The organism is Microcoleus sp. A2-C3 (assembly GCF_036706065.1).
Lineage (GTDB): Bacteria > Cyanobacteriota > Cyanobacteriia > Cyanobacteriales > Microcoleaceae > Microcoleus.
The window spans coordinates 15,726-73,396 of record NZ_JAUBVX010000022.1 but is presented as its reverse complement, the minus strand read 5'-3'; the positions used below and the strand labels follow the sequence as shown (position 1 = coordinate 73,396).

General features: G+C 44.9%; 40 protein-coding genes and 1 CRISPR repeat array (1 of these 41 only partly in view). Of the genes, 13 read left to right on the top strand and 27 right to left on the bottom strand.

The features are described from left to right. Positions 1 to 960, top strand: the 3' portion of a protein-coding gene (locus QUB66_RS14215) for an IMS domain-containing protein (protein ID WP_332971245.1). Its footprint begins 1,356 nt before the window's first position; the window shows 960 of its 2,316 coding nt (coding positions 1,357-2,316); its start codon lies beyond the left edge, outside the window; it ends in the stop codon at positions 958 to 960. Between the two features lie 279 nt (positions 961 to 1,239). Further along, positions 1,240 to 5,056: direct repeats of the CRISPR family, unit length 37 nt; unit sequence GTTTCAATCCCTAATAGGGTTTTAGTTTGATTGCGGC. A 254-nt stretch (positions 5,057 to 5,310) separates the two neighbouring features. Here the strand turns inward: QUB66_RS14215 and cas2 are convergent. Genes cas2 through cas4 form a run of 3 tightly spaced genes read right to left on the bottom strand, consistent with a single transcriptional unit; the run spans position 5,311 to position 7,219 of the window. Further along, positions 5,311 to 5,583: a CRISPR-associated endonuclease Cas2 gene (gene cas2 / locus QUB66_RS14210; protein ID WP_332969117.1), complete on the bottom strand. Its 273-nt coding sequence runs from the start codon at positions 5,581 to 5,583 to the stop codon at positions 5,311 to 5,313. A 15-nt stretch (positions 5,584 to 5,598) separates the two neighbouring features. Next, the gene (gene cas1d / locus QUB66_RS14205; protein ID WP_332969115.1) at positions 5,599 to 6,603 is read right to left on the bottom strand and encodes a type I-D CRISPR-associated endonuclease Cas1d; all 1,005 of its coding nucleotides are present in this window, start codon (positions 6,601 to 6,603) and stop codon (positions 5,599 to 5,601) included. Between the two features lie 22 nt (positions 6,604 to 6,625). Continuing rightward, positions 6,626 to 7,219: a CRISPR-associated protein Cas4 gene (gene cas4, locus QUB66_RS14200; RefSeq protein WP_332969114.1), complete on the bottom strand. Its 594-nt coding sequence runs from the start codon at positions 7,217 to 7,219 to the stop codon at positions 6,626 to 6,628. A gap of 29 nt (positions 7,220 to 7,248) precedes the next feature. Between cas4 and QUB66_RS14195 the strand changes: the two genes are divergently transcribed. Next, positions 7,249 to 7,398 (top strand): hypothetical protein, encoded by a 150-nt coding sequence (locus QUB66_RS14195; protein ID WP_332969113.1) that lies wholly within the window; start codon positions 7,249 to 7,251, stop codon positions 7,396 to 7,398. Here QUB66_RS14195 and cas6 read toward each other — a convergent pair. The 6 genes from cas6 to cas3 form a co-directional block, all read right to left on the bottom strand. Beyond that, positions 7,385 to 8,218, bottom strand: coding sequence for a CRISPR-associated endoribonuclease Cas6 (cas6, locus tag QUB66_RS14190; RefSeq protein WP_265236690.1), 834 nt, complete (start codon positions 8,216 to 8,218; stop codon positions 7,385 to 7,387). The genes QUB66_RS14195 and cas6 overlap by 14 nt on opposite strands. Before the next feature lie 111 nt (positions 8,219 to 8,329). After that, positions 8,330 to 9,031 (bottom strand): type I-D CRISPR-associated protein Cas5/Csc1, encoded by a 702-nt coding sequence (cas5d, locus tag QUB66_RS14185; RefSeq protein WP_332969111.1) that lies wholly within the window; start codon positions 9,029 to 9,031, stop codon positions 8,330 to 8,332. 2 nt (positions 9,032 to 9,033) lie between these two features. Beyond that, on the bottom strand, positions 9,034 to 10,074 hold the full coding sequence (gene cas7d, locus QUB66_RS14180) for a type I-D CRISPR-associated protein Cas7/Csc2 (protein ID WP_332969110.1): 1,041 nt from the start codon (positions 10,072 to 10,074) through the stop codon (positions 9,034 to 9,036). A 69-nt stretch (positions 10,075 to 10,143) separates the two neighbouring features. Continuing rightward, on the bottom strand, positions 10,144 to 13,692 hold the full coding sequence (gene cas10d / locus QUB66_RS14175; protein ID WP_332969109.1) for a type I-D CRISPR-associated protein Cas10d/Csc3: 3,549 nt from the start codon (positions 13,690 to 13,692) through the stop codon (positions 10,144 to 10,146). A gap of 40 nt (positions 13,693 to 13,732) precedes the next feature. Continuing rightward, positions 13,733 to 14,005: a hypothetical protein gene (locus QUB66_RS14170; RefSeq protein ID WP_332969108.1), complete on the bottom strand. Its 273-nt coding sequence runs from the start codon at positions 14,003 to 14,005 to the stop codon at positions 13,733 to 13,735. A gap of 260 nt (positions 14,006 to 14,265) precedes the next feature. After that, a complete protein-coding gene (gene cas3 / locus QUB66_RS14165) occupies positions 14,266 to 16,446 on the bottom strand; it encodes a type I-D CRISPR-associated helicase Cas3' (RefSeq protein WP_332969106.1) in 2,181 nt (726 codons plus the stop codon). Between the two features lie 97 nt (positions 16,447 to 16,543). Between cas3 and QUB66_RS14160 the strand changes: the two genes are divergently transcribed. Continuing rightward, entirely contained in the window at positions 16,544 to 17,410 is an 867-nt protein-coding gene (locus tag QUB66_RS14160; protein ID WP_332969105.1) for a WYL domain-containing protein, read from the top strand. Between the two features lie 280 nt (positions 17,411 to 17,690). On the opposite strand, the gene QUB66_RS14155 is transcribed toward QUB66_RS14160, so the two are convergent. Beyond that, positions 17,691 to 17,906: a hypothetical protein gene (locus QUB66_RS14155; RefSeq protein ID WP_332969103.1), complete on the bottom strand. Its 216-nt coding sequence runs from the start codon at positions 17,904 to 17,906 to the stop codon at positions 17,691 to 17,693. 260 nt (positions 17,907 to 18,166) lie between these two features. Between QUB66_RS14155 and grxC the strand changes: the two genes are divergently transcribed. Beyond that, complete coding sequence (gene grxC, locus QUB66_RS14150) at positions 18,167 to 18,481, top strand: glutaredoxin 3 (RefSeq protein ID WP_332969101.1); 315 nt, start codon at positions 18,167 to 18,169, stop codon at positions 18,479 to 18,481. A 162-nt stretch (positions 18,482 to 18,643) separates the two neighbouring features. Here the strand turns inward: grxC and menD are convergent, their stop codons facing one another. Further along, positions 18,644 to 20,563, bottom strand: coding sequence for a 2-succinyl-5-enolpyruvyl-6-hydroxy-3-cyclohexene-1-carboxylic-acid synthase (menD, locus tag QUB66_RS14145; RefSeq protein ID WP_332969099.1), 1,920 nt, complete (start codon positions 20,561 to 20,563; stop codon positions 18,644 to 18,646). Between the two features lie 41 nt (positions 20,564 to 20,604). Further along, on the bottom strand, positions 20,605 to 22,038 hold the full coding sequence (locus tag QUB66_RS14140) for an isochorismate synthase (RefSeq protein ID WP_332969097.1): 1,434 nt from the start codon (positions 22,036 to 22,038) through the stop codon (positions 20,605 to 20,607). Positions 22,039 to 22,420: 382 nt separating this feature from the next. Between QUB66_RS14140 and menA the strand changes: the two genes are divergently transcribed. From menA to QUB66_RS14110, 6 genes are all read left to right on the top strand, one after another. Continuing rightward, on the top strand, positions 22,421 to 23,317 hold the full coding sequence (gene menA, locus QUB66_RS14135; RefSeq protein WP_332969096.1) for a 2-carboxy-1,4-naphthoquinone phytyltransferase: 897 nt from the start codon (positions 22,421 to 22,423) through the stop codon (positions 23,315 to 23,317). A gap of 147 nt (positions 23,318 to 23,464) precedes the next feature. Continuing rightward, positions 23,465 to 23,707: a hypothetical protein gene (locus tag QUB66_RS14130; protein WP_332969094.1), complete on the top strand. Its 243-nt coding sequence runs from the start codon at positions 23,465 to 23,467 to the stop codon at positions 23,705 to 23,707. Further along, the gene (locus QUB66_RS14125; RefSeq protein WP_332969092.1) at positions 23,704 to 23,940 is read left to right on the top strand and encodes a hypothetical protein; all 237 of its coding nucleotides are present in this window, start codon (positions 23,704 to 23,706) and stop codon (positions 23,938 to 23,940) included. The genes QUB66_RS14130 and QUB66_RS14125 overlap by 4 nt, the downstream gene beginning before the upstream one ends. A 184-nt stretch (positions 23,941 to 24,124) precedes the next feature. Further along, positions 24,125 to 24,925 (top strand): 2-succinyl-6-hydroxy-2,4-cyclohexadiene-1-carboxylate synthase, encoded by an 801-nt coding sequence (gene menH, locus QUB66_RS14120; RefSeq protein ID WP_332969091.1) that lies wholly within the window; start codon positions 24,125 to 24,127, stop codon positions 24,923 to 24,925. A 103-nt stretch (positions 24,926 to 25,028) separates the two neighbouring features. Continuing rightward, on the top strand, positions 25,029 to 26,162 hold the full coding sequence (locus QUB66_RS14115) for an o-succinylbenzoate synthase (RefSeq protein ID WP_332969089.1): 1,134 nt from the start codon (positions 25,029 to 25,031) through the stop codon (positions 26,160 to 26,162). Beyond that, on the top strand, positions 26,141 to 27,580 hold the full coding sequence (locus tag QUB66_RS14110; protein WP_332969088.1) for a 2-succinylbenzoate--CoA ligase: 1,440 nt from the start codon (positions 26,141 to 26,143) through the stop codon (positions 27,578 to 27,580). The genes QUB66_RS14115 and QUB66_RS14110 overlap by 22 nt, the downstream gene beginning before the upstream one ends. A 25-nt stretch (positions 27,581 to 27,605) precedes the next feature. Here QUB66_RS14110 and QUB66_RS14105 read toward each other — a convergent pair whose 3' ends face one another. After that, positions 27,606 to 28,577: a putative 2-dehydropantoate 2-reductase gene (locus QUB66_RS14105; protein WP_332969086.1), complete on the bottom strand. Its 972-nt coding sequence runs from the start codon at positions 28,575 to 28,577 to the stop codon at positions 27,606 to 27,608. Here QUB66_RS14105 and QUB66_RS14100 point away from each other — a divergent pair. After that, positions 28,564 to 28,806, top strand: coding sequence for a hypothetical protein (locus QUB66_RS14100; RefSeq protein WP_332969085.1), 243 nt, complete (start codon positions 28,564 to 28,566; stop codon positions 28,804 to 28,806). The genes QUB66_RS14105 and QUB66_RS14100 overlap by 14 nt on opposite strands. A 45-nt stretch (positions 28,807 to 28,851) precedes the next feature. Here the strand turns inward: QUB66_RS14100 and QUB66_RS14095 are convergent, their stop codons facing one another. The 3 genes from QUB66_RS14095 to QUB66_RS14085 form a co-directional block, all read right to left on the bottom strand. Further along, complete coding sequence (locus QUB66_RS14095; protein ID WP_332969083.1) at positions 28,852 to 29,265, bottom strand: acyl-CoA thioesterase; 414 nt, start codon at positions 29,263 to 29,265, stop codon at positions 28,852 to 28,854. Between the two features lie 159 nt (positions 29,266 to 29,424). Next, positions 29,425 to 29,871: a tellurite resistance TerB family protein gene (locus QUB66_RS14090; protein WP_265236748.1), complete on the bottom strand. Its 447-nt coding sequence runs from the start codon at positions 29,869 to 29,871 to the stop codon at positions 29,425 to 29,427. A 363-nt stretch (positions 29,872 to 30,234) separates the two neighbouring features. Continuing rightward, positions 30,235 to 31,539, bottom strand: a complete 1,305-nt coding sequence (locus QUB66_RS14085; RefSeq protein ID WP_332969082.1) for an ATP-binding protein — start codon at positions 31,537 to 31,539, stop codon at positions 30,235 to 30,237. 125 nt (positions 31,540 to 31,664) lie between these two features. Here QUB66_RS14085 and QUB66_RS14080 point away from each other — a divergent pair, with 125 nt between their 5' ends. Further along, complete coding sequence (locus QUB66_RS14080) at positions 31,665 to 31,997, top strand: TMEM14 family protein (RefSeq protein WP_332969081.1); 333 nt, start codon at positions 31,665 to 31,667, stop codon at positions 31,995 to 31,997. Between the two features lie 612 nt (positions 31,998 to 32,609). Here QUB66_RS14080 and QUB66_RS14075 read toward each other — a convergent pair. Together QUB66_RS14075 and QUB66_RS14070 are read right to left on the bottom strand one after the other, a co-directional pair. Next, positions 32,610 to 35,165 (bottom strand): protein kinase domain-containing protein, encoded by a 2,556-nt coding sequence (locus QUB66_RS14075; protein ID WP_265236714.1) that lies wholly within the window; start codon positions 35,163 to 35,165, stop codon positions 32,610 to 32,612. A 9-nt stretch (positions 35,166 to 35,174) separates the two neighbouring features. Further along, positions 35,175 to 35,333: a hypothetical protein gene (locus tag QUB66_RS14070; RefSeq protein WP_265236716.1), complete on the bottom strand. Its 159-nt coding sequence runs from the start codon at positions 35,331 to 35,333 to the stop codon at positions 35,175 to 35,177. A 331-nt stretch (positions 35,334 to 35,664) separates the two neighbouring features. Here QUB66_RS14070 and QUB66_RS14065 point away from each other — a divergent pair, with 331 nt between their 5' ends. Then, positions 35,665 to 36,903, top strand: a complete 1,239-nt coding sequence (locus QUB66_RS14065; protein WP_332969079.1) for a glycosyltransferase — start codon at positions 35,665 to 35,667, stop codon at positions 36,901 to 36,903. Positions 36,904 to 37,016: 113 nt separating this feature from the next. On the opposite strand, the gene QUB66_RS14060 is transcribed toward QUB66_RS14065, so the two are convergent. The 9 genes from QUB66_RS14060 to QUB66_RS14020 form a co-directional block, all read right to left on the bottom strand. Further along, positions 37,017 to 39,290 carry an FdhF/YdeP family oxidoreductase gene (locus tag QUB66_RS14060; protein ID WP_265236721.1) on the bottom strand — a complete coding sequence of 758 codons (2,274 nt, stop codon included), beginning with the start codon at positions 39,288 to 39,290 and terminating at the stop codon, positions 37,017 to 37,019. Positions 39,291 to 39,612: 322 nt separating this feature from the next. Continuing rightward, positions 39,613 to 44,814, bottom strand: a complete 5,202-nt coding sequence (locus QUB66_RS14055; RefSeq protein ID WP_332969078.1) for an nSTAND1 domain-containing NTPase — start codon at positions 44,812 to 44,814, stop codon at positions 39,613 to 39,615. A 547-nt stretch (positions 44,815 to 45,361) separates the two neighbouring features. Beyond that, positions 45,362 to 45,727 (bottom strand): hypothetical protein, encoded by a 366-nt coding sequence (locus QUB66_RS14050; protein WP_265236727.1) that lies wholly within the window; start codon positions 45,725 to 45,727, stop codon positions 45,362 to 45,364. Between the two features lie 604 nt (positions 45,728 to 46,331). Beyond that, on the bottom strand, positions 46,332 to 47,024 hold the full coding sequence (locus QUB66_RS14045) for a response regulator transcription factor (protein ID WP_265236729.1): 693 nt from the start codon (positions 47,022 to 47,024) through the stop codon (positions 46,332 to 46,334). Between the two features lie 373 nt (positions 47,025 to 47,397). Next, a complete protein-coding gene (map, locus tag QUB66_RS14040) occupies positions 47,398 to 48,225 on the bottom strand; it encodes a type I methionyl aminopeptidase (RefSeq protein ID WP_265236731.1) in 828 nt (275 codons plus the stop codon). A 349-nt stretch (positions 48,226 to 48,574) separates the two neighbouring features. Next, positions 48,575 to 50,665 (bottom strand): hybrid sensor histidine kinase/response regulator, encoded by a 2,091-nt coding sequence (locus QUB66_RS14035; RefSeq protein WP_332969077.1) that lies wholly within the window; start codon positions 50,663 to 50,665, stop codon positions 48,575 to 48,577. A gap of 7 nt (positions 50,666 to 50,672) precedes the next feature. Continuing rightward, positions 50,673 to 51,380, bottom strand: coding sequence for a chemotaxis protein CheB (locus QUB66_RS14030; RefSeq protein WP_332969076.1), 708 nt, complete (start codon positions 51,378 to 51,380; stop codon positions 50,673 to 50,675). Then, the gene (locus QUB66_RS14025) at positions 51,352 to 52,179 is read right to left on the bottom strand and encodes a CheR family methyltransferase (RefSeq protein ID WP_332969075.1); all 828 of its coding nucleotides are present in this window, start codon (positions 52,177 to 52,179) and stop codon (positions 51,352 to 51,354) included. Before QUB66_RS14025 ends, QUB66_RS14030 begins: the two co-directional genes overlap by 29 nt. Before the next feature lie 227 nt (positions 52,180 to 52,406). Next, the coding region (locus QUB66_RS14020; protein WP_332971244.1) for a HAMP domain-containing protein at positions 52,407 to 57,671 on the bottom strand (5,265 nt) is incomplete at its 5' end.

Here is a 57,671-nt window from a genome sequence, read left to right as displayed (position 1 = left end):
GTGCAGCCCCGATCGGGCAAACCCCAGGGACGACTGCAACCAACTGGCGATCGCCCGCCCGCGACGACACAGCCGCCCGCAGCCAAACAGGTAGCCAGTAGTGTCAGCTTGACCCCCGTACCGGCAGACACCTCCAGCGCAGATTCAGCGCCGAAATACCAGGCAACGGCGGCAGGAATCGGGGCAGTGGCGGCCGTCTCTCTCCCGACAACTACGGCGGGACGCCCCGCAGCCTCGACCTCCAAACCGCGCCGGAGCCACAGTTCAAGCCGACGCAGCGGAGGGATCGGTCAGGGGTTAACAGGCAGTTTTGCCGATCGGGCGCGCACCATAGCAGCCCAAATTTCCGCCCAAGTCAAGTCCATGCCACCAAACAAGCTGGCCCTGCTTGTAATCGCAATCGTCCTGAGTCTCTTAATGCTGTGGTTAATACTCAGTCTGTTGGCTAACGCGATGCAAGCTCTCTCAGGCCCATCCCTGCAAGGAGAACAACCCTCCGTCAGCCTGGAAGCACCGCCCATAGAAATCCCCGCCTTAACTGCGGCCCCAGAACCCAGCGCCCCCGCCCCAGTATCGGGAGAAATCACTGACGAAGCAGCAGGACAAATAGTTCAAAGCTGGCTGTCAGCGAAAGCAGCGGCTTTGGGCCCAAACCACGCTGTGGAAGAATTAAAGCAAGTTCTCACGGAACCGGCTTTGTCTCGCTGGCAATTGATGGCGGAAGCTCAACAGAAAAATAACGCCCACCAGCGTTATGTACACAAGCTAGAAGTTAAAGGAGTTAAGACAAATCCGACAAATCCCGATCGGGCGGAAGTACAAGCGCAGGTAAGCGAAAAGGCCGAAGTGTTCGATCGCGATCAGCTAGTTACTTCCCGCAACGAAAACCTACGTATCCGCTACGACTTAATCCGCCAAGATGGACAGTGGCGGATTATGGATTGGCAAGTGATGAAGTAAGGAATTGGTAATGGGTAATTGGTAATTAGTAATTTATGGTTACTGATTGCTAATTACCAATTGCTGATTATTAATAGTCACAGGATGCGTCGCTCGCTCAAAAAATCCCTAACTAATACCAAGGATGAAAAGTATTGCTACTACCGAAATTAGAGGATTTCATCTGTAGGGAAACAGCAAGGTGGAGTATCAGGTGGGGGGTTATGTTTAGGAAAGATAATTTGTGTAGTATAAATAATTGTAGCAAAATTTTGTGAAATTGGTATTAGCTATGGACAAGTTTCAATCCCTAATAGGGTTTTAGTTTGATTGCGGCTTTTCTGTTCTTTTTCTGCTTCTACTAATTGTTTATGTTTCAATCCCTAATAGGGTTTTAGTTTGATTGCGGCATTAACAGTTGAAGTTTACACTGGATAAACAAAATGAGTTTCAATCCCTAATAGGGTTTTAGTTTGATTGCGGCCCAGTGCGTTCTTTGAATCTGGCAAGGGAACATGAGTTTCAATCCCTAATAGGGTTTTAGTTTGATTGCGGCCCGGCTCCGGATGAGGATACTTTGGATGAACCAGGTTTCAATCCCTAATAGGGTTTTAGTTTGATTGCGGCGGCAAAGAATACGCTTTATCGTGCAATTGCAGTATGTTTCAATCCCTAATAGGGTTTTAGTTTGATTGCGGCGTGGTGACTGGCAGATATTCAAAGATTGGTTCCGGGTTTCAATCCCTAATAGGGTTTTAGTTTGATTGCGGCCATCCCACATACCTGCATTATTTTTTCGCTTTAAGTTTCAATCCCTAATAGGGTTTTAGTTTGATTGCGGCCCGGCAGAGTTTCCCCCACCGAATAATCGCATCTGTGTTTCAATCCCTAATAGGGTTTTAGTTTGATTGCGGCAAATTCATTCATACTCCCTCCAAAATTTCTAGGATGTTTCAATCCCTAATAGGGTTTTAGTTTGATTGCGGCACGGTACGCAAGGTCGGTGTCAGATGAGTTAAAGCCTGTTTCAATCCCTAATAGGGTTTTAGTTTGATTGCGGCTCGACAGCGGCTCGCGAGGCTGCGGTTTTTACCGCCGATGTTTCAATCCCTAATAGGGTTTTAGTTTGATTGCGGCGTTTAAGGCTCCCATAAGTCTGTAAAAGAGCTTTAAGTTTCAATCCCTAATAGGGTTTTAGTTTGATTGCGGCTCTAGCTTGGCTAAGCTGCGTTTAACTTGCTTAGGTTTCAATCCCTAATAGGGTTTTAGTTTGATTGCGGCTCCATTTGAGCAAGATAGGCCGGATGCCGAAGAAGTTTCAATCCCTAATAGGGTTTTAGTTTGATTGCGGCATGATTGAAGCGCATATGAGTGCGGTGATGGCAGTGGTGTTTCAATCCCTAATAGGGTTTTAGTTTGATTGCGGCTGAGTTCCATGTATCCTTCCGCTGCACGCCGTTCGTTTCAATCCCTAATAGGGTTTTAGTTTGATTGCGGCAATATTAATTTAGAGGGCTTCTTTGCCATAGTGGGTTTCAATCCCTAATAGGGTTTTAGTTTGATTGCGGCTCAGAAAGAGTGTGTTCACCTACTTCTTAATAATGTTTCAATCCCTAATAGGGTTTTAGTTTGATTGCGGCTATAGATGTTTGAATTCCAGCGGAAATCTTCATTCCTGGTTTCAATCCCTAATAGGGTTTTAGTTTGATTGCGGCAGCACTGCGTCTCCCTTGTCCTTTGAGTAGAAAATTGTTTCAATCCCTAATAGGGTTTTAGTTTGATTGCGGCTCAGAGGTACGCCGTCGGGATTGTGGTTAGCCCCCTTGTTTCAATCCCTAATAGGGTTTTAGTTTGATTGCGGCGCTCGCGCAAGCCCTTTCGAGCCTTAATGAGGTTGAGGTTTCAATCCCTAATAGGGTTTTAGTTTGATTGCGGCCAATACATCCCTTTCTAGGGATACCATATTAGCGGTCGTTTCAATCCCTAATAGGGTTTTAGTTTGATTGCGGCGCTGACCGCGCACAATACCCTTGGCTCTTTCATGCTGTTTCAATCCCTAATAGGGTTTTAGTTTGATTGCGGCGATGTGGAGGACGGCTGCGCCATCTAGCGCTAACTGGGCAAAAGTTTCAATCCCTAATAGGGTTTTAGTTTGATTGCGGCGCTTATGCTCCCACTCGATAGCTTCTACTAGCCCGTTTCAATCCCTAATAGGGTTTTAGTTTGATTGCGGCGATCAGTGTGTGGATGCCCGGCCATGTAACTGTGTTTCAATCCCTAATAGGGTTTTAGTTTGATTGCGGCCTAAGATTGCAATCCACTTGCCTCGGCAAAGCTCGTTTCAATCCCTAATAGGGTTTTAGTTTGATTGCGGCTGATTGAAGAGCATATGAGTGCGGTGATGGCCGTCGTGTTTCAATCCCTAATAGGGTTTTAGTTTGATTGCGGCCAAGGCCTCCCAATACTGATGAAAATAACAAGCTGTTTCAATCCCTAATAGGGTTTTAGTTTGATTGCGGCTGAAAAAATCGGGCCACCAAAATGGCAGACTTGCGTGCCTTACTTCGATTTCGTTTCAATCCCTAATAGGGTTTTAGTTTGATTGCGGCTCGCAACCCCCCCCCAGATGAACCAACCCTTGGTTTCAATCCCTAATAGGGTTTTAGTTTGATTGCGGCTCTAATTGCGGGTAGATTGCTTGCCAGCGATTCATGTTTCAATCCCTAATAGGGTTTTAGTTTGATTGCGGCTTTAAAGACGGCCCTTCGCCCGGCGTGGCTCTGGTTTCAATCCCTAATAGGGTTTTAGTTTGATTGCGGCTTGAGGCCTCAATCAATCTTTCTATTCGGAGAATTCGTTTCAATCCCTAATAGGGTTTTAGTTTGATTGCGGCTTGGTATTCGATAGGTATGGTGGAAAAAAGTAAGTTTCAATCCCTAATAGGGTTTTAGTTTGATTGCGGCCTGGGGGGATAAAGCTCTAGCGGTGAGGCTTACCGCCGTTTCAATCCCTAATAGGGTTTTAGTTTGATTGCGGCGTGTGCCTTCATAAGTGGTCGCACCCATCTTCATTGTTGTTTCAATCCCTAATAGGGTTTTAGTTTGATTGCGGCGTGGAGCACTGGCAACTCAAGAAAGAGTCTCTCCGTTTCAATCCCTAATAGGGTTTTAGTTTGATTGCGGCTGAATCCTTTACTTCACTTACCCTACTACTATGAAGTTTCAATCCCTAATAGGGTTTTAGTTTGATTGCGGCCGAGCCGTTGATTTCGGTCTACTAAGCACCATGGTTTCAATCCCTAATAGGGTTTTAGTTTGATTGCGGCATTCTGATGATTGGCTGCATCCAGATGCTCTTTGGTTTCAATCCCTAATAGGGTTTTAGTTTGATTGCGGCTAGTGAGTGTGCATGAAAAGACTTGGCATATTCGCGTTTCAATCCCTAATAGGGTTTTAGTTTGATTGCGGCGGGATATTGTGCGCGGTCAAGCTCGAATCTCGGCAAGTTTCAATCCCTAATAGGGTTTTAGTTTGATTGCGGCCCGCTTGGTTGCTAGCAGCTTTCAAAAAGCTCGAGTTTCAATCCCTAATAGGGTTTTAGTTTGATTGCGGCGTCTAGCCCTGTTGGTGGATGGCAACACTAGGCGGGTTTCAATCCCTAATAGGGTTTTAGTTTGATTGCGGCGAGAATTGTTCCCTGGTGGGTTCCAGCAGAGATTAGTTTCAATCCCTAATAGGGTTTTAGTTTGATTGCGGCACTGCGCGGCCGGGGGGAAAGGCCAAAAATAGCTGTTTCAATCCCTAATAGGGTTTTAGTTTGATTGCGGCATATTGGTTAAGCTTTTGATTATTATTTTTCAGTTTCAATCCCTAATAGGGTTTTAGTTTGATTGCGGCGTGAGTGCATACGATCCACCAATAATCAAGCTAGTTTCAATCCCTAATAGGGTTTTAGTTTGATTGCGGCCTGTATGTATGGATTCCTTGCGCGCGCTTGTTGCCGAGGGTTTCAATCCCTAATAGGGTTTTAGTTTGATTGCGGCAGATGAGCAAGCCGAAGTACAAGCCGACGAATCTCTACGTTTCAATCCCTAATAGGGTTTTAGTTTGATTGCGGCCGCCGGTGTCTGGGAGGCTTGCACTATAAGGTTTTCAAGGTTCAGTTGCGTCTGAATGAAATTAATATACTATTTCACCGATCGCCCTGTCAAGGGGGCAAAATTCAAATAGACCTCAAACTCTCTCCCAGTAAAGCTTTCAGCATTTGCGTCTGACCACGGACAGGTACAAACCACCGCAAACCCAGTCCTAGTAAAGCTCTCAGCCATTAAAATTCACCCCCTCCGTTCAACACCTATAGCCAGACGCAAAATCACACCATAAAGATCGTAGTATCCAGCGGGGCCCGGCCGCCAATCCGCTCAATCTTGCCCTGACAGCAAGCACACAAAAAATGAAACAGAATACTATCCTCATCAGACTTAATCACCCGGCCCAGACGTTGGCGCATCTGGGCATACTGAGTATCCGTCACATCGCAATGAAACACCGAATACTGCTTCCATTCCCCATAAGACTTGAGAATCTTGTGAATCTTAGTGCGGCGGTTGTCCTCAGATATATCGTAGCAAACCAGAACAAACATAACTTGATTGTCTCCCTATTTCAAAAACAAAGGCGGATACTTGTCAATTTCACCCATCAAATACTTAGCCATCAGCCGCCCTTGAATTTCAAAAGCTTCTTGATAGGTGCACAGCTTTCCCATAACTGGATGCTTGAACTTTGACTGTTTCTTTTGCTCGTAAAGCCGCAAAAAATTGTGCAACCCTTCTTTCGTCAAAGAAACCGCGCCACTCAAAGGTTCAGCCGTAAAATCACTAGGAGAAACTTTCTGCAAATTGATCGCTGCTAACACCACAGCATCAACTACCAAAGGTCTAAATTCTTCCATCAAGTCCAGCGCTAAAGAAGGACGCCCGTAGCGCTCAAAATGCAAATATCCCAAATACGGATCGAACCCGATAATATTCACCGCACTTTGAACATCGTGTCGCAACAGAGAATATCCCAAACTCAACAGAGAATTTACCGGATCGGTAGGCGGACGGCGGCGGCGAACTTCAAAGCTAAATTCCGGCACCCGAATCAGCCGATTGAAACAGCCAAAATAAGTCGCACTACCCGCTCCTTCTAATCCTCGCAGCGAATTAATATTTGAAGTTTTATCAACGGATGCAATTACTTCTTTCAATTGTGCGATCGGTTTTTCAAAATCTGGTTGAGAATATTTGCGCTGACACTCTAACAACGTAGTCCGGTAATTCTTGAGCTTTCCCCGTACAAACCCCCTGACTAAATGCACCGCTTGTTCCGATTCACCGGCAGCTTTCCACTGAGCTTTTCGCACAAAGATATTCTTAGTCATTTCCGGTTCCAGCCTCCCTAAATAGCGTCCGTTTGCCGTCAAAAAGCTTAAAGGAATGTGACGTTCCAACAATTCCACAACCACAGCCGGAGAAACCGTAGCCCGTCCCAATACAACAACACCGTCAATTCTAATTAATGGCACGTCGATCAGAGTTTTTTTGTCAGCTTTAACGGTAAGGCGTTCGTCTAATTTGCCGATAAAAGCATCTTCTGGCGTAATGTAAACAGTTCCCATTGTGAATCCTCCTAATTGCAGGTTAACTTGCTTCTTGATAGCGGTTGACTTTGCTAGCAGCTTGGGGCATACATTGGGAAGAAAGACTACATCCCGAACACCGAGCAGTGTAAACTGGTAACGGGATATTTCCCGATCGCCAAAGAGTAGCGACTTTTTCAATAGTTGCGATCGCCTCCTGTCTCAAACCCTCACAAATCTCCACCTTTTGCCGCTGGTGCGACTGCGCGTAATACACATATCCAGTCGCAATACTTTTCCCCGTCATCTCTTCCAAACACAAAGCTTGCGCGCACACTTGCAACTCATCATTATCCCATTCCCCTTTCTTGCCGCGCTTGTATTCAACCGGATACAATTCACCATTCTCCGATTCAATCAAATCCGACTTACCAATCAGTTTGTAGCGCTCCGACTTCAGCCAAATCGCGCGAACCTGCCAAGTTTCATCGCGGTTGATCTCGCCCATAGTGTGAACGCGATCGTGCAAAGTCGTCCCTTCTATGGTATACTGGTTGTCCGCAAATTCTCCCGCGCAAGACATTCGCCAGCAGCGGTGGGGACAGTAGGAGTATTGGTTCAGAAGTGCGATCGAAATGTAATCAAAATCGTTCATAATTTTGATGGTTTGTAGGAGATTAGTAATTGGAATTAGCAACAGGCAAGATGCCTGTGCCACAAGAGTTTAGTGTTATTGTGGGGTGGGCATCTTGCCCGCCCTGGAATTCTGGCATCTTGCCCGCCCTGGAATTCTGGCATCTTGCCCGCCCTCAAAATCCGTTTAACTCTTATTAACAACTATTCGTCGAGTCATTCCCATCCCCATCGGAGTTTTCCTCCCCACCCCGCAGTAAACAGCAAAATCAGCCAAAGCGTTAATTTGCTTAATCACTAAAGGCTCCACATCTCCCAAAATCCGATAACTAACCTCCCCAACCATGCCGACAAAATCGCTTTGATAGTTAGTCAATTTTTCACTTCGGATATTGACAAATGTCGAATAAAGTGCATCGAATGACAGGTCGGGAATTGCGATCGGGCTGTACTTGTTCCACCGACTGAGGAGACTGTTAAAAACGCAGTCTCTAGTAGGAATCACTGAATCAAATTTTCCCTGTCGAAAGGTAGTAGGAGTCGCAAAACTGAAGGCAATTAAGCGATTAGTTTCAGAAGCGCGATCGTACAATTGAGAGTAATCGCAAGCATTAGCCCAAGGCTGATCTACTTGGGGCGTTCCCAAAATCTTAGTAATCATCAAATCCGCCGGGCCCAAATGCCACGGCTTCGAGGGATTGAGATTCAGCCAAAGATTAGTTAATTTGCCGAATAGAGTGTCATCCAGCAGACTAATTCGCCACCAACACAGCGTGTGTTCTGGAATCGGTTCTGTGTGTTCCCATTGCAGGAAGTGGTGTTTTTTGAAAGGGCATTTTTTAGTTTGCAAAGGGCTGAGGGTGAAGGATTTTTGGGCTGTGGCATCGTGGAGGCGATCGCCGAGTTCTTTGTCAACGGAGCTCGCGAGGGTGAGAAAGAGGGCGTGGAGGTGTCTTCCCGTTAGGTATCCGGGGGATATTGGGGAGAGTGGGAGAAGGTTGAGGATGAGGCTGTGCGGCATAGTTTGCTAGCTCGTTTGTCGGTAGTAAAAAAATAAAATGCACCAAGTTTGTAGTGAGGACTTTAGTCCTGCTGAGGACTGAAGTCCTCACTACGAACCTTTTTGTGAAAGTTAATTAGCCCGAAAGCGATATTCCATACAGGCTGGAATTCGGAGATTTTCAAACTGGTAATGTTGACCGCGAATTTTGATATTTTGAATCAAACTTACTGGGGGCATATTCACCACGTCGTAGCTGAGGACTTGATGGGAAAACATCACATCTAAGGGATTGAGCAAATAAGGGAAAATAAAATCGCCATTTTTGGATACAAAGTTGGTAATTTCTTTAGTTGTCAACTCAGCTTTGCTCATCCACTTTCCCAGACGAATCCATTTTGCCAGTTTCAGAGGCTTTTCTGAAATCATGAAAAACTCGAATTTGCTTTCAGCAGCAATTTCTTTAGTTCTACCAAAACTGGGGATGTTTTTCTGGGTTTTTTCCATCTCAACGTGATAGTTGTTGTTGGCGTATTTCCAGGTGTTGAGAGTGGATGAGTGAGAGATAGAGCGCGCCGGAGTGACATAAATCCCCTGTTGGTTGAGCGCCGTTAAATGCTGCTCGTATTTAGGAATTTGTTCGGGACAAAAATACCGATAGGAATCTTCTTCAGCAACGGTGGTGGAATAGATTTCGCTATCCACCAAACCGAGGGCGTAACAAAGCGCGTAATTGTGAATTACTGGCTCTGTTTCGTAGAGTCTCCCTATCTCGCGAGTTGCAAAATACAAACTATCGTGCAACTCGATTTGACAGCGGTAAATTAATACCATTATTACTTACCTGCCTTTGCTGATTTTTTAGCTTCTGTTTGTTCCTCATCTGCTTTCTTTTTCTTGATGTGCTTGTCGGCATAAAATTTCGCCTCATCATCAGCTTTTTTCAACATCTTTTTGAGGGCATCTTCATTGCCAATGACAGCTTTAACCTCTGTCAGTAATGGCGTAAACTTATCTCCAATCAAGTCTTCATGCACGATAAATTCCTCAGCCATTAATGTTTGGATAGCAGCGCTAGCAGCCACAATCACATCATCTTCATTGAGAGGGTTGTTGGAATTAAGTTTATCGTCACCCTGCAATTTGTCGTAAATTGCTTGCGTCCAGCGGAGGTTGCTGGTAATTTCACCGTCGGCAAATACCACGCCAATTAACTCATTTCTGACTCTACCTGTGCGGGTGGTTTGAGCGCCATAGTGCCGCGTTCTGAGGATGTTGTTGAAAACATACAAAAAACTAGCTTCCGTAGGGTCTTTTAGGGTGACAATGCTAGGAAAGAAAATCTGGGGTTTAATGTGGTCTTGCTGATTGATGCGACTGGTAACTTCCCCCGGCTTGGAACCTGCTTCGCCCTTAGATGCCATTGTGCCATTTTCAAAGGGAGCATTGAGGGTAAAAGTCTCGTGAGATTCGTCAAAAGCGGTAATTGAAAATGCTGTGTCAACTACTACTTTTGATTTTTCTGAACCAGAGTCACCGATCGCAAATCCGTAGATAATGCAATCAGGATTGTTCATGGCAAACTTGACATTATATTCGCAATCTTCAGCGGTCATAAAACCGTAGTTACGCAGCAACTCGCGACCGACTAAACGTTCTGGTGTAGATTGCTTGCGCTTAAACATGGTAAGGCGGCTGATAGGTTTTTGGTCTTGAATTCCTGACCTCACCCGCGCTTTATTCAGTTCTCCATCGGTTTGAAACAGAGGATAAGATTCTGTCACCCGTACAGTCAGAAAGTGAGCGTATTTCCCCATTGGTTTGTAGGGAATTTCTGTGTGAAAAAATTTAGAGTTGACGGTTTTCAAGAAAGCCATGATTTGTCTCCTATGTAAAAATGTTAGTTGTTTAGTTGGCGCGTAGCTTGTCAAACAAGAGCTTCCGCTTTAATTGTCAGCTTCATCCTGAGATTCATCAGGAAATTTGTCACCTTTAGCGCGATTTTCTTTGTCATTTTCTAAACGATAAAGGAATTCGCAGGTGTCGCGAATTAAGTTAATTTGGCGACCCGCTAAACGGGCCCGATCGCCCGCAAAAGACTTCTCAAATACCTCCTCAACAAAGTATCGAGCAAATTCTAAAATTGCCTCTCGTTCTTCCTCCCGCTTGCTGAAAATCCAGCGCCCTTCAGCATTAGAAGCGTGAACGCGATCCATCAGCTTTGAAACTTCCGCAGCAACAACAACAACTAAAGAAAAACTGCGATCGGCTTCCAGAATAGTTTTAGCAGCAATATCAATCGGTTTCAGCACAGCATTAGCTTTGGGATTATATCGCTTACTTGCACGGTAAAATTCGCGATATAATTCCGTCAGTTTTTGGGGGTGGTTTAAACTTGATGCGGTTGTCACAGTCAATCTTTCCTCTTCATGATTATAGTGGGCATAGGAGTCAAAGCAAGGGTAAAAATGATAAGCATAAAGCTTGATTTTTTGAATTGATGCCGTTTCATTTTTCTGTTTGCGAACCCATTGATTTAGGTAGCTAAACACATAAAGCGGGCTGGTTTCAAAATCCTTGGCGAGCTCGGTAAGTTTACCCCAGTTGGAGTCATAACCGGACTTCCCCTGTTTGGCATTAACATCAAGGTGAATTGCATAAGCAGCGGTTAACACATTCAAGGGTGCAGAATAAGATTTGCCGTTTTCCTCCCAACCTTCTAGGATGTAGTCGAGGCGAAAGCGATCGCGCTTCGTCAACACCCTAAAAGCTTGCGGTGCACTGTCAAGAAATACACTTTCTTCAAACTCTGCACCGTCGTTAAAAGGTGGAATTGGAGACTCTGAAACTACGGTTTTTACATCCAGAATCATCGGGAAAGCAAAAGCTAGCCAAGCTGGCATAACCCAAGATTCTGTATCACTAGCATCTTTACCTGGTGGCAGCGCCATGAAGTAAAATGTTAGGGGTTGGTCTTCGGGATAGGAAAGTTTGAAGGTGCGGTCTTTTCCTGGTTCGATGTTTTCATCGATTAGAAAAGCATCGATGCTTTGGTAGCGGTCGCGCCCAAAATCGGCTTGCAAATCTTTGCTGATAAAATGATTGCGAATGCTGGTATCAAAGCGGGTTTGGGCAATGCTCATGTAGGCTTTTTGCAGAAATTTATTTGTCTCTGGGGTGAAGTAATATGTGGGATAAAAATAGAGGTAGCGATATTTGCCATCTTCAAATTTTTTGCCCACAGCTTGAGTTTGATTCATTAAAATCTGCCTCAGCATCATTTCTAAACCTGCAATACTGGAAATATTGCGTTTTGCATTAGAACCTCCCAACATTTGTTTGTTAGTGTAAACTTGAGGGGTGAACAAAACGGCTGATTCCATTTGTTCTGTCACCGTGTAAGCTGAATGGGAAATTGAACAGATTAACTGTCTTCCTCTACCCTGTTTTTTAGCGAGTTGGTAGCGTTCCAACTCATCTAAAAATACGTCAGCGGATGCTGTGTCTAATGGTGTATTTCCGGGTAACATGACAACCCGCGTTACCCACAGCCGCAAATCGTCCCAACCGTCGGGCAATTTGTACTGTGAAAGAATGGGTTTAATCATTTGGGAAATGTGGGCGATTGCCTGTTCGCAAACTTGCCGCAGATCCTCAATTCCTGGGTGATGTTCTAGGTACTTTGCTGCTAAATAGTACCATGTTACCCACAGCCGCAAATCATCCCAACCGTCTGACAATTTGTACCGTGAAAGAATGGGTTTAATCATTTGGGAAATGTGGGCGATCGCCTGTTCGCAAACTTCCCGCACATTCTCAATTCCTGGGTGATGTTCTAGGTACTTCGCTGCTAAGTAGTACCATTCGTAAGGAACACCGCCTGTATTGCCTTTGAGCTTAAGTTCTTTCAGGCGTTCATTAATTCGTTGAATTTCTCTCAGGGCTGGCAGATACTCGGACAGGTTCCAAAACTTAGCAATTTCATCGACAATATCTAGATGAGGTAGTGCGGGTATTTTTTTGTCTTTTTTGCGTGCAGCTTCGATGGTATTAACCTGTTCACCCCAAATCTTGCGACTCACTAAGTCGCCAAGTTCGGCAATTTGGTCAATCCGCAGATCGTCGTCAAAGTTGAAGTTGCGATCGGCAGACAAAACATCCTGACGCTGAAATTTTATCAGATTATCGCTGCGACTTTTGGCAACAGAGTTTTTCCCGGTTTTGAGAATGCGTAAAGTAGCATTGATGGCAACTAACATCAAATCAGGCGCATCAAAAAATAGGTTATAATACTCGGCATATTTCATGCCTTTACCATCTCTGCCAAAGCCTGTTTGTCTCAGTTGCAACTGTCCCGCGCAGAGCTTTTTAATGTTGCTAACTACCCGTTCGGGCAAGTCTAAAGTTGAAATAGCAGGAGCATCCGATCGTGCTAGGTAAATTACACCTGTTGGCAGATACAGCAATGGTTCATAGTATGTGCAATCGTCGGTATTCAGCGCCGTATGTACTTCCATTAAAGCGTTATTGACGACATTGGTAAGTACGCCTCTGTTTTCGGCGATGGTGTGATACGTGAATTTTAATTTCCCGTCGCTGAGGCTGTGGATTAACTCGTTGATTCTGGTATTTTCTGCATCTTGGGGATGTTTGATAATTGATGCTAGGGAATCTGCTAAACAGGTTAAGTCTGAGAGACTGCGGAGCGTGCGATCGCGCAAAACTGGATTTAACCCGAATTCCGAAAAATTCCAGTTCGTATCCCAACGCCGCTGAGCGTTATAAGCAAGGCAGAGCAAATCGTCAATGTATTCTCGATAAGTATCTGGATTGTCGGGATTGATGAAGCTATCTATTCCTAGCTGTCGCACTTTTTCATCAATAATTTGACGGTGCTTTTCTAACGGTAACTTGCGACAATCTTGGGGGACATCTGGGAATTTTTCAAAGTCGTGGAGAATGAATCCAGCAATTACTAGCCGCCGTTCTTGTTCTCCCACGCATCGCTGCACGGTGGTATCAAGTTTTTCTAACCGCTGTTCAATTAAATTAGCGGGAAATAATCCATTTAGCAGGTGAGTATTTAGGGATTGATCGCCTGCATTGTCTCGTCTAACATTCTCTTTGCCTTTTTGCCGATCGAGTTCGTCGAAAAATTTGCCACCTTTGGCTGTGACACCAATGGCCACTCGCAGCAGATTTGGCAGTACGTACTCGGCAAAATCTGCCATGACGCGATCGCCCGGATTTTGGCTCTGAATGGCTTCTCTCAAGAGTTTGAGGGTTAGCAAGTCGCGAGTTTGAGGTTCGAGCGTGCGATCGGACGTTTCAAAGCTTGACCCTAATTCCTCATCTTGCAGCCAGTCATCATCTGCATCCTCTGCATTATCTGCATCATCTGCATTATGCAATCGCTCTGAGTTCAAATTCACTTGGATATCGAATAACGAGAGTTGTATGTGCTCTTCGTCTGGTTTTTGACGTTTTTTAGCCATTTTGCGCCTTTAGGGAGTCTATGTTGGTACCGAAAACACATTATTCATTGCAAATAGCATTTCCATCTTGAGAAAAAGGATTTACTAGACACTCCAATTCAGAAATTTTGTCTGCTCGATCGCGGTTAATACTTGTGAGATAAACATTTTCAGCCTCAAGAGACTGAATCTTAGCCTGTTGATTGTAGATAATTATTAAGAATTGTTGACATTTTCCTAAGATTGAGGTATACAGCCGGAATTGTTTCAGGTCTTCTGTTAGACCACAAATCAAATGGTGTAGTTGGTCAGCGTCAAGATTCTGCTGGGACATGGGCAGTTCTCCTCGTGGATTACAACACCTCTCATTATACATTCGCTAATTGAGTATGCCATAACAACAAAAGCTTTTTTTATGACGTACTCGCTCTCTTCTGCTAAACTCACAGTAGGAAAGCAAAGCTTCTTGGCACTGCTCAAGTAAGTATAAATACCTATCAGGGATTGAAACATGGCCTACTCTATTGAGGTTGTTGGATGCTTTCCCAGCATTGACTTCTGTACAATGCAAAACCCCTATTAGGGCTTGACCTTCTACGCAATCCATATTTCATCCCCCTTGCTCTTGAGCCAGTGGGCCAGCGTGTCCACCAACAGCGCCGACTGTCCAAACGCTATAGAGTAAGGTGCAGTCGTATCGTGGAAACTGTACCGATCGCAAATTGGATAAATCTGAAAGTGCATCGGGAGTCGCAGGCGCGATCGCACTTCAGCCACCGGATAGCGCAGCACATAACAAACCAATGCTTGCTTTTTCAAACGCTTGTTGATTTCCCCGATCCAATAATTCTCAGGTTGCAAAACCTCAATCCCCGTTAAAACCTGAACCTTCCAAACAGAAGCATTTTGCTCTAAATTTTCAGAATAAGTAAATTTCCAATTCAGTCTTTCCTCCCGATAACTACGCAACTTCAAAAAAGCAAGACAGTGTTTAAATCGACCTTTAGCAATTGGTTGCCCAATGCGTTCCGATGTCTCGTTCAACATTCGCATAAATGCAGCTTCCGTCATCGGTTCGATTTCCAAGTTGCTCAAAATTCCTGGTAAATCGTAAGTTTTAAATTTGTCTGCCTCATGGGAATCGGTTAAATCGTAGATGCCGCATTGCAGGGGACTAGAACCTCGAAAACTGCTAGCATCCTCAACTATCGGATTTCCTGTCTTATTTCCCGATCGCTCTTGCCACTCTCTGCCCCACCGTTTAATATCACCTGCCACTTTTTTGAAGCTAGTTTTAAATACTTTTTGACAAGATTCCTGAAAAGCCTTCTGACTGTCTGCGTACTGCTGTTTAATTGTCTTGTGGCCTAATTCCCAACAAATTTGAACTGACTGCACCGCACCCCATCGCGAGTAATATCCCTCAAAATTGTTGATTTGGCGGTACTGATCGCGAATTTGTTGATAGAAAAAAGGACGGTCATAAATCCCGTTTGATTCTAAAATGGGATTGTCACCCGCAAACAAGCGTTCAACTAAGAAATTAGGGATGAGTGCTAGGGCTGTGAAATTGTTAAACTGAATAAACTCTCCATTGCGATCCGAGCCATCGTGTCGCCCTAACCTTCCTAATCTTTGGATGAAGTTGCCCCCATCGGCAGATTCAAAAATTAGCAAATTGATTTTGAAATCTACCCCGACATCAATTGTGCTGGTACCGAGAACTAAGTCTGACGAGAGCGATCGCTCTTTTTCTGTCTGTCCTGATAACCCGGTATTTTCGCCAACAACTAAACCGTGAGGCTGGAACAATTCCCGAAAAAATGGTGTTAGCCGCTTGACGGCAGCAATTGAATTCAAGATAATAGCTCCTTTACTCCCCGGATTTTTTTTAAAGTGACTCAGGATGAGATTTGCACTGTCTTTCAGCCAAGTTTCAGAAGCTTTTGAAGTTGGTTCTAGGGAAACAAAAGTCAGCGTACTTTCTCTCAATATCTGCCGCCAGCCGTCGGATTTCAACTGTTCGATTTCAGTAGGGCGATCGGGAAACCGATATTTTCCTGCTTTTAAGGGAGCGATATTTTTACAGCGAAACCCTGCTGTTTCTAGTCTCTTAATTAATTCCTCGTCTGGAGTTGCTGACAAAAATACAAACTTTTTCCGGCGGTTGGTATGACGAATTAATAACATGGTATTGGTGACGCTGCCAATCTGAGGAGCCGCCAAAACATGAAATTCATCAAAAATGAATAGGTCAAAATCCTTGTCGATGCGACCCCACAGTTTATCGGGACTATCTTTAGAGCTTAAATAGGCTCCTCGGTGCAAATGGTGCAAGATATCGGGGTTTGTTAATACAATCTCTGATTGACCTGTGCGAGATGCGATCGCGGCTGCTTTTCTCAATCCTTCATTTTCTGCATATATCTCTAATTCCGAGCCGCTAATTCGCACAACGCGGGGTTGATGTTGGGGCTGGAATTGTTCGATATAGTGCTTAAATTGAGTTTCTTGATCTCGCGCCAGTTCATTGGTAGGATACAGCCAGATTGCACAACAAAATGTCTGCAATGTTTCTAAAGCTGCGGCTAAACTTTTACCATCACCCGTTATCGCCGTATTGATTATGACATCAATATTCGGATCGCGAATTGCTTTCAAAGTTTCGAGTTGATGCCAAGAAAGTGTCCAACCTTCGGGTAATTTGACTCCCTGGGGAATCTCCGCAGCGGGACAGGAGTAAACGGATTTGAGGGTAATTTGGTAATCGGACATATGCTGAATTTGTGTCCGTAGAAAGTGGATATTCCCTATATTGACACCCACAATAGAGATAATCAACCCTGTAGCAAGATAAAGTGTCCGTATACTTATGAGTCGCAAAGGTCAATCGATCACCCTGTCGGTTTCTGAACGAGATAAAGCTGAGTTGGAAGCTTTGGCCGAAGAATTCGGGAAGACGTGGGGCGATCGCCCGAACATATCCAAACTGATAGAAGCGATCGCCCGCCGCCAACTGACGATCGCCCCCAACGACGACTGGCCGCAAACCCGCATCCAAGCCCTAGACATCGCCCGACAGCAATTGCTTGACTTGGGCAAAATTGATGAAGCGCTGGAAATTGCCCAATTATTGAGCGATCGCAGCGAACTCACTCTCCCTTTCCGGGCTGAAATCGATCGATTTTTGAGCAACCCCTTACCTGTTTGGCGGCAAAAAATCGACCATTTTATTCACAGACAGCAACCTTTTCGCCTGTCTTACCGGGATGCCAGCGATCGCCTTTGGCATTACACCATCTTGCACGCCCGCATTGTCCCCATTGAAAAGCGACAATATTTAATGTGTCGCTGCGAAGAATCTGAGGGAAATCAAGACGTACCCGGACTCGAACACAATTGGACGCTACTCCTCCATCGCATTGAAGATGCTGCGGTGATTTCGGTCGATCGACCTTGGCTGCCAGATTTAGCCCGGATTCCCGTAGAATTTCATCTATCCGGCAGACTTGCCTTTAACTACAGGCGCAAGCCAGAAGATGAGGAAGTCGGCGAACCCGAAGGCGATCCACCTATCAGGCGAGTGATTCGGAATATCTCAAATACTTTCTGGTTTTTTCGCGAAATCTCTCCTTATTGGGAAGATTGCAGGATTGTCTCTCCAGACAGCGTGCGCGATCGCTTTCAACAAAAACTGATCGCCCTCTGCCGCCAGTACGACATCGACATCCCCGATTAGCCGTTTCCCGAAAAACGCACGGGGACTCAAGAAACCGGGTTTTTACCGAGATTAAGGGTTTAAATCCAGTATTTTGGTAAAAAACCCGGTTTCTGACAACCCCTGTGTCAGCCCAAAAAAAAGCAGCCCGTTACAGGCTGCACATCGAAAAAAACCGTTGTTTAGTTGTAGGAGAAAACTTTAAATCGAATTCAAATTGCCGTTATATCAAGTCTCAGGGACTCCGGCGGGCGATCGACTGCCAATCAATTTCGCCATCTTTAGCTACCGCTGACTCACCTTACATTGCTGCTGAAAGTTCGTTCACCATTCTTACCCGGCCTCTGAGCACTGCCCGCAGCAGGCGGTTGACACAGCCTCTATCTTCGTCATTTAGCGACTCGTCCAAGGTAGCGGCCATCAAACCGTAGCGATCGGCTAAAGTTAAAACGCCCGTGTCGCTGACAGAAGCGATGATTTCAGAGATAGCGCCGGGGAGGAGTTGTAAGCGGTTCATGGCAGTGCGGTTGAATTCGATATATTCATAATCCCCCGGTTTCCCGAAAAGATCAGTGATATTAATGAGGTTCCGAAGGTGATTATTTAGGGTGTACGTAAGTGATCCGAGTTGAGTGAATGTGTGACGCGAATCACAGCGCCAAAGATGCGGCGGGCAATTCCATAGCAGCCTAACCTTTGGTAGGACGCGCTCCCGATCGCCTTTCGCTAAAATGATTTAATCCCTCAATCAGTTTAATTTTTACCCCAGTACCAAAAATGCTTGATTTTCTCAATCCCATTTTGGGCCGATCGCCCGATCGCATCAAAGCCAATGTTGAAATTTACACTTGGCAAACCTGTCCGTACTGCATCCGGGCAAAAACCTTGCTGTGGTGGAAAGGCGTAAATTACACGGAATACAAAATTGACGGCGATGAAGCAGCCAGAAATGCAATGGCCCTACGCGCTAACGGAAAGCGCAGCGTGCCCCAAACCTTTATTAACAACGAACACGTCGGCGGCTGCGATGACATTTACAAACTTGATAGAGATGGACAATTAGATGCGCTGCTAGCTCAACCAGCAGTTTAAATACTCCTTGTACGCTTTTCTTTATTTTCTTTCAGTCCGCGGAGGCGGACTTCGTATGTGTAGCCCCGACTTCCAGTCGGCGGCTGATCTTGTACAATTTTCTTTCAGTCCGCGGAGGCGGACTTCGTATGTGTAGCCCCGACTTCCAGTCGGCGGCTGATCTTAGTCCGCAGCAAATTTACCGAGATTGTCTTGCCGCCATTTAGCATCTGTACGCCTATTTGTTAGCAATTCTAAGACCCGGATAGCGCTATTTGGCTGCGCCAAAAATTTTTGTTTTAACTGCTCCCAATCGTCGATTATCTCATGTTCCACGCCGTAAGTTGCACACAACTGAGCAAAGTTGATATCCTGCGGCGTGGCAAAAAACTCTTCAAAGGGCGGGTCAAATTTGGCAACGGGCAACATTTCAAAAATTCCGCCGCCGTTGTTATTAATTAAAACAATTGTCAGATGACCGACAAATTTATTTTTAATTAAAAAGCCGTTTGTATCGTGCAAAAGTGTTAAATCGCCTGTTAGCAAGATGCTGCTTTGATTGCGGTGGGCCACTCCTAAAGCTGTTGAAAGTGTGCCGTCGATGCCGTTAGCGCCACGATTGACAAAAGGTTTTATTTCTAAGTTGTTCGGCTTCCAGAAAAATTCGACATCTCGCACCGGCATACTGTTAGCAATAAATATTGGTGTTGCTGGGGGCAATATTTGGGAAAGCAGCCAAGAAACTTTTGGTTCTATTATGCTGTTAATTGATGACATTTTCTGGTCGATTGCTTGTCTGACTTTGGTTTCGGCGTTGTTCCAATGTTGCAGATATTCGTTTGTGGCTGAGGTAAGAACCCCCCCTAGCCCCCCCTTGCTAAGGGGGGAGACAAGAGTTAAACCCGCCTTGTTAAGGGGGGGGACAAGAGTTAAACCCGCCTTGTTAAGGGGGGGGGCAAGAGTTAATTTAGTTGCGAGATTTTCTATGGAGGTTCGTAGGTGAATTGTTTTGCCGTGGAGTGGATCTAAGTTGTGGTGGCCCGGATCGATTATGTAGCGTTTTGGTTGGGTTTTGTCTAGCCAGTTTCGGAGTTCTTTGCTTGTGGGTAAGTCTCCGATTTGAATGGCGATTTCTGGTCTTAATTTTTCTGCTAGTTCGCGGTTTCGCAGGATTAGATCGTAGGTGGAAATTAGATGGGGGTTGAGTTGGGCGCGGTTTCTTAGGGGCGATAATCCTTCTGCTAAAACTGGCCAGTTTAATAGTTGGGAAATTTGGGCGATCGCACTACAATACTTTTCTGCATCTTGAGGCTGGGCTACCCCTGCAATAATTATCCCTTTCTCGGATTCCTGCCATTGTCTCAATGCACTTCTTTCTCCCCCCCTTAGCAAGGGGGGGCTGGGGGGGGTAGAGGTTTCTCCTGCACTTCCTACTCCCCCCCTTAGCAAGGGGGGGCTGGGGGGGGTAGAAGTTTCTGCTACAACAATCGGTTCTAATCCGGCAAAGAATTCTTCGGGATTAAATTGTGTTTCTAAAGCTTCTACAGCAATATCTGGAACGGGCACCAGCGGATCGCGCAGGGGGATGTTGAGGTGGACTGGGCCTGGTGTCGGAAATTGCGATCGCTCGATCGCATACACGATCGTCTGTCGCAGATAGCCTAGCATCCCTAATTCTGCTGAAGGGATTGCTAATTCGGCTTGCCAGTTGGGATAATTTCCGTATATTTTAACTTGATCTATGGCTTGTCCGGCGTGACAGTCGCGGAGTTCTGGAGGTCTGTCTGCTGTGAAAATTAGCAGCGGAATTCGACTTTCTCTTGCTTCTATGATCGCCGGAAAAAAGTTGGCGGCGGCGGTTCCAGAGGTACAAATTAGTGCGGTTGGCACACCGGATTTTTTGGCGATTCCTAATGCAAAAAAACTTGCCGATCGCTCGTCTAGTATGGGAATAGTTTCTATTTGATTATTTTGGGCGAAGGCTATTGTTAGCGGTGCCGATCGCGAACCGGGACAAATTACGGCTGTTGTTAATCCCAGTCGCTGCAAAGTCTCGGCTATTATGGAAGCCCAGAGGGTGTTTGTGTTCCGAAAGTCAAGCATTTTGTGGTTTTGGCGATCGATGGTATTTTTATGATATATTCCTAAACTAAAGCATTTAAAAGTGCCTGCAATTTTAGCTGAATTTCTGCTAGTTCTTTCTCAGGTTCTGAACCAGCGACGATACCAGCGCCAGCATAGAGTATAGCGCTAGATCCGTCGATTAATGCCGATCGAATGCCGACGGCAAATTCACCGTTGCCGCTGCGATCGATCCAGCCCAGCGCTGCTGCATACAAAGAGCGATCGTAGCTTTCGCAGGCTCGAATTTGCTGTAGGGCAATATCCCTCGGTACGCCGGCCACCGCTGGCGTTGGATGCAGTTGGGATAAAATCTTTAATAAATGAATATCAGGCGGAATTCTCGCCCTGATCGGTGTCCACAAATGCTGAATATTTGACAGTTGCAACAGTCTCGGTAGCGGGGAAAAGTCGGGATTGATGCCGAGACTCGACAGGCGATCGACTATAAAATCAATCACAACTTGATGTTCTCGAATATCCTTTTCACTGTTCAGCAAACCTTTCCCTAAATTCCCATCTTCCGCCTGAGTTTTGCCCCTCGGCGCGGAACCAGCTAAGGCATCTGTTACTAACTGATTGTTTTGAATGCTAATTAAGCGTTCTGGACTAGCACCGATAAAATTTTTACCTTTGCCGTTACTGGTAGAAAATACGTAGCAACCTGGATAAGTGAGGCGCAAGTTATTTAAAGAATCTATTAAGCTAAAAGGGGTTTTTGAAATAACATTTATTGCTTGGGACAAAACAAGTTTACTGAAATATTTAGACTCAATTAATTCTAAAGCTGACTTTACCGATGTTTTGAATTGAGCCGCATCATTCACAGGTATTTGTTTTAAAAATATCGATCTGTTGCCAGGATTTCTTATTTTTATGTAATTCAGAGAGGCTATTTTGTCAACTTTTTGAAAAATATTTTCAGTAATAAATTTAACATTTATATCTCGGTTGATGATGGTATTTGCGACAATTGTACAGCTATCTTTTAGGCGAGTAATCTGCCATTTTGGTAGAAATATGATGCCGGGGGGAAAGTAAGAATTGCTGGCGATATTCTCATCAAAAAAAGCAAAGCTACAAAAAAAGTGCGGCCCGCTAAATGGCAAGCGTTCCGTACCGATGGTAATTGTTTGGGTAAGGCATGATTGAATGAAATTTTGAGCGAGGGCAAATCGATCGCTTCCCGCTACTGTGACATGGATGGCCGAATCTAGGGCGGCAATCGCAAAACTGTTGCCTGCAATGGGGTCTCTTTTTTCAAAATAAAAGTGTCTGTCATCGGGTGCGGCAATTTCTTGCAGTACCACTAGCGGATCGACGGGGGAAATTTCCTGAGAAATACTAACTATTTTTGTTTGATCTTTTTCGGTTAAAGACTGCTGGCAATCTAACAGAAACTGATGCAGTTGATTGCGGTCTTGCAAAAGATTAGCGCGGTGCGGTATTACTGTCATGAAATCGAGAATAGCAGATTTGTCAGAAAGAGTGCGGTTTTGTCCCGCTAGAAACCCTATTTCGATCTAACCACGCTCCGGGCGATCGCAAAACATGACCTTTCGAGTTTCCCGACAGTTTGGGCGCGCTGCGGGCAAAAAAAAGACGATCCCGCGATCGAGCGAAACATTTAGACATAAAACTTTAAGATTGAGAGGGCGAGTTTCGGCAAAAGGCGTCGGCCCCGCAGAGGTTAGTAGACGGGCATTACCGGGCGTGCCAGAGTCCGCAAAGGCTGTCAGCGGATGCCGGAGGCGCACTCAACCGAAGACAGAGCAGACATTCTTTACCAATTAAATTGTAAAATTACCAAGCTGCTATCAATTGAATCAAGTTTGTGTAATGACAACAAAGTTAATTGAGCGTTCAAATAGTAAATTGTGGCTGGCGGCAATCAAGCCACCCATGTACAGCGTTGCCGTGATTCCCATTTCAGTAGGAACTGCCATAGCTTTTGCCGAAACTAAAACGATTAATTCGTCAATCTTTTCGACATTTTTAATGTCAGCCATTTTGATTATAGCATGGCTGAATCTCAGCAATGATGTATTTGACTCGGAAACAGGCATCGATAAAAACAAAGCGCATTCCGTAGTTAACTTAACCGGAAATAAAGCTTTAGTTTTCTGGATAGCCAATTTATTTTTAGCCGTCGGAGTGTCGGGAATCTGCGCTATTTCCTGGTGGCAAAAAGACCCAACAGTAATTTTGCTAGTAGTTTTGTGCTGCGCCCTCGGCTACACCTATCAAGGGCCTCCGTTTCGTTTGGGCTATCAGGGTTTAGGCGAAATCATCTGCTTTTTTACTTTCGGGCCCCTAGCTTTAGCTGCTGCTTATTACAGTCAAACTCAAACTTGGTCTGCTACTAATTTTGCGGCTTCGGCAATCGTGGGAATTACTACGAGTATCATCTTATTTTGTTCTCACTTTCATCAAGTTGAGGATGATTTGGCTGCCGGCAAAAAATCGCCGATTGTCCGAATCGGGACGAAAAAAGGTGCGCTGTTGTTGCAGTGGTTGTGCGGCAGCATTTATGCTTTGACTGTACTGTTTGTGGCGTTGCGAATGTTCCCAATTTGGACGCTGTTGATTTTTGGGAGTTTGTTTTTTGCGATCGACCTTTGTCGCCATGTCACAGACTATCACGACCAACCCGCAAAGGTCAGCAACTCTAAGTTTATCGCACTCGCGCTGCATTTTTCCAGCGGTTTGCTGCTGGCGCTGGGGTTTGTGTTGTAGTTTGGGCGATTATCGAAAATTTCGGTAAAATAAAAGTACGGTTCGTAGTGAGGACTAAAGTCCTGTTTCTAATATTTTAGTCAATCAGGACTAAAATCCTTACTACAAACAGTTTGATCTTGAATCACCAACAGGGAGAAGCCAATCATGAGCACAGTAGAAATTAGCCCAATCCTAACCCTAGAAGAAATTTTTAGTCTGTATCCTGATGAGTGGGTACTCATCGTTAATCCTGAATTAGATGAAGAATTAAGTGTGATTCGAGGTGAAGTTTTAGCCCATGCAGCAGAACGCGATGAAATTTATAGTAAGCTTTCATTAAGGAATGGAAAATCTGTAGCCATAGAATATACTGGACTGATACCTGAAAACCTAGCAGTGATGTTATGACGAAAATGCCAAATTATCAGAAAGCCTACCGTTTATTGCGTTATGGGCAAAATTTGCTTGCCGTGCAAGCAACTATTGGCAGTAGAGAAAGGGGCAATTTTCTGCGGGTGCGTTTATTGGTAGATACGGGCTCTAGCTTCACAATATTGCCAGTTCAAGTGTTACAAAATTTGGGTTATGATACTGGCAATCCTTTACGCAGACAAGAATTAGTTACAGGTCAAGGAATATAATTTATGCTCCTGTGATTAATGTATCTTGGTTTAATTGTGTGGGTCAACTAATAGAAGATTTTGAGATAGTTGCCCATAATCTACCACCAAATATTCGTATAAATGGTCTTCTTGGTATGGATTTTCTCACTCGTTTTCAAGCAGTCATATCTGTTGGCGATGCGGAAATTAGATTTCAGTAAATATGGAAAAATCTAAAAATTATCAATTTCACTATACTTTAACTGGCAAAAATAATCAGCCAATAATTCTATTATTGCACGGATTTACGGGCAACAATCAAGACTTTAGCAGCGTCATTTCCTTACTATCTAAAAAATATTGCTGTCTCGCTGTTGACCTTCCCGGCCACGGACAAACCAGAGTTAGCGGCGACGAAAGTTGCTACAATATGTCTAACACAGCCCAAGCTTTGATAGACTTATTAGATGATTTAGAAATAGACAAATGTTTGTTGTTGGGCTATTCAATGGGCGGGCGATTGGCGCTGTACATGACATTACATTTTCCTGAAAGATTCGAGAAAGTCGTGTTAGAGTCAGCTTCTCCGGGATTAAAAAGTGAAAAAGAGCGATCGCACAGACGACAAGCCGATTCACAAACAGCACAAAAGCTCGAAAATAGCAACATTAAAGATTTTATCTTAAACTGGTACGATCGCCCTTTATTCAAATCCTTAAAAAAATCTCCCAAATTCGACCAACTAATCGAAAGCCGCTTAGCAAACAATCCCTTAGAATTAGCCAAATCACTCCGCAACCTGGGAACCGGCAACCAAGCATCTCTTTGGGAAAAACTAACACAAAATCAAATCCCCATTCTCTTGCTAGTGGGAGAAGATGATCGTAAATTTCAAAGTATTAATGCAGAAATTGCCAGCTTATGTCCGGCCGCTAGTCTCAACATTATACCAAACGCTGGTCACAATATCCATTTTGAAAACATTGATAAGTTTGTGGAAGTTGTGAGACAATTTTATGATTAACGGGCAGTCAGAAACCGAGTTTTTTTACGAAAATCCTTCGTCATAACCGACAAATTAAGTAAAACCCCGGTTGCTGCGGTTTTAGCGATTAACAAAAAAGTAAATGCTATATAAATTCGAGTTTCGCACCTATCAGCGAAAATTTAAGCGCCCGCTGCTAACAAGTCACGGAATTTGGGATATTCGATCAGGAATTATCCTGCGACTTGTTGACGAAAATGGTCGTATTGGTTGGGGAGAAATTGCCCCTTTAAGTTGGTTTGGTTCCGAAACTTTTGAGCAAGCTTTAGAATTTTGTCAGCAGTTACCTGCTAATATTTCATCAGAGATGATTTTTGCTATTTCCAGTGAATTGCCAGCTTGTCAATTTGGCTTTGAGTCAGCACTATCAAACTCTAGATCCCCCCTAACCCCCCTTAATAAGGGGGGGACAAGAAATATTCTCAAAGTCCCCCTTATTAAGGGGGATTTAGGGGGATCTAGACTTGGGCTGAAAACTACATTTATTGTGGGTTCTGTCTTAAGCTGTCACCAATCGACAAAGCCTGGGAACGAGGATAAAAATAGTCTGTACAGCGGTTTATTGCCTGCTGGTGAAACGGCTTTGCAGGTTTTACCAATGCTTTGGTTGGAGGGACATCGCACGTTTAAATGGAAGATTGGCGTTGCTGCAATTGAACAAGAATTAACGATTTTTCAGCAGCTAATTGCATCAATGCACGATTTGTGCGATCGCCAAACAGCACTTTTACGCCTAGATGCTAATGGGGGACTCACCTATTCCGAGGCCCAAAAATGGCTGGAAGCTTGCGATCGCGTGACAGCAACTCCCGACTTGGCGACAGATATTGAATTTTTGGAACAGCCACTGCCGATCGCCCAGTTTCAGGAAATGGTAGAATTGAATGCTATTTATGCAACGGATCTCGCCCTAGACGAATCCGCAGCCAACCTCGATCGCATCCAAGAATGCTACAGCCAAGGTTGGCGGGGAATTTTTGTCATCAAACCTGCGATCGGCGGTTCTCCATCCCAACTCCGAAAATTTTGTCAAACTCACAATATAGACGCAGTTTTCTCATCAGTATTTGAAACCAAAATCGGCAGACAAGCAGCCTTAAATTTAGCAACAGAATTGTCTCTAAATAATAGAGCCCTAGGCTTCGGTACCGATAGCTGGTTCGACGACAATCAAGACACCTGGTTAAAGCATCTATGGCAAAACAAATCACAGTAAATAGTCTGAATCTACCCTTTGAATTGCCCGATAATTGGCTTATCGGTTGTGACAGCCGCGAATTTGCCCGAATAGTCGATCGGCAATTTCAACAAATCACCAAAAATCCCGCCCAAAAAATACCCCCCAAAATTTGCATCGCAGAATCAGAACCCCTGCAATTTCTTGCCAGCTTCATCAGCGCCCGTGCCGCCAAATGTCAGATTTTCCTCTGCAATCCCAACTGGGTAAAACAAGAATGGGAACAAGTCTTTGATTTAGTCCAACCAGACTTAATTTTCGGACAAACTGCTGAGTTTAAAAAAATATTCCCCTCTCTTCCTTTGTATAACCGCGAATTCAATTCACCCGAAATTGATGAATTAGATCAAATCATGATTCCCACCGGCGGTTCATCGGGAAAAATCCGTTTTGCCATCCACACTTGGGAAACACTCACCGCATCAGTCCAAGGTTTTCAAGAATATTTTCAACTTGACAAAATCAACTCATTCTGCGTTTTGCCCTTATACCACGTCAGCGGTTTCATGCAATTTATGCGATCGTTTACGACGGTTGGCCAACTGGTAATCCAGCCGTTCAAAACATTAGAATCTAGCGAAAAATCCGATATCGAACCAGAAGAATTTTTCATTTCCTTAGTTCCAACTCAACTGCAACGGCTGCTGCAAAACCCAGATACAGCTAATTGGCTGTCCCGGTTTCGTGCCGTACTTTTGGGCGGTGCTCCCCCTTGGCCCGAACTTTTAGCAACAGCTAGAAACTATCAAATCAAACTAGCTCCCTGTTACGGCATGACAGAAACTGCTTCACAGATTGCCACACTCAAACCCGAAGATTTTCTCGCGGGAAACAACACTTCTGGTCAAGCTTTACCCCACGCAAAAATAACAATTCGCAGTCCCAAGGGTGAGATTTTGTGCTCGAATCAAATTGGAAATATTGCAGTTAATTCTAAATCTTTAGCTTTGGGTTATTATCCTGAAAAATTTGGAGATAAGTCATGTTTTCAATTAGACGATTTGGGATTTATCGATCACAATAACTGTTTAAATATTGTCGGACGCAGCAGCGACAAAATTATCACCGGCGGAGAAAACGTATTTCCGGCACAAGTCGAAGCCGCCATTAAGAATACTAATTTAGTTGCGGATGTTGCTGTAATTGGCTTAGCTGACAAAGATTGGGGTCAAGTCGTTACGGCGATTTATGTTCCCGCTAATTCCGAAGTTACTTTCAAAAATTTGCAAGCAGCAATCGAAGATAAGTTGAGCAAGTTTAAGCAGCCGAAAAATTGGGTTGTCGTCGAAGAATTGCCCCGGAATGCTCAAGGGAAAGTCAATCGAGAACAATTGCAAGAAATTGCAATCAAAATGGTTCGTAGTGAGGACTTTAGTCCGCATAAATCAAAGGACTAAAGTCCTCACTACAAACCTGTATCTATTATTCCACACCTAACAGCCTTCTCGTCCTTTCTGCTTCTTGCCTTTGAACGTCCACAAACTTCAACATTCGGTAAAGTACCTCTATTTGTGGCAACTTAACACCTGCTTTTTGGGCTACCCTTATCGGATTGCCAAAAATCGCCTCTACTTCCAGCGGCCGCGATTCATCGTAATCGATTTTCATGCTGGTGCGGTAAGGCTTCATTTTGTGAGTATATTCCAGCATATTTGGGATAAAATTATCGGGAATAATGCGATCGCAACTTTTAGCCGCCGCTATCACTTCCGCCATAATTTCCTCAACCAAAATCAAAGTATCAGGATTAGCCATCAGTTCGTCAGTTCTCGCATTCAAAATCACAGACAGCCCGTTATAAGGAATATTCCAAACTAGCTTTTTCCACCTTGACAACAGTAAATCTTCGCTCATCTCTATGGGAATCTCAGCCAGTTGAAAATCCTCAGCAATTTGGCGCAATCTGTCAGTAATACCGATGGCTTTGTAGTCTTGGGCATATTCACCCAAGGTAATAGTACCGTAATCTATGTGGCAGATATGACCGGGGCTAACTTTATAAGAACACAGAAAACACAGCCCGCCAATCACTCGTTCTGCACCGACAATTTGAGCAATTTGTGGTTCCGCATTCAGTCCGTTTTGCAAAACTAAAACAACGCCGTTATCCTTTAATAAAGTAGGTAAAAGTTTGGGCAATAAGTGATTTTGCGTGGTTTTCAGTGCGAGAATTACTACGTCGCACTGAGGCATTTTGTCCGCGTCACGGTAGGCGCGGACTTGTGGGAGGGTGAAGTCACCTTCGGGAGACTCGATCGTCAAACCGTGTTTTTTGACGCGATCGTAATCGGTGCGTAGCAAAAAATTAACTTCTAAACCTGCTTTTTGCAGTCGAGCACCGTAGAATCCGCCTAAAGCTCCCGTGCCGACGATAGCATAATTGCGATTTGTCATAAGTAGAAGGAAGAAGGAAGAAGGAAGAAGGAAGGAAGAAGGAAGAAGGAAGAAGGAAGAAGGAAGGAAGAAGGAAGAAGGAAGAAGGAAGAAGGAAGAAGGAAGAAGGAAGAAGGAAGAATGCTTCTTAGAGATCTGGTTTTTGAGTTATCTGTATTTTACGTTTAATTACCTGGATTTACTTAATATCAAAAAATTAGAATTAATTATCAACAAAACTGAAATTTGACTGTGATTCCCTGCTATTATTTAAATATTGAAGTTATCTAAAATCTCAACTCTCAAATTGCCTCATCCACTGCATTAAGTCTTCAGATAGCTGTTTTCTAGTTCGCGTCACTGCATCAATGCAGACGTGCTTAGTAAGAGCTTTAGCCGCGCTTCTTCCTGCAATTTCCCCAGAAAATACTTGATAGGCAATTTCAAATTCATCGCCAGCAACTTGTTTGGGCGTTAGTTGAATTATCAGCCGATCGCCCGCAAACATAGGGCGATAAAAATCTACAGTAGCATGAATTACGGGCAAAGCTGCCTGGGGATTGCTAAAAAATTCTTTGAGATTGATGCCCGATGCTGCTAGAGATGCCTCGTAAGCTTCGTGGCACATCGCCAAAACGTTAGCAAAGTAAACGACTCCAGCAGCATCGGTATCTTGAAAGCGCACAGTGCGGGTGTAAGTGAAAGGCATTTGAGGTAGTAGCGGGCGATCGCAAATTAAAGCTGAATTTTACCAACCATCATATCGGTAAACCAGCACTTTTGCAGCAGCGATCGGCTAACTAAGCAGCGGCTAATTTTTTATATTCTCAAACTCGCCCTCCTCACTCCTTCCGCTTCCCCTGCTTTCTTAACCTTTGTTTTTTATCAACATCACGTCTATAATCTTGAGGGCAACTTCTTCGGAAAGATCCAATGCACAGTAAAGATCATTCAAAAGTTGTTCTTCTTCTTCTGAGACTTCGCCATCTGCTAAAGCGATATCAGTTGTCACAGCAAAAACTGTTTCTTTAAGTTCGTCTGGAAGCGTTGCCAAAGCCGCATCAAACAGTACCTGAACTCCTTGTCGTTGCAGGATCATCAGCAGCCGATCGAGCATTTTTCGCATCACATCATCTGGATAGCTGCGGAACAATTGCATCCGAGATAGCGTCATACTAATCGCTTTACTTTCGCTGTCGTTGATGTAACCATCGGCTGCTACGGCAATTAGCGCGATCGCCGCAAATGCTTCGGCAGGCCCTAACGTGACATCAGTTTGTTGGCGAGTCTGCGATACTTTATCAAATAAACCCATGATACTTTCCTCATTATTTAGTAGTCGATTCATGGAGTCCCGATGGGCTCTGGCTTTAGATGTTTCCTTGGCTGGGAATTTCGACAATTATATCAAATCTGCTGAGTTATTTATTATCAATAAAATTATGAAAAAATTAAGAATTTTTATTTTGCCCTTCGGCGCTGCAAGGGTGGGTTGATTCAGAGCCTGAATTACCTTGCGATATCTCCGTTCAGTTGACAGTTGACAGTTGACAGTTGACAGTTGACCTGGAAGAAAGAGGATTGCAGTAATGAATCGTCTGATTTTAATTTCTCCATAAAAGGGAGAGGCTTTAAACCAATTCTTTCTGGTAAAACCAGCTCTCCCAGCGCAGACAATCTACTTGTCAAACAAAGCTAAATCTGCTTTTAGGAAATCAACAAACTGCCGCGCAGTCCTTCCAGATCGCCCATTGCGACGAGTTGCCCATTCCTTAGCGCGGTGCTCCAAATCCTCAACAGCGAGCTTGATCCCAGCCAGTTCTGCCAAATGTCGGACAATTGTTAAATAAGTGTTTTGATCCGCAGGTTCAAAAGTTAAAGTCAAGCCAAACCGATCGCTAAATGAGAGTTTTTCCTGCACAGTATCCCAAGCGTGAACTTCGTCTCCGTCGCTGGGGCGAGGCCTATCATCAAAAAACTCTCGAATTAAATGCCTGCGGTTAGATGTGGCGTAAACTACAACATTTTGAGGCCGGGCGGTGACATTGCCTTCCAAAACCACTTTCAAGGATTTAAAAGCATCATCATCTTCTTCAAAGGAAAGGTCATCGACAAAAATAATAAACTTTTGAGGAACTTCCCGCAACTTCTCCACAATTAGTGGCAAATCTTGCAAGTCAGATTTAGATACTTCAATCAAGCGCAGATTGCGATCGCCAAATTCATTTAACAGCGACTTCACCAAAGAAGACTTACCCGAACCGCGACTCCCGTACAGCAAAACGTGCAAAGCCGGATAACCAGCCAGCAAAAACTCCGTATTTTTCACCAGAGCATCGCGCTGCCAATCGCAGCAAACCAACTCTTTCAAATTTATGCGATCGGGATGCGAAATACTCGCCAACTGCCCGGAGCGCCAGCTAAAAGCGCGATATTCGGCAAACAAACCAGTACCAAACTTTCGGTAATATTCTGCCAAAGATTCCGCAGCACCAGACCATTTTTCCAGTTGTCCGTGCAGGGGTTTATCGCCCGGTTCTGCTACAGTTTCGGAATGCCAAATCGGAGGCACTACGTCAAGTTGACCCGCTACTCGCACCCACTTGCTCAACTGTTCGCTGCTGCATTCGTAAATATTTTGCAGCACTTGTAAATCATGTCTGGCGGCCTCCACCAAAGCTGGTGGCAAACTCGCAAAATCTGTTTGTTGAGCCTTGCGAGAAAATGGATTTTCGTCTTTGAGAATTTCCCAAATCAGAGAATCTTTCCAACTCAGATTTTGAGCGGCCTGAACTTTGAACCATTTGCCGTAAGCCACCTGACAGTCTAAAGCGCTGACTTCGCTGTGGTGGAGAGCTTGCAGCAAGTCGAGAAAGGCTTGAGCTGGGGGGCTTGTGAGGACTGATTGATACAGCAGCAGGGATGCTGCTTGGCGTTGGAGGTAACGGATTTGGGCGATCGCACCAGAAGTTAAGGCTGACATAAGGGCAATTGTATAACAGTTAGATACTCTGACTGGGTTTAATAAATTTTCTAACAATTTGTGACCGCAATCGCAGCTATCGCTGTATAAATTTAGATGCACTTGTGAAATTTGGGGCATTAAAAATGAATTTAGGTATAGCAGCGGCGATCGGCTACGGCGTTTTGACACTAATTGGTGGCATCATGGGTTACATCAAAGCCAAAAGCCAAGCCTCGCTCATTTCCGGCCTGATTAGCGGTTCGCTGCTAATTTTTGCCGGCAGCGCACAACTCATGGGACAAACTTGGGGTTTAACATTAGCAGCAGCCATCTCCGCTGTTTTAGTAGTAGTCTTTATTGTACGGTTGGTCAAAACTCGCAAGTTTATGCCGGCTGGGATGCTGATTTTAGCTAGTTTGGCGTCTTTGGGTGCCATCGTTTACGAACTCAGCGGTCAATCGATGTTAGCTTTTTGATTTTATATTTTAGATTTTAGAGTTGAGACTTTAGATTAACTCCACAGCCTTTACTGGGAGTTTAAGCTAAAGTCAATCGATTTTAGATTTTAGATTTTAGATTTTAGATTAACTCCACAGCCTTTACTAGGAGTTTGAGCTAAAATCTAATTTTTTTGTCCATGACTTAATTGTGTGGCTTGCATAGCCTTTCTCAGAAACAGTGCGGTACGCTGGTATTTTGCGTAATTGGTAATTTAGTTCTGTACCCATGAATACCCAGAAACCGGGTTTTTCAACTAAAATATTAGCAAAAATCCTTAATCTCGGTGAAAAAACCCAGTTTCTTGAGCCTGGTATTGCACCCATGCTTGGCACTTTCCCAAATTCTTAGAAAATGAGCTTAATTACTGCAATTAAATGAGAGGCGATCCGTAGCAGCGCTAGCGCAATTATCTGTTTAACTGGTTCCCAGGCTCCAGCCTGGGAACTGAGATCTAGAGGCTCTGCCTCCCTTGAAAAAATGCAGGCAGAGCCTCCGGATCTGCGTTACCAGGCCGGAGCCTGGTAACGAGTAGAAGGAGATGATCCCCTCTTCCTTCTTCCTTCTTCCTTCTTCCCTCTTCCTTCCGATTATCTGAGCCACAACTTAATAGTATTGTCTTTAGAACCGCTAGCAATAGTTTTGCCATCGGGACTAAAAGTCACTACATAAACCTCATCGGTATGTCCCGTCAAAGTATTCAGCAATTCTCCGGTTTCAAAGTCCCAAACTTTAATAGTTTTATCCTTGCTCCCGCTAGCAATAAATTTCCCATCCGGGCTGATAGCAACTGAGACAATATCATCAGAATGTCCCTTAATCGAACGAATTAAATCTCCACTTTCGAGATTCCAAATTTTAATGCTTTCATCGTAGGAACCGCTAACAATTGTCTTGCCGTCTGGACTCACAGCAACCGACCTCACCGCGTCGCCGTGTCCCTCCAGAGTTTTGATCAACCTCCCCGTTGCTACATCAACAATTGTAATTTTTTTATCCTTAGAACCGCTAACCAAACTTTTGCCATCGGGAGTGAAAGCAACAGAATAAACAAAATCTGTATGGTCTGGTAAATTGTAAATCAAATTGCCAGTTGCTGCATCCGAAATCTTGGTGGTTTTGTCTCCGCTGCCGCTAGCAACGAGCTGTCCGTCGGGGCTGAGAGCGACAGACCAAACAGATGCAGTGTGATCGAGACTGCGAGTAACTTGCCCTGTTTTCAAATCCCACAACATGACTCTCCAAAAACCTGTTCCTGTCGCCAGTTTCGTACCCTTTGCGTCGAAAGCAACCGACCAAATGGTGGAGGAATCTCCGGGGAAAGTGCGGATCGATTTGCCTGTGGCTAAATCCCAAATTTGGATGGTTTTGTCTTTGGAACCGCTGGCTAACATTAAGCCGTCTGGACTGAAAGCAACAGCCCCAACTGCATCTGAATGCTGAGCGAAGTTTTTGACTTTGGCGTTTTTCCAGTGGAGACCTGCTTGGCACTTTTCTTGTAAGTTTTGAGCGGACGTATAGGCGCTGGAAGTGTTGGCAATTGTTGGTATTTGGCTGATGCAGCCTTCATAATTGCTTTCTTGATAAAAAGCATCGATTCGATTGAATTGTTGGGCTTCTTGCTGCACTAGCTGCTGTCTTTCTTGCCATTTGAGGTATCCGTAAATTCCACCGATCGCAGTTAAGAGTGCTGCAATGGTTGCTCCGGCGATATAAGGATTGAATTTGCGAGGTTCTTTGGGGACAATTGCTGCGCTGCTGGTGCTGGGGCTGGCGATCCTCTCCGTTGGCGTAGCCCCCGTAGGGGCGGGCTGCGCTAACGACAAATCCCCTTTTCCGTTCAAATTTACCTCCGGGGATACCGCCGGAGTTGCCTGCACGCCGAGTGGAACAGCGCTGCTGGCTAGTGGCGGATTGGGGTTGCGGTGTCCCTCCAAAACTATGGCGATCGCCTTATACAATTTACCGAATAAAGATTTAGGAACGACTAATTCTTCGATTCTCGTGGCATCTTCGTCGGTAAGTCCTAAAACTTGCTGCAAGCGTTTTAATTCCTCGCGAGTTTCCACAGAAAAGGGATATTCTTGCTGCATGGCTTCTTGCAGAGATTGTTCGTAGCGTTCGCCTTTTTCCCTGTATTTACGATAGGGGTTCAATACTTCATCTTCCATCGCCTCTGCTTCTTCAGGTTGCAATTCCAAACTGACGCGCAATTCTTCTAATATTCTCCGACCGACGACTGTAATGTCACCGCGATTGCTGCTGCGCCGATCGACTTCTTCGCGATAGATTGTGAGTTTGGGTATCCGTGCGCGCGATCGATCGCCAATTTTCCGCAAATCTGCCAAAGCCTCCGCCGCCGACTGGTAGCGCTCCCGAAAATCGTAGCGCACCATATTGTCCAAAACATCGGACAGCGCTTGGGAGCAGGTGGTTAAATGGCGCCAAACAATTTCGCCTCGATTAGAATTTTTCAAATCCCGCAGTTTGGGCAAATCGTAAGCCGGCAAACCCGTCATGGCTTGAATGCCAATCATTCCCAAGGCGTAGATATCGCTGTTGAGTTGTGGATTATATTGAAATTGCTCGATCGGCATATATTCCAGCGTACCAATCCGCACAGTTACCGGCGCTTGTCTTTGAGCGATGTGAATCTCTTTCACCGAGCCAAAGTCGATCAAAACTAACTTGTTGTCCGCATAGCGGCGGATTAAATTTGCTGGTTTAATATCTCGATGAATTACGCCCTGTCCGTGTACAAACACTAAAATTTCTAATAGTTCCTTCAGCAAAGGAATAATTTTTTCTTCGGTAACAGGTTTGCCCGGTACAATCTCGGTGGATAGCGAGTGACCGGCAACAAAGGATTCAACTAAGAAAAATTCTTCATTTTCTTCAAAATAAGCAAATAGCTGAGGAATTTGGTCGTGTTGACCGAGCTTTTCTAGAACTTCTGCTTCTTTTTGGAAAAGACGGCGCGTAGTATTAATTAATTTCGGTTCGCTGCTACCGGGACGCAGGTGCTTGACAAAGCACTGCGGTTCACCGGGGCGACGAATATCTTTCGCCAGATAGGTTTGTCCAAATTCTCCTGTTTCTATGACTTCAAGGATTTGATAGCGTCCATCTAAAAGTTGGCTCACCATGATAATAACTTAGTTGCTCCTGGGCATTGGGCATTGGGCATTGGGCATGGGGAATTGGGAATTGGGAATTGGGAATTGTTTTTTCTTTCCTTCTTCCCTCTTCCTTCTTCCTTCTTCCCTCTTCCTTCTTCCTTCTTCCTTCTTCCTTCTTCCTTCAACTTCTGGCATACTTTATTTTTTCAACATCTGCAAAGCTTGATAGCCCAAAAAGAAAAAACCCAAAGCGCCGACTACCGCTATCGTATTCGCAAACACATCGACTGTCAGAAATTCGCCCATTGCAATATCCTCTCTTAACTGATATCTATCCTCGGCTTTTCGGTCGCTGACTGGGTGAGGGGTCTTGCCCCTTGCTGCGGTAGAGCCGAAAGATGCTCACAAATTATAGCAAAGGAGGCGGCCGAAATAACTTTTTGGGCGATCGACTAGCTTTTTGTTTTAATATTTTTTAAAATTTAAGGAGACAAATTGTGCACCGAAATTTTGAGGTCAGTTCGCTTTGATATTGTTAACCCTGGTAATTTTTTCTCTGATTGTAAGTAGAGCTTACACTAAGAATTTGCGCCTCAGCGTCAAAAATGCGCCTCGCACCGACAGCAGTAGGGATCAGCAGTTATTTCCGTCGGCGGGGGACTTCCCCAAAGTTTCGGTAATCGTACCAGCCTACAACGAAGCTGAGAATATTCGGGATTGCGCGATCGCCATTTTGGAGAGTACAGCCCTGTCTGTGGACAACCTAGAGGTTTTGATTGTAGACGATCGATCGACAGACGACACCAAGGCGATCGCCCAAACTCTACAACAACAGTTCAACGACCCCCGCCTCAAAATATTAGCAGGTCAGGCGCGACCGGCCAACCAATATTGGGCGGGCAAAAACTGGGCCTGCGCCCAAGCTGTTCAGGAAGTAACCGGAGAATTTCTATTATTTATCGATGCCGACGTGCGGCTGAAACCGGGGGCGATCGAAACGGCGATTGCAACAGCAGAAAATGGCAAAATAGACTTGTTTACCTGTATGCCAGCGCTGGTTTGCGAGTGTTTTGCCGAATGGTTAGTGCAGCCGTTAATGTTCAATCACCTAGCAGTTTGCTTCGATTTTACGGCGGTTAATGATTCCTCAAAAACAGATAGTGCTTTTGCGGGTGGCCCATTTATGCTGTTTAGGCGATCGGCTTACGAAAAAATCGGCGGACACGAAGCAGTTGCAGGCGAAATTGTGGAAGATGTGGAATTAGCTAGACGCATCAAACGTGCAGGTTTAAAGCTCGCACTTTATTCGGGTTCAACTTTGGCATCCGTGCGGATGTATCGGTCTTGGAGCGCATTGTGGGAAGGCTGGACAAAGAATCTGTATCTCGGCGCTAAGCGCAGGTGGGGAATGATGATTTACATGGCCGCAATTATGTTATTTCTTTATCCGATGCCGTGGTTGGCATTAGGTATTTTACTGGCTAACGGCGAAATCGCCAACATAATTACCAATCACCAATTAGCAATTACTAATTACCATTTGCCGATTACTTTGTTAACTATTGGTTTATCTGCGATCGTAATTTGGCAGCATTACACTTTACGCCGTTTGGGTGCCGAAATTTCCGACTGTCCGACGAAATACTGGTGGTTGGGAGGTTTGGGAGGAGTCTTAATTGCGGCAATTGCGATCGGTTCCGCCATCAAAACCGAAACTGGTTGGGGATGGACTTGGCGCGGGAGAGCTTTGCAAATTAAGAGTTAATTCAGACTTAAGCATGGGGCCGCAGAAACCGGGTTTTTTACGACAATACTTCGTTATAACCGGCAGATTCGGTAAAAACCCGGTTTCTTTAGTCAGAGTGCGCCCAAAACTGATTAAGCTTCTGCGTATACCAAAGCAGGTACTCGCTTGTAAGCAGGCGTGCCCGATCGCTTTTCAATCTCCGGGTGAAAAATTACATTAACTTCAGGATAAAACATCAAAGCAGCACCCTCACGAACCGCCCCATAAATCACTTCCACATTTTCCATTTTCCCCACATTTCCCTGTACCGTAACCCGCTGATGTTCTTGCATACCAGTGCTTTCTGCATCCGCGCGATTCATCAGAATGCAGTTGCGGTGTGGCATTCCCCGGTACTTGTCATCAATTTTATAAACCACAGTATTGTGCTGAGAATAACTGCGCCCCGTCATCAATGCCACCACTAAACCCCGCACCGATTCCGATACTCCAAACTCTTTAATTTCCGGTAGTTTCAGCAAGGGCAAAGGCGTTACAAACATCTTGGCTTTGCCGGAATCAGTCGGGAATTTAGGTTCCGTAAAAATCCGCCCGCTGATAGTAAACTCCTCTTTGGTTTCATCAATTGTTGCCATTTTTTCATAGCCAGGAATCGTTTTAGCAATCAATTGTCGAACATATTTAGTATCTTGAAGTTGTCGCCAATCTACCGGATAAGTGCCATGAATTCGGCTCGCCAATTCTGTCAAAAAATGCACTTCTGGAATTAAATCAGCATCTTTGAGATGAGTTTCTCCTTCATCATTGAAACGTACAAAATTATTACCAGATTCTACCGTTGTTTTGTGGGGATTTTCAAAGCGATTCAGCACCGGCAGCACAATTGTATTGTACTTTGCCAATCCGCTAAAATGTCCTAAGTTTGGTTTAGTTGCGAGGTAAATAATGGTTTCAATCTTGCCTAAAGCACGTTTTGCCTCAGTTGAATCTGGATTTGCCCCGTACAAGTTGCCACCCAAACAGATCAGCGTATCGACTTTGCCTTCATCTGCTGCTTCAATGAGCGATCGAGTATTGTAACCCTTAACAGCGCTCAGGGGACGCCCCAACAACTGTTCGAGAGTATGTTGGATTTCTTTTTTCAGCTCCACAGTCACGCCCATAGAGCCGAATCCTTGGACGTTTGAGTGTCCTCTCACCGGCATTAATCCCGCCCCTGTTTTGCCGACATTTCCCGTCATCAAAGCAGTGTTGGCCAGGCTGAAAACATTATCTACGCCGTTTTGTTGTTGAGTAATTCCCATCGCCCAACCGAATACAACCCGCTTAGAATTGCCGATGATTTTAGCTGCTGCCTCAATTTCCGCTTGAGAAACCCCGCAAGTTTTAGTAATAGTTTCCCAGTCGGTTTCGCGGGCGTGCTGCACTACCGCTTCCCAGCCTTCTGTGTGGGCTTGCAAGTATTTTTCGTCTAACAATCCTTGTTCGATTACCGATTTTTGAATTCCCACAAATAGGGCTGTGTCGCTGCCGGGAATTGGTTGCAAGTAGAGCGAGGAAATATCGGAACCGGGGACGAGAGATTTGACGGGAAATGCTGGAGAACCAAACTTGACTAACCCGATTTCCATCACTGGATTGATGACAATTACTTTACCGCCTTTGTCGCGAATTTTAATCAACTCGTTCATGAAGCGGGGATGATTGTAGGCAGAATTCGCGCCCGCGAGCACGACGCAATCTGCTTGCTTCAAGTTTTCTAGACTCACTACCGAGGTGCGGGTAGCAAACATTTCGCTTAACCCGGTTGTCGAGGGAGCGTGGCACAAATCCGAACAATCTGCTAAGTTATTGGAACCCATCGCGCGCATCATTAATTGCAGCAGAAAAGCCGCCTCGTTGGAAGAGCGGCCGGAACTGTAAGATGCCACTCGTTCCGGGCTTTTGCGAAATCCAGCCTCGGCAATTTCATAGACTTCTTGCCAAGAAATGCGATCGTAATGAGACGAACCAGCCCGCAAAATCATCGGAAAACTCAGCCTTCCTAGCCTATCTGCTTCCATTGAAGTTAATTGCTGGAGTTCTTCAATTCTGTGCTGTTCAAAATAGTGAGTCTTGACAGCAGGTTTAATTTCAGCCGAGATTGCTTCAACGCTTTTCATGCAGCGCTGAAGTTTTTCGCCCTCTTCATTCGTAAAGCCTCCTTTCTGCCCGCCAGTGCCCCAAGAACAGGACAAACAAGCACTATTGTGTAGCAAAGTTTTCCAAAGTTTCGGCCCTTCCGGGGACAAAGTATGCTCTGCCCAAAACTGAATTACGGGTAAACCGCCACCGATGTCTGGTGTTTCCTCATTTTTCTCGCTGAAGGGCGGAACGGGTTGGATATTTTGGGAGTTGATTTCCATGCGGTTTACCTTTTATTTGAATTGGGAGTTGATGTGCAATTAAGTTTATTAGTCTAATTTACCGCAAATTTACAGCACAAAAAATGAGTCAATAGATAGATGTTTTAAGAAGACCCGGCGGTTCCAACCGCCATCTTATTTTACCAGAAAGAATTGGTTTAAAGCCTCTCCCTTGTAGGGAGAAATTAAAATCAGACTATTCATTACTCCAATCCTCTTCCTTCTTTTGTCAAGTGCTGTCAACTCTTCTCCCTTGCGAGCGGGTAAGCTGTCAACTATCAACTATCAACTATCAACTGTCAACTGTCAACTGAATGAAGGTTTACTTCCTCTTATTTAACGCCTGCTTCCCAAACCCAAGACAAAGCATTCGATCGCCCTCAGTGACATTTGGGTCATTCTGCAAATAATCCCCCAACCACTCGCAACTCCGAGCAATAATATTATTCAGCTCCAAATTCTCCACAGGCAACAGAATTACAGTCCGATCCCTGCTAGCAAAACCGAGAGTTTTGCTGTCAGAACTAAAAGTAACGCTCAACACCCGATCGCTCGATTCCAAAGTCTTCGATAGCAGCGCCTTCTTGCCGTCAAAATTCCACAGCTTAACCGTATTTCCCGCACTCGCCGCCGCAATCAACTTGCCGTCAGGACTGAAGCTCACGCTTTCCACAGTATCGCTGTGGTCGAGTTTTTCAGTTAAATTTGCGGTCTTGCCATCAAACCCCCACAAGTAAACTTTTTTGTCAGCGCAAGCAGCAGCAACAGTCTTGCCATCTGGACTGAAACTAACATTTCTGACACTATCCGCGTGATCGAGAGTTGTCAGAATCTTCGCCGACGTACCGTTAAATTGCCAGAGGTAAACTCTATTTTCTCCGGCAATTTCAAAAGCATTTTTCTTGTCGCTTGCCTTGTCGTCAGTAGCAGTAGCAGTAGCAATAGTTTTGCCGTCGGGGCTGAAACTAACGCTAATTACTGGATTGCTGTGATCGAGTTTTGCCAACAAAGTTGCTTTAGCACCGTTCCAGCGCCAGAGGTACAATTTGCGATCGGCACTGGCGGCGGCAATTATCTTGCCATCTGGACTAAAACTCACGCTTCTCACAATGCCACTATGACGCAGAGTATCTAACAGTTTCCCATTTAAACTCCAGACTTTCACCGTTTTGTCATCGCTGGCAGAAGCAACAGTTTTATTGTCCGGCGAAAAGCTCGTCCAGGTAACAGAATCCTTGTGACCTGTTAAGGTTTTAATTAAACTGCCATCAGGGCGCCAAAGTTTCACCGTCTTGTCGCCGCTAGCCGAAGCAATTGTTTTGCCGTCCCCACTAAAACTTACTTTATAAACCCAGTCTCCGTGTCCAGATAAAATCTTATTCAACGGAGTGCTGTTTGGTTGCCAAATTTTTACCATTTTGTCCTTACTTGCGGAAGCAATCGTGCCGTCTTTGCTGAAACTTACGGCCCTCACGTCGTCTTGATGTCCTCGAAAAGTGTTGAGCAAAGTGCCGCTGCGACTCCAAACTTTCACCGTATCGTCGGCGCTGCCGGTGACAATTTTTTCGCCGTCGCGACTGAAACTCGCGCTAACAACTGCATCGTTGTGTCCTTTGAGAGTTTTGATTTCCTCACCCTTTCGGTTCCAAATTTTGGCTGTGGTGTCGCCACTGGCTGAGACGAGTTGTTGGCTGTCGGGACTGAACTTAACGCTGTAAACAATGTCAGAATGTTTGGTTAATGTTTTGGGATTAATTTGAAATTTTTGGGTTTTACCTTTGCGATTCCAAAGTTTGATAGTTTTGTCAACACTTGCTGAAGCAATTGTTTTGCCGTCGGGGCTGAAACTGACACCGAGCACCCAGTCTTTGTGTCCGGTTAAGGTTTGCACCAATGTTTTTGTTTCCAGGTTCCATATTTTGATGGTGTTGTCGTGACTCCCGGAGGCTAGGGTTTTGCCGTCGGGGCTGAAGCTGACGCTGGTGACGATATCGCGGTGGCCCGATAAAGTGGCGATCGCACTTTTGTCGTTATCCACTTGCCAAATTTTAATTTTGCGATCGGCGCCACCAGTTGCGATCGTTTTCCCATCCGGGCTAAAACTAACACTCGTCACGATATCATCATGCTTGAAAGTCTTTAATAACTTACCTGATTTGCTCACCAATTTAACAGTTTTATCAGCACTTGCTGAAGCAACTGAATTACCATCTGGACTCACACTCACATCCAAAACAAACTTGCTGTGTTGCTGGAAACGGTTGCTTTCTTGCACTCCAGAAATAGCTTGTCTGAGCCTCTCAGCAATTGTATTTTTAGTATCCATAGGTAGCGCGGTACTTTTCAGAGAATCGCGGCCGATTTTGATACTATTTTCCAACACTCCTAATTGATTTTTTTCATTAGAAAGCAGCAAAGCTTCCGACGCCGAATTTAGGGCATCAGTCCTACTTGTTTCTGCTTCTTGGCGCGCGCTTTCTGCTAATTTTGCTTGCTCGAATCCCATCCACGAAACACCTCCGAGTACCAGCAATCCTAGAATCGCCGCCCGCAATTGCCATCTCCGACTTTGATAAAGTTGAGCTTCCGCTTGGTGTTGTTTGTCTCTAGCTAAGCGCTGGTTGTCTCTAGCTTCCGACAGCAAAGCATCTCGCTCTCTATCTTTACGAATTTGTTCAATTTCATCTCGGTTAATTTGGTTTTGCTTGCGGAGTTCCTCGAATTCTGCCTTTTTATCTAATTCTTGTTGCTGGCGGATGAAGCTAACTAGATAGTCGTGAACGAGCTGATAAAGCTCTGCCGGTAGTTCTGTCCACCGAAAAACTAAACCGGATTTGACTAACAGTTCTAAGACTAAATCTAATTTGTCAGTAGCTGCAAATATAGCCAAATCAGAGGCTAATTCGGCGCGGGTTTTCAGGGGTCGAATCTCATCTTCATCTGTGAGAAAATACAAAATTCGACGTGCAGCCCCTTCATTTTCTGGTCCGCAATCTTTGATGACTTCTTCGAGAAATCTTTCGACTAATTTTTGTTGCGGATTGTTTCCCAGATCCTGATATTGAGTTAAAGTTCTAATGTCCTCTTGTTGGAGTTGAGCGCCCACAAGTTGCAGTTCGATCGGGCGTACTTCTCCCAATTCTCCAGCTAAATCTTTGACTAATTCTTCGATCAGCTCCGGTTCTAAGTAAAACTGCGATCGTTCAGTTAAAGTGCGAATTACCGCTCGCGCATCGCCCTGGGAAAAATTACCCAAATAAAACAGAATATCTTTGCTGAGAATGTCCGCCAAAATATCATTTTTGATGGCTTGTGTTGGTTTTTTTGGTCGGGAAAATTCCAGCAAATAGTGCAGGTAATCTTCCCGTAAAGACAGGATAACTTTTAAATACTTGATTTTCAAGCATTCCCGCAAAAACTCAAAAAATATCTTTCTTTCTGCTGGCTCTTTCCACACGAAAAAGAATTCTTCAAATTGGTCAAATATCAGAACAGTCACTAGATGTTCTGAATTTGTTTGCAGCTCTTTGATGATTTTCTCATATTCGATCGCCTGTTTTTCGACAATTAATTCTACAGGCTGTGACTGCTCAATCCGATCCTGATTGATTAAGGCCGAATCGCCGTTAAATTCCTGCCGCAGATTGCCGTTGACTGCGCCTGCTACGGTCAAATCTCCCGAAGCTGCTCCCGGTACTACATCGAAATTTTCGCGATCGAATATTTCAGCTTTCCCCGCAGATAACTGTCTGGTCAATTCCCGCGGCCAGTTGTTGTAAACTTGCAGCACTACAGGCAAAACAGTCCGCATTTCGATCTTTTTTTGCTTGAGTGCCGGCACTAATCCCCCGGTGACAATTGAACTTTTACCAACTCCAGACTGACCGTAAATTACTGTCAGTTTGTCTGGGGTATTGTTCATCCTATATATCAAGCGGTTGAGGTCTGCTTCTCTACCGGAAGCTGTAATTTCGTCAGCAATAGTAGCAGCAGCGGCAACTGTTTCGGCGGCGGGATTAATCGCTTCTCTGTGCGGCTGTAATTTTCCGGCTCCAATAAAAGCTCGGAAGCGATACGTATGTTCTACCGCTCGATAATCTTGCTTAAGCTGAAATGCTTTGAGATATTCTCCCCGCTGAAAATAGAATCCTCGCAGCATTTCTAAAACGCGCAAATACAGTTGTGGGTTGTAGCAAGGTTCGGTTTCTGAGCGAGCTAGCTCTAAATGTGCGATCGCCTCCTCAACCTCGCCCAACTCGCTCTGTGCCTCTGCTAAAATTAACAAATACAAGCCTTGATGCTGCGATTTTAGAGCCGTTCCGTGTCCCGTCGCTTCAAATTTTGAGTTGAGAGAGTGTAGGGCGACTAAAGCCCATTCTTTCGCCCCTTGCCAATTCTTTTGCTCTAAGGCTACTCTAGCCAAAAAGCCGTAATCTTGAGCCAAATTAACTGTTGAGTTTTCCATATTTTCATGTAACCTCCGAGCTTTGATAGCTAAATTCCAGAGTGCATCCCAATCTTCTAAATGCTGCAATACTTCGCCGAGTTGATTGATGAATATACCGACGAGATCTGGCTGTCCGGCGCGTTCGAGAACATCAATACATTGCTGAAAATAATTTTTAGCTTCCGTCCAGTAAGGACGGTTGCCACTGCGGTGCTTTTCTGCTTGAAAACGGTAGCAAAGACCGATGTGAAAGAGTAGAATTCCCTCTAATACTGGTGCAGGGTGAACAGTAAATAACAAATCGCTAAATTCTGTTTTTGATCCGATAAATGCTACTTGATACTTCCAAAAATTGAGACTTTTTTGATACAATTCAAGGGCCGCCTGGATGCGGTGGCTAGCATATTCGTCTCGACCGCGAATAAATTGCAAACAGGCTTCAATAGCTGGTTCTAGCCTGATGTTGCAAGTTTGCAAGTCTTGCCTAGCCGACTCTAATTCAGTTAAAGAATTGGCTCCGAGAATGGTAGAGTTGCTTAAACGCCAATTGCCGCTTTCTAAAATCTTGCCAAAAATGCGATCGCAACTTTTGCCCAAGAAATTTACCAACTCGTCGGGGCCGAGTACAAATTCCACGCTTGTCGTCCAAGTCTCGATATCCGTGACTAACCGAATCAGTTTTTTTAAGATTTTGTCTGTCACCCACAGCACCACCGGGAAGGGAAAATTATTGCGAAATTCTTCCCTGACGTAGTTGGTAGATGTCAGCACGCGATCGATCGCACTTACGGACTCCAATCCAAACACCATTAAAGCTTGGGGGTGGCTACCGTCAAGTTCGGTTTCTATCGTCGTGTACAGAGTTTTAACAGATGTCGGGAGGACAAGTTCTCGAATCTCGACACCAGACTGCTGCCGCAATTGCCGTACAGTTTCCTCTCGCATCGCACTGTAATTGCACCTGACCAAAATCAGCGAAAATTGCCCCTGAGACATGGAGAGAGTCCGGGAGAGAGTTTGCAGCGAACTTTTATTTTGCTCTGCTGCGGTGTCTTGGTGGCAGTGCGAATTAGTCATAATATTTTAAAATCCTGATGGAATAGATGCTATCAAAAAAAGTTCGGAAACGGATGCAAGAAACCGATGTAATAGATAATTATTTTAGGATGCGATTTGGGGTGAATGTACGATCGCACACTCAATCATTTTCTTCCGAAGCGCACCCTAAATTTAGCGACCTGAGAAACCCGGTTTCTTCCTATATAGCGGTTCTCAAAAAAGTGAGGAGAGCCTCATGCCATATCCCCTATGCCCTATGCCCTATGCCTGATAGTACCTCATCTTTTTGAGAAAGGCTATTTCTCGTTACTATACCCAAAACTCGTAGAAACCCGGTTTCTAGCTGCCCGTACCTCAGCTCTGAAACTGTCCGATTATTTGAACCGATCGCCCTTAAAGCATACCCGAAAAAATACATACTCTGTTATTATCATAATCTCAGGAAAATCCACCGGATTTTACTAATTTTTTTTACCCTCGGTGGCTCACATTGTACCGAGCAAAAAAGTCGTGAAGCTTAGCTATCCCGTAGGGAATCGCCAAAAATCCCACAAATCCGATGCAGTTATTCGCAGACGGCGGAAATCTTGCATTCCCTGCTTTGCTGGCCCCTCGCCGCACTGAGATAAACTACGGGCGGTGGCTCCTCAATGACAACTTGCACATTTTCGATCAGAATTTTATCAATCTCCATATCTAAATTAGTAGCTGAAAAATCAGGTAGATCCCAATCTTCGCTTTCTTCAATGAGGATTGTTGTGGTTGGTGCCACCATCTCTAAATCAAGCTCATCACCAAAATTAGAAACTTGCTTATTTGGTTCTATTTTCTGACTGGTATCAGTAGCTACAGCTTGAGTGGTATTGGTCATTAGTACGATCGGCAATGCTACCATTGCACTTATCGTTTGTCGCGCCGTGATTTTCCCCATAATCTCCTCCTAGTATCAACTAAATTTTGGTGCTGCTATAAATTCAAACATCCGCCGCTACTTTGCTGCGCTGCTATTAATTAATAGTCGCTTATTTTTCGACAAAATATACCCCTATCTGTGACACTTTAGGGCAAGTTTGCCTGACGGAGGGTATCCGGCTAACTCTTTCCGTTTCTATTGATTACGTGAAAACTCTTAAACAATCAGGTTTTCTTTTAAGTAATTTCGGAAATGAGAGCGAGTATCTATTTCAGGCTGAAAACGGCGAAAAGTGCGATCGCACCCCCTGTTACCAGCAAACTGATTTCCTGTTAACACATCCACCGAATTTTTGTCAATACTTATAACTTGATAGTTATCATTTTTTGCATATAGCAAGCGCCACATCGGGCAGGGACATAAATAACCTCATGAATAGAGCCGATACCTGTTGAGCATAAATGGTTTGATTTCCGTACTTTGAAACTGTCAACTATCAACTGTCAACTGTCAACTGTCAACTGTCAACTGCTAACTATCAACTGCTACAATTCTCGTTACCAGGAAGAGCCTGGTAACGCAGAGCGGCGAGACATAGCCACCAGCAAAAAAGTATCGGTTCCTACTTAGTCAAACCGTGTTCTAGAGCGTAGCGCACCAACTCAGTACGGCTGTTAGTACCAGTCTTGCTAAACAAACGGCTGACATACTTTTCCACATTACGCACGCTAGTTTCCAAGCGGCGGGCAATTTCCTTATTCATCAAACCTTGAGCAACCAAATCCAAAACACTTTGCTCTCGCGGAGTCAAATCAATTTTAATCGACGAAGCACTTTGGACGATCGAACTCCGGCCACTCAGCAAAGACTCAATTCTCGCCATTTGGCTAGCCAAAGCAGCAATATCAGGACTTTCACCATTGCCACTCGTCTCCTTAGCCGCCGCGCGACGGGCCAGCAAATTCGTGACAATTGCTACCAACTCGTCGGGATCGAAGGGCTTAGAAAGATAAGCATCGCAGCCTGCTTGATAGCCTTGAATGCGATCGCCCGTCATCCCCTTAGCCGTCAAAAACACCACCGGCAAAGACTTATAGCGAGGATCTTCCCGCACTTGCTTCAGAAACTGATAGCCGTCCACCTGCGGCATCATAATGTCTGAAATCACCAAATCAGGATTGATCTGCTGCAATAGTTCCCAGCCATCCCGAGCATTACTGGCAACCTCAACCGAAAAATCGCTATCTTCCAAATAAGCTTGTACCGCTTCCCGCAAGCCCGGTTCATCATCTACCAATAATAATCGTGCTAACATATCCGTTACCCTTACGTTTTATCAATATTATCTTTGAATTTAGCCTAATTCAATTATTTTTTTCCTCCATCTATAGAATCAACTTAAAAAATTGTAGTTAAACTCCTATACGGTTCAGTTAAACCTGATCCCCCCTAGCCCCCCTTAAAAAGGGTGGGACAAGAAATTTCTCAAAGTCCCCCTTTTTAAGGGGGATTTAGGGGCATCTCCGGGGAATAAACATCATTAACTAAACCGTATTGTGGTTAAACTCAAGAGGTTTAAGTTTTGTTTTGATCCAATGATTAAAAACTGATTAATTCAAAAATCAAAACCGCGCAGCGTTGTTCGCGCGAGCGCGGCAATCGCACAATTATTCTTGAACCATTGCGACTTAAACTTTTGAACGATCGGTCAAAATTTCATAACCGGTGTCCGTCACCAACACAGTATGCTCAAACTGAGCAGACATAGCATTATCAACCGTTACAGCAGTCCACTTGTCAGCAAGCGTCCGAGTGAACTTAGAACCCGCATTCAGAATCGGCTCGATCGCCAATGTCATACCCGATCGCAATTTCACATTCGGCATTTCGCGAGTACGGAAATTAAAAACCGACGGTTCCTCGTGCAAATTGCGCCCGACACCGTGGCCTGTAAACTCTTCAACGATGCTAAAACCGTTGCTTTTGACATGATCCTCGATCGCACCAGCCAGATCCAGCAAATACGCTCCCGCCTTCACTTGTTCAATACCTTTATAAAGAGCTTCTTCGGCAACTCTAATTAATTTTGCAGATTCCGGTGTCACCTCAACAACTGCGATCGTGATGCAAGAATCGCCATGAAAACCTTGGTAATATGCTCCCGTATCTACTTTGAGAACATCTCCGGCACGAATTACTTTTTTGCGGCTGGGGATGCCGTGAACAACTTCGTTATTAATGCTAGAGCAAATCGATCCAGTGAAACCGTGATAGCCTTTAAAACTAGGAGTTGCACCCATTTCTCGGATGCGTTTTTCGGCATAAATATCCAAATCAGCAGTAGTCATTCCCGGTTTTACAAGTTGCGAAATTTCTTTCAGTACGGTTGCGACAATTTTCGCCGCCTGCCGCATTATTTCGATTTCGCGTTCCGACTTAATTTCAATGCCTCGACGCTGTTTTGTGACTTGGGGTTGTTTAGTTGGTGCGGAAAGCAGACTGCTAAAAATATTCATTGAATGTCAGGTAATTTTGTAGTTTGAAGGCAGGTTAAAGCAAAAAACGGCAAATGTCCGGTTTTTTGGGGAAACACCGGTGTCTTGTTCCGAACTGTCGATCGCTCGTCCTTTCAGCTAGTTTAATATTTTTCTTGATAATCGGCACGGGAAAGGCGGATATGCGGAGAGGGATCGGGAGAAAGGGGGAGAGGGGGAGAGGGAGAGGGGGAGAGGGGGAGAGGGGGAGAGGATTTTTGATGTGCCGCGCGATCGCTCAATACAATTTAAATGCAGTACAACTTACCAAATCCGGCTTAGATACCCCGTCGCTGTCGATCGTCTGTCTCCGCAGACGATAGTTTTACTCTCAGGCGGTTTCAACCGCCGAGTCCCTTTGAGCCTCCGATCTCTGGCCTTTTAAGTTGAATGATTCAACAGCTTTGAGGCCCACCGGATTGCTGAGGATTCCTGCGACGTTGGCAATTCCTGCAATTAATTTAGTTACCTCAACAGGTTTAGATAAGTGCATCTGGAAACCAGCTTCCAGCGCTTGTCGGCGATCGGACTCTCTCACGTAAGCTGTCAGGGCGATCGCAGGCATCTTTCGATCCCGCAGCACTTCCATTTCTCTCACCCGCGCGATCAACTCATAGCCGTCTGCTCCCGGCATTCCAATGTCGCTCAGCAGCACATCTGGCCAAGAACTCTCCAGTGCAGCTAGAGCCCCGGCCACCGATGCTGCCGATCGCACCACAGCTCCTTCGTCTTCGAGTACAGCAATCAAAAACTCCCGCGTGTCATCGTCATCATCCACCACCAGCAATTGCAAATTAGCAAGAGTTGGGAGAGCCTCTGTCGCGTCATTGAGTTCAGAGCAATCATCAAGATCACCTTGCCCGTTGTCCTCAGCAACTGGCAGAGAAACCGTAAATTTCGCACCCTCGCCCGTATTATTCTGTGCGCCAACCTTACCACCGTGCTGTTCCACCAAGTGACGGACGATCGCCAATCCCAGCCCCAAACCCCCGTAAGACCTAGTTGTGCTGCTATCAGCTTGGCGGAAGCGATCGAAAACATAAGGCAGAAAATCAGGAGCAATACCAATTCCGCTATCAATTATCTGAATTTGGGCCTCGTCGCCAACTAACTTCAACCGCACCTCTATTTTACCCTCTTCAGGAGTAAACTTAATCGCATTTGAAAGCAAATTCCAGATTACTTGCTGCAAGCGATCGCTATCGCCTATAACTTTACCAACATTTGAGTCAGATTGAAATTCTATCACAATTGATTTTGTCTCTGCCAGCGGTTTCAGAGAATCAATTGCCATTTCAATCACATTTTTCAACTGAATCGGATACAAATTGAAATTTAATTTTCCGCGCAGAATTCGCGAAACATCTAAAATATCTTCAACGAGTTGCGCTTGAGATTTAGCATTTCGCTCAATTGTTTCTAGGGCTTTATCAATAGTTTCTTGGTCAAACTTTTTGGCCCGCAGCAGCCTTGACCAGCCGAGAATGGCATTTAAAGGAGTACGGAGTTCGTGGGATAGAATAGCCAGAAATTCATCCTTCATCTGGTTAGCTCTCTCAGCTTCTTGCCGCGCCACTTGTTCGCGGATCAGTCTGCCGCGTTCTTCCTCTGCTTGCTTGCGGTCTGTGATATCTCTAACCGTACCAACGTGACCGATCAGTTTTCCCAAATCCGAAAACATTGGCGACGACTGCACATGAATCCAACGCACATCTTCGTTATCAACTAATCGAAACTCACTCGAATATTCGTGACCTTCTTTAATCCAACCTAACCAATCTGCTACTACGCGATCGCGGTTTTCAGGATGAACCGACCGCTGCCAAACTGACACCAAATTTTCATCCAAAATTAACCCGGAAATCTCTTGACAGCGGGGATTCATGTAAGTACAGCGACCTTCAACGTCAGCTAAGTAAATTCCCAGGGGCGAACAAGCACACAAAGTACGAAATCGCTCTTCACTTTTACTGAGTTCATTATTAACAGTAGCTAACTGTGTTGCTTGTCGCTTCACCTCGGCTGTTTTTTGGAACAATTCCACAAATACCTGCACCTTCGATGTCAATATTTCCGGTTCCAAAGGTTTGAAGAGGTAATCCACCGCACCCAGAGAATAACCTTTAAACACGTGGGTGTCATTACTGCTGAATGCTGTGACAAAAATAATCGGAGTCGATCGCGATCGATCTCTGGAGCGAATCAATGTTGCCGTCTCAAATCCATCCATTCCCGGCATCTGCACATCAAGCAAAATCACCGCAAAATCGTCATTCAGCAGACATCTCAGAGCCTCCGCGCCCGAATTAGCTTGTACTAGATTATAAGAATGGCTGTTGAGGATAGCTTCTAGAGCCACCAAATTTTCTGGCCGATCGTCAACTAGAAGGACATTTACTTGATTTTCGCGTTCCACATCCATAAATTTTTTAATTTTTAATTGTTAGCAAGTTGACTAAACACGGAGCGATTTTAGAGAGGGGTAAAATCCAGTCTACTTCAACATTTGCGATCGCGGACGCCGGCATTGTCCGGCATAGAGCCGAAGCAGGTTCCTCCACAAATGTCAATCCTCCCTCAGCTTTAATTTTTGCCAGCCCTTCACTCCCATCAGAACTAGCTCCCGTTAAAATTATGCCGATAACTTTCTCCCCAAAGGCATCAGCAGCAGACTCAAACAGCACGTCGATAGAGGGCCGCGCGTGGCAGACAGGAGCATCAGTTGATAGTGCAAATGTAGGAGAAACGCGACTGAGGATTGGGGATTTTGAATTGTCGATTGGCTCCGCCGCCGCGCTCTCCCATGCTGTACCGTCGTTTTCATCAATGCTAAATTTCTCCATCCAGGGCAATTCTACGAGCAAGTGATAGTCAGCGGGAGCCAAGTAAATCCGGCCAGGGGCGATCGGCTCTTTGTCTTGAGCCTCCGTGATTTGGAGAGAGCTTTGCTGTTGTAAAAAATCCGTAAGGCTGTTAGGAGAAGTCTTATGGCGGTGTTGGACAATAACCACAGGCAAAGGAAAACTTTGTGGCAAATCTGCCAGCAGGACAGTCAGAGCATCTAGCCCTCCCAAAGACGTGCCAACAACCACTATCTCAAAAATATTTTTATTTAATTTTGCGGTAGAGTTTGTCACTTCGTTCAACTGCTTCATAGTTTTTTTCATAAGGTGTAAAAGTTAGAGACTCCTGATGTCCTAATCCTAAAATTCCAAACATTCCCAAGCTCTCATAAAAAAGTTTATGTACCCGTTCTTGGAGTTGTGAATTGAAATAAATCATCACATTACGGCACAGAATTACATTAAATTCATTAAAAGAAGTATCTGTTGCTAAGTTGTGGTGAGCAAAGACCATGTTATCTTTAAGTGAAGACCCAAAAATAGCATTTTCATAGGCAGCAGTATAATACTCGGAAAACGCTTTTTTGCCCCCTGCTTGATGGTAGAGATGCGTATATTCTTGCATTTGTTTCAAAGGAAATATACCAGCTTTGGCTGTTTTTAACACTAATTCGTTCATGTCAGTAGCGTAAATCCGACAGCGGTTATACAGTCCTTCTTCTTGCAGCAAAATTGCCATAGAATAGACTTCTTCTCCCGTTGAACATCCAGCGTGCCAAATCCGAATAAAAGGATAAGTACGCAGCATCGGCACCACTTTTTTTCGGAAACTAATGTAAAATCCTGGATCGCGAAACATTGTAGTTACATTCACAGAAACATCCACCAAAAAACGCTCTAAACAGGCAGGATTGTGGAGTATTTTGTCCTGAAGTCCAGAGACCGTGGTGAGCCGTTCCGCTCGAATAGTGTTCCAAATGCGGCGCTTGATAGAGGCAAGAGCATAATTACGAAAATCAAATCCGTAATAGCGAAATATTCCCTCTAGTAGGAGTTGAATTTCGATTGTTTCCAGTTCATGAGTTTCGGGCATTAGTAATTAGTAATTGGGAATTGGGCATTGGGCATTGGGCATTGGGCATTGGGCATTGGGAATTGTGAATTGTGAATTGGGCATTGGGCATTGGGCATTGGGCATTGGTAGCACCTAACAAATAACTACTGACTACTGACTACTGACTACTGACTACTGACTACGGCCAACTGCCAACTGCCAACTGCCAACTGTCAACTGTCAACTGTCAACTGTCAACTGTTCCATTACCGATAAAGCCAAACGCGCAGCAGCGAGAGCAATTGTTCCGTATCAACAGGCTTCGTGATGTAGTCAGACGCCCCAGCTTCGATACATTTTTCCCGATCGCCCTTCATAGCTTTCGCAGTAAGAGCAATCATTGGCAGCGAACCGAATTGAGGCATCTTGCGAATTGCTTCCATTGTCTCGTAACCGTCCATCTCCGGCATCATCACGTCCATCAACACAATATTTATGTCAGGCGTATTTTGTAACTGAGCAATACCTTCTCGGCCGTTTTCAGCAAACACAATTTGCATTAAATGGCGCTCCAGCATACTCGTGAGGGCGAAGATATTCCGCACGTCGTCGTCAACAATCAAGACTTTTTTGCCCGCGAGTGTCGAATCTGTTTGATATAACTGTTCTAGCATTTGGCGCTTAGGTTCCGGCAAATTTGCTTGAACTCGGTGCAAGAACAAAGCAGTTTCATCCAACAGGCGCTCTGGCGATCGCACATCTTTAATAATTATTGTTTCCGCCATGCGCTTAAGTTGAGTTTCTTCAGTTCTCGTCAACTCTTTGCCCGTATAAATAATAATCGGCAAACTTTTCAAACTCGGCTCTTGCTTAATCTGCTCGATCAGTTCAAAACCAGTCATATCTGGCAGTCCCAAATCTAGCACAATGCAGTCAAACTGCCCAGCCTTCAAAGTTTCTAGCGCCTCTGCACCGCTACCCACAGCCGTCGTTGAAACATCGTGATTGCCGATTAAATCCACAATGCTAAGACGTTGCGTTTCGTTGTCTTCCACAACTAGCAAATTCTTCACGGGGCGCTCCACAAAACCCTTAATATCAGTCAAAGCTTTGCTCAAAGCCTCATGACTGACAGGCTTTTGTAAATACGCGATCGCCCCTAACTGCAAACTGCGCTGCCGCCCTTCTTCAACTGATACAATGTGAACCGGAATGTGGCGCGTAGTCGCGTCGTGCTTCAGGCGATCGAGTACAGTCCAGCCATCCATCACAGGCAAATTCAGATCCAGCATAATCGCCGTTGGCTTGAACTCTCGCGCCATCGCCAAACCGATATCACTCCGCAACGCAACCAAAGCTTTAAAACCCTGTTCCTGCGCCATATCCACCAGAATCCGAGCAAAATTGACATCATCCTCGATAATCAAAAGGATGCGATCGCCACTCTCAATATTTTCTCGGTCATCAGATATTGTTACCGACGGATAAGGCGCGACCGGCAAATGGAAATTCGGCGAAGGAACTGTCCCAGAAACACCAGGGGACAACTGCGCCGTTGGGTTGTCGGTTCCCGAATCGCGATCGTTCATTATTATTTCCGATTCTTGGTAAGTTTGCGGCAGATAAAGCGTAAATTTACTACCCTCACCAGCGCGACTCGTCAACTTAATTTCTCCCCCTAACAGATTAGCAATTTCTCTACTAATAGACAAACCCAAACCAGTGCCCCCGTATTTCCGGCTAGTGCTACCATCAGCTTGTTGGAAAGCCTCAAAAATAACCCTGTGTTTGTCATCAGAAATCCCAATCCCCGTATCGCTAACCGAGAAAGCCAAAACAGTAGCAGAACTCGTTAAAGCTTCAATCTCTAAACTCCACCCTTCCCGCACTACTTCGACACCCAACTTCACCTCACCCCGCTCAGTAAACTTAAAAGCATTAGAGAGAAGATTCTTCAAAACTTGTTGCAGCCGTTTAGCATCAGTATAGATACCTTTTGGCAACCCAGCCTCAAGCTCTATTTTAAAACTCAACTTCTTATCCAGAGCCATTTGGCGGAAAGTTCGATCCAAATGCTCTCGCAAATCCCCAAACAAAACTTGCTCAATATCCACCGACATCGTGCCCGATTCAATTTTAGCAAGATCCAAAATGTCATTAATCAGTTCTAACAAATCAGTTCCCGCCGAATAAATAGTGCGCGTGTATTCAACTTGCTTAGAACTCAAATTGCCGTCAGGATTATCTGAAAGCAATCGAGCCAAAATCAACAGCGAATTCAGCGGAGTTCGCAACTCGTGAGACATATTTGCCAGAAACTCCGACTTATACTTAGAAGTTAGAGCCAACTGTTCGGCTCTTTCTTCCAGCAACGCCCTCGCCTGTTCGATATCTCGATTTTTCCGCTCAACTTCCTTATTTTGCAGCGCCAACAATTCAGCTTGTTCTTCTAATTCTTCATTCGTTTGTTGCAACTCATCCTGCTGATTTTTCAACAATTCCTCAGATGCGCGGAGCGACTGCGCCTGTTCTTCGAGACGCTTGTTAGTTTGCGTTAGTTCCCTTTGCTGATTTTGCAACTCTTCTGTCAAAGACTGCGACTGTTTTAATAAGTCTTCCGTCCGCATACTCGCCCCAATTGTATTTAGAACAATCGCGATACTTTCTGTAAGTTGGTCGAGAAATGTCAAATGTATTTCGCTGAAGCGGCGGAACGAAGCTAACTCAATTACTGCCGTCACTTGTCCCTCAAACAGTACGGGTAAAACCACGACATTCAGCGGCGCAGATTCTCCCAGCCCCGAACTAATTTTAACGTAATTGTCCGGTACTTCCGTCAACAGGATTCGTTCTTTTTCCAGGGCGCACTGTCCGACCAAACCTTCACCTAAACTGAATCTATTTCCTAGATGCTTGCGTTCCCGGTAGGCGTAGGTACTTAACAGTTTGAGAAACGGATCGTGATCTATAGATTCCATCATAAAAAAGACACCGTGCTGAGCCGAAACCAGCGGAGTCAATTCAGAAAGAATCAGTTTAGAAACAGTTTCTAAATCCCGCTGACCTTGTAGCATTCGAGTGAACTTAGCCAGGTTTGTTTTAAGCCAATCTTGCTCAGTATTTTTATGCGTTGTCTCCCGGAGATTGACAATCATCTGGTTGAGATTATCTTTGACAATGGCAACTTCTCCTTCAGTAGCGACGGAAATTGACCTCGTTAAATCGCCTCTAGTAACAGCAATTGCCACTTCGGCGATCGCCCGCAACTGAGTAGTCAAATTCGCCGCCAATTCATTCACATTGTCCGTCAAATCTCGCCACGTCCCCGCCGCCCCCGGAACCTTCGCCTGACCACCCAATTTCCCTTCAATTCCAACTTCCCGCGCCACCGTAGTAACTTGATCGGAAAACGTCGCCAGCGTATCGATCATCTCGTTAATCGTATCAGCCAGAGTCGCAATTTCTCCCTTAGCTTCCAGAATTAATTTACGCTTCAAATCGCCATTCGCCACCGCCGTCACAACTTTAGCAATACCCCGCACTTGCGCCGTCAAATTCTCCGCCATCGAGTTTACATTGTCGGTTAAATCTTTCCAAGTCCCCGCAACTCCTTTCACCTCAGCTTGACCGCCCAATTTACCCTCAGTTCCCACCTCCCGCGCCACCCGCGTCACCTCAGAAGCGAAGGAATTAAGCTGATCAACCATCACATTAATAGTATCTTTCAACTCCAGAATTTCGCCTTTAACATCAACGGTAATTTTCTTAGACAAATCTCCATTTGCTACCGCCTTCGTCACTTCCGCAATATTCCGCACCTGCGCCGTCAAATTCCCCGCCATCAAGTTAACTGAATCAGTTAAATCTTTCCAAGTTCCTCCTACCCCGCGCACGTAAGCTTGCACCCCTAATTTGCCTTCCGTTCCTACTTCCCTAGCAACTCTGGTTACTTCTGATGAGAAGGAACTCAACTGATCAACCATGATGTTAATCGTGTTTTTCAGTTCAAGAATTTCGCCTTTAACATCTACAGTAATTTTCTTAGATAAATCGCCATTTGCTACAGCAGTTGTCACTTCAGCAATATTGCGGACTTGTGCTGTTAAATTCCCGGCCATCGAGTTAACTGAATCTGTTAAATCTTTCCAGGTTCCTGCAACTCCTTTCACCTCAGCTTGCACGCCTAATTTGCCTTCGGTTCCTACTTCCCTCGCAACCCTAGTTACTTCTGAGGCGAAGGAATTCAACTGGTCAACCATCGTGTTGACAGTGTTTTTTAACTCTAGGATTTCACCTTTAACATCAACAGTAATTTTCTTAGATAAATCGCCATTTGCTACAGCAGTAGTCACCGCCGCAATATTCCGCACTTGCGCCGTCAAACTGCCGGCCATAAAGTTAACACTATCAGTTAAATCCTTCCAGGTTCCTGCTACGCCTCTGACATCAGCTTGACCGCCGAGTTTACCTTCCGAACCCACTTCCCTCGCCACCCGTGTTACTTCTGAGGCGAAGGAATTAAGTTGATCCACCATCACGTTAATGGTGTTTTTCAGTTCTAAAATTTCGCCTTTAACCTGTACCGTAATTTTCTTAGACAAGTCACCGTTAGCAACAGCAGTCGTCACATCAGCAATGTTGCGGACTTGTGCTGTTAAATTGTTCGCCATCGAGTTAACTGAATCCGTTAAATCTTTCCAGGTTCCTGCTACTCCCTGCACTTCTGCTTGTACGCCTAATTTCCCTTCGGTTCCTACTTCCCGCGCCACCCTAGTTACTTCTGATACGAAGGAATTTAACTGGTCAACCATCGTGTTGACGGTATTTTTTAACTCCAGAATTTCCCCTTTAACATCTACGGTAATTTTCTTAGATAAATCGCCCTTGGCCACAGCGGTTGTCACATCAGCAATGTTGCGGACTTGTGATGTCAAACTGCCGGCCATGAAGTTAACGCTATCAGTTAAATCTTTCCAAGTTCCCGCAACTCCTTTAACTTCTGCTTGACCGCCTAGTTTGCCTTCGGAACCAACTTCTCTCGCAACTCTGGTTACTTCTGAGGCGAAGGAATTCAACTGATCCACCATGATGTTAATCGTGTTTTTCAGTTCGAGAATTTCCCCTTTAACATCTACGGTAATTTTCTTGGATAAATCGCCATTGGCTACAGCGGTTGTTACTTCGGCAATGTTGCGGACTTGGGCTGTTAAATTCCCGGCCATTGAGTTAACAGAATCTGTTAAATCTTTCCAGGTTCCTGCAACTCCTCTGACTTCTGCTTGTACGCCTAATTTCCCTTCGGTTCCTACTTCTCTAGCAACTCTGGTTACTTCTGATGAGAAGGAACTCAACTGATCCACCATGACGTTAATCGTGTTTTTCAGTTCGAGAATTTCCCCTTTAACATCTACGGTAATTTTCTTGGATAAATCGCCATTGGCTACAGCGGTTGTCACTTCGGCAATGTTGCGGACTTGGGCTGTTAAATTCCCGGCCATTGAGTTAACAGAATCTGTTAAATCTTTCCAGGT

Bases quoted from the DNA above. Each gene is read 5' to 3' on its own strand.
- cas2 (WP_332969117.1), bottom strand. From the start codon at position 5,583: ATGTTTGTTCTGGTTTGCTACGATATATCTGAGGACAACCGCCGCACT.
- cas1d (WP_332969115.1), bottom strand. From the start codon at position 6,603: ATGGGAACTGTTTACATTACGCCAGAAGATGCTTTTATCGGCAAATTA.
- cas4 (WP_332969114.1), bottom strand. From the start codon at position 7,219: ATGAACGATTTTGATTACATTTCGATCGCACTTCTGAACCAATACTCC.
- cas6 (WP_265236690.1), bottom strand. From the start codon at position 8,218: ATGCCGCACAGCCTCATCCTCAACCTTCTCCCACTCTCCCCAATATCC.
- cas5d (WP_332969111.1), bottom strand. From the start codon at position 9,031: ATGGTATTAATTTACCGCTGTCAAATCGAGTTGCACGATAGTTTGTAT.
- cas7d (WP_332969110.1), bottom strand. From the start codon at position 10,074: ATGGCTTTCTTGAAAACCGTCAACTCTAAATTTTTTCACACAGAAATT.
- cas10d (WP_332969109.1), bottom strand. From the start codon at position 13,692: ATGGCTAAAAAACGTCAAAAACCAGACGAAGAGCACATACAACTCTCG.
- QUB66_RS14170 (WP_332969108.1), bottom strand. From the start codon at position 14,005: ATGTCCCAGCAGAATCTTGACGCTGACCAACTACACCATTTGATTTGT.
- cas3 (WP_332969106.1), bottom strand. From the start codon at position 16,446: ATGTCCGATTACCAAATTACCCTCAAATCCGTTTACTCCTGTCCCGCT.
- QUB66_RS14160 (WP_332969105.1), top strand. From the start codon at position 16,544: ATGAGTCGCAAAGGTCAATCGATCACCCTGTCGGTTTCTGAACGAGAT.
- QUB66_RS14155 (WP_332969103.1), bottom strand. From the start codon at position 17,906: ATGAACCGCTTACAACTCCTCCCCGGCGCTATCTCTGAAATCATCGCT.
- grxC (WP_332969101.1), top strand. From the start codon at position 18,167: ATGCTTGATTTTCTCAATCCCATTTTGGGCCGATCGCCCGATCGCATC.
- menD (WP_332969099.1), bottom strand. From the start codon at position 20,563: ATGCTTGACTTTCGGAACACAAACACCCTCTGGGCTTCCATAATAGCC.
- QUB66_RS14140 (WP_332969097.1), bottom strand. From the start codon at position 22,038: ATGACAGTAATACCGCACCGCGCTAATCTTTTGCAAGACCGCAATCAA.
- menA (WP_332969096.1), top strand. From the start codon at position 22,421: ATGACAACAAAGTTAATTGAGCGTTCAAATAGTAAATTGTGGCTGGCG.
- QUB66_RS14130 (WP_332969094.1), top strand. From the start codon at position 23,465: ATGAGCACAGTAGAAATTAGCCCAATCCTAACCCTAGAAGAAATTTTT.
- QUB66_RS14125 (WP_332969092.1), top strand. From the start codon at position 23,704: ATGACGAAAATGCCAAATTATCAGAAAGCCTACCGTTTATTGCGTTAT.
- menH (WP_332969091.1), top strand. From the start codon at position 24,125: ATGGAAAAATCTAAAAATTATCAATTTCACTATACTTTAACTGGCAAA.
- QUB66_RS14115 (WP_332969089.1), top strand. From the start codon at position 25,029: ATGCTATATAAATTCGAGTTTCGCACCTATCAGCGAAAATTTAAGCGC.
- QUB66_RS14110 (WP_332969088.1), top strand. From the start codon at position 26,141: ATGGCAAAACAAATCACAGTAAATAGTCTGAATCTACCCTTTGAATTG.
- QUB66_RS14105 (WP_332969086.1), bottom strand. From the start codon at position 28,577: ATGACAAATCGCAATTATGCTATCGTCGGCACGGGAGCTTTAGGCGGA.
- QUB66_RS14095 (WP_332969083.1), bottom strand. From the start codon at position 29,265: ATGCCTTTCACTTACACCCGCACTGTGCGCTTTCAAGATACCGATGCT.
- QUB66_RS14090 (WP_265236748.1), bottom strand. From the start codon at position 29,871: ATGGGTTTATTTGATAAAGTATCGCAGACTCGCCAACAAACTGATGTC.
- QUB66_RS14085 (WP_332969082.1), bottom strand. From the start codon at position 31,539: ATGTCAGCCTTAACTTCTGGTGCGATCGCCCAAATCCGTTACCTCCAA.
- QUB66_RS14080 (WP_332969081.1), top strand. From the start codon at position 31,665: ATGAATTTAGGTATAGCAGCGGCGATCGGCTACGGCGTTTTGACACTA.
- QUB66_RS14075 (WP_265236714.1), bottom strand. From the start codon at position 35,165: ATGGTGAGCCAACTTTTAGATGGACGCTATCAAATCCTTGAAGTCATA.
- QUB66_RS14070 (WP_265236716.1), bottom strand. From the start codon at position 35,333: ATGCCAGAAGTTGAAGGAAGAAGGAAGAAGGAAGAAGGAAGAAGGAAG.
- QUB66_RS14060 (WP_265236721.1), bottom strand. From the start codon at position 39,290: ATGGAAATCAACTCCCAAAATATCCAACCCGTTCCGCCCTTCAGCGAG.
- QUB66_RS14055 (WP_332969078.1), bottom strand. From the start codon at position 44,814: ATGACTAATTCGCACTGCCACCAAGACACCGCAGCAGAGCAAAATAAA.
- QUB66_RS14050 (WP_265236727.1), bottom strand. From the start codon at position 45,727: ATGGGGAAAATCACGGCGCGACAAACGATAAGTGCAATGGTAGCATTG.
- QUB66_RS14045 (WP_265236729.1), bottom strand. From the start codon at position 47,024: ATGTTAGCACGATTATTATTGGTAGATGATGAACCGGGCTTGCGGGAA.
- map (WP_265236731.1), bottom strand. From the start codon at position 48,225: ATGAATATTTTTAGCAGTCTGCTTTCCGCACCAACTAAACAACCCCAA.
- QUB66_RS14035 (WP_332969077.1), bottom strand. From the start codon at position 50,665: ATGGATGTGGAACGCGAAAATCAAGTAAATGTCCTTCTAGTTGACGAT.
- QUB66_RS14025 (WP_332969075.1), bottom strand. From the start codon at position 52,179: ATGCCCGAAACTCATGAACTGGAAACAATCGAAATTCAACTCCTACTA.